The 57,671-nt window shown below is 46.9% G+C and carries 45 protein-coding genes (2 of these 45 running past the window's edge); 9 read left to right on the top strand and 36 right to left on the bottom strand.

Annotated elements, in window-relative coordinates; all coding sequences use genetic code 11:
- From PTQ21_RS16110 to rpiA, 12 genes are all read right to left on the bottom strand, one after another.
- Positions 1 to 154 carry the 5' end (the start) of a GDSL-type esterase/lipase family protein gene (locus PTQ21_RS16110; protein WP_063564694.1) on the bottom strand. The gene continues 473 nt to the left of window position 1, outside the view, so only the first 154 of its 627 coding nucleotides appear in the window; its start codon is at positions 152 to 154; its stop codon lies beyond the left edge, outside the window.
- A gap of 194 nt (positions 155 to 348) precedes the next feature.
- The gene (locus tag PTQ21_RS16105; protein WP_063564695.1) at positions 349 to 3,516 is read right to left on the bottom strand and encodes an MMPL family transporter; all 3,168 of its coding nucleotides are present in this window, start codon (positions 3,514 to 3,516) and stop codon (positions 349 to 351) included.
- Positions 3,513 to 3,971 (bottom strand): MarR family winged helix-turn-helix transcriptional regulator, encoded by a 459-nt coding sequence (locus tag PTQ21_RS16100; RefSeq protein ID WP_063564696.1) that lies wholly within the window; start codon positions 3,969 to 3,971, stop codon positions 3,513 to 3,515. Before PTQ21_RS16100 ends, PTQ21_RS16105 begins: the two co-directional genes overlap by 4 nt.
- Before the next feature lie 212 nt (positions 3,972 to 4,183).
- Entirely contained in the window at positions 4,184 to 4,621 is a 438-nt protein-coding gene (locus PTQ21_RS16095) for a GNAT family N-acetyltransferase (protein WP_274566349.1), read from the bottom strand.
- A 63-nt stretch (positions 4,622 to 4,684) separates the two neighbouring features.
- Positions 4,685 to 5,671: an N-acetylglucosamine kinase gene (locus tag PTQ21_RS16090; protein WP_274566348.1), complete on the bottom strand. Its 987-nt coding sequence runs from the start codon at positions 5,669 to 5,671 to the stop codon at positions 4,685 to 4,687.
- 121 nt (positions 5,672 to 5,792) lie between these two features.
- Positions 5,793 to 6,506, bottom strand: coding sequence for a class I SAM-dependent methyltransferase (locus tag PTQ21_RS16085; RefSeq protein WP_090805309.1), 714 nt, complete (start codon positions 6,504 to 6,506; stop codon positions 5,793 to 5,795).
- Positions 6,507 to 6,523: 17 nt separating this feature from the next.
- Complete coding sequence (locus PTQ21_RS16080; protein ID WP_274566347.1) at positions 6,524 to 6,805, bottom strand: hypothetical protein; 282 nt, start codon at positions 6,803 to 6,805, stop codon at positions 6,524 to 6,526.
- Between the two features lie 46 nt (positions 6,806 to 6,851).
- Positions 6,852 to 7,814, bottom strand: coding sequence for an alpha/beta hydrolase (locus PTQ21_RS16075; protein ID WP_274566345.1), 963 nt, complete (start codon positions 7,812 to 7,814; stop codon positions 6,852 to 6,854).
- Between the two features lie 55 nt (positions 7,815 to 7,869).
- On the bottom strand, positions 7,870 to 8,382 hold the full coding sequence (locus tag PTQ21_RS16070) for a response regulator (RefSeq protein ID WP_274566344.1): 513 nt from the start codon (positions 8,380 to 8,382) through the stop codon (positions 7,870 to 7,872).
- A gap of 179 nt (positions 8,383 to 8,561) precedes the next feature.
- Positions 8,562 to 9,020, bottom strand: coding sequence for a MarR family winged helix-turn-helix transcriptional regulator (locus PTQ21_RS16065; protein WP_024630132.1), 459 nt, complete (start codon positions 9,018 to 9,020; stop codon positions 8,562 to 8,564).
- A gap of 14 nt (positions 9,021 to 9,034) precedes the next feature.
- Complete coding sequence (locus PTQ21_RS16060; RefSeq protein WP_090805304.1) at positions 9,035 to 9,634, bottom strand: GNAT family N-acetyltransferase; 600 nt, start codon at positions 9,632 to 9,634, stop codon at positions 9,035 to 9,037.
- 24 nt (positions 9,635 to 9,658) lie between these two features.
- Positions 9,659 to 10,330, bottom strand: coding sequence for a ribose-5-phosphate isomerase RpiA (rpiA, locus tag PTQ21_RS16055; protein ID WP_064639125.1), 672 nt, complete (start codon positions 10,328 to 10,330; stop codon positions 9,659 to 9,661).
- A gap of 631 nt (positions 10,331 to 10,961) precedes the next feature.
- Between rpiA and PTQ21_RS16050 the strand changes: the two genes are divergently transcribed.
- Entirely contained in the window at positions 10,962 to 12,704 is a 1,743-nt protein-coding gene (locus PTQ21_RS16050; protein WP_063564933.1) for a methyl-accepting chemotaxis protein, read from the top strand.
- A gap of 46 nt (positions 12,705 to 12,750) precedes the next feature.
- Entirely contained in the window at positions 12,751 to 16,458 is a 3,708-nt protein-coding gene (locus tag PTQ21_RS16045; protein ID WP_274566342.1) for a non-ribosomal peptide synthetase family protein, read from the top strand.
- Between the two features lie 106 nt (positions 16,459 to 16,564).
- Here PTQ21_RS16045 and PTQ21_RS16040 read toward each other — a convergent pair whose 3' ends face one another.
- Complete coding sequence (locus PTQ21_RS16040; protein ID WP_240321372.1) at positions 16,565 to 17,185, bottom strand: TraX family protein; 621 nt, start codon at positions 17,183 to 17,185, stop codon at positions 16,565 to 16,567.
- A 53-nt stretch (positions 17,186 to 17,238) separates the two neighbouring features.
- Positions 17,239 to 17,736 carry a GNAT family N-acetyltransferase gene (locus PTQ21_RS16035; protein WP_063564705.1) on the bottom strand — a complete coding sequence of 166 codons (498 nt, stop codon included), beginning with the start codon at positions 17,734 to 17,736 and terminating at the stop codon, positions 17,239 to 17,241.
- 208 nt (positions 17,737 to 17,944) lie between these two features.
- On the opposite strand from PTQ21_RS16035, the gene PTQ21_RS16030 reads away from it, so the two are divergent.
- From PTQ21_RS16030 to PTQ21_RS16015, 4 genes are read left to right on the top strand one after another with little or no spacing between them, the layout of a single operon-like run.
- Positions 17,945 to 19,390, top strand: a complete 1,446-nt coding sequence (locus PTQ21_RS16030; RefSeq protein WP_063564706.1) for a spore germination protein — start codon at positions 17,945 to 17,947, stop codon at positions 19,388 to 19,390.
- Entirely contained in the window at positions 19,387 to 20,538 is a 1,152-nt protein-coding gene (locus PTQ21_RS16025; RefSeq protein WP_090949053.1) for a Ger(x)C family spore germination protein, read from the top strand. The genes PTQ21_RS16030 and PTQ21_RS16025 overlap by 4 nt, the downstream gene beginning before the upstream one ends.
- Before the next feature lie 43 nt (positions 20,539 to 20,581).
- Positions 20,582 to 20,788 (top strand): hypothetical protein, encoded by a 207-nt coding sequence (locus tag PTQ21_RS16020; protein ID WP_063564708.1) that lies wholly within the window; start codon positions 20,582 to 20,584, stop codon positions 20,786 to 20,788.
- Between the two features lie 14 nt (positions 20,789 to 20,802).
- Positions 20,803 to 21,921, top strand: coding sequence for a GerAB/ArcD/ProY family transporter (locus PTQ21_RS16015; protein WP_079694794.1), 1,119 nt, complete (start codon positions 20,803 to 20,805; stop codon positions 21,919 to 21,921).
- Between the two features lie 8 nt (positions 21,922 to 21,929).
- Here the strand turns inward: PTQ21_RS16015 and PTQ21_RS16010 are convergent, their stop codons facing one another.
- Entirely contained in the window at positions 21,930 to 22,403 is a 474-nt protein-coding gene (locus tag PTQ21_RS16010) for an RbsD/FucU family protein (protein WP_063564710.1), read from the bottom strand.
- Positions 22,404 to 22,702: 299 nt separating this feature from the next.
- Between PTQ21_RS16010 and PTQ21_RS16005 the strand changes: the two genes are divergently transcribed.
- A complete protein-coding gene (locus PTQ21_RS16005) occupies positions 22,703 to 23,131 on the top strand; it encodes a MarR family winged helix-turn-helix transcriptional regulator (protein WP_063564711.1) in 429 nt (142 codons plus the stop codon).
- 31 nt (positions 23,132 to 23,162) lie between these two features.
- On the top strand, positions 23,163 to 24,485 hold the full coding sequence (locus tag PTQ21_RS16000; RefSeq protein WP_072732352.1) for an MFS transporter: 1,323 nt from the start codon (positions 23,163 to 23,165) through the stop codon (positions 24,483 to 24,485).
- A gap of 94 nt (positions 24,486 to 24,579) precedes the next feature.
- Here the strand turns inward: PTQ21_RS16000 and PTQ21_RS15995 are convergent, their stop codons facing one another.
- The 4 genes from PTQ21_RS15995 to yicI all read right to left on the bottom strand — a co-directional run bounded on the left by PTQ21_RS15995 (position 24,580) and on the right by yicI (position 32,463).
- Positions 24,580 to 25,881, bottom strand: coding sequence for a bacillibactin exporter BcbE (locus tag PTQ21_RS15995; protein ID WP_072732351.1), 1,302 nt, complete (start codon positions 25,879 to 25,881; stop codon positions 24,580 to 24,582).
- 177 nt (positions 25,882 to 26,058) lie between these two features.
- Entirely contained in the window at positions 26,059 to 28,971 is a 2,913-nt protein-coding gene (locus PTQ21_RS15990; protein WP_274570424.1) for a glycoside hydrolase family 3 C-terminal domain-containing protein, read from the bottom strand.
- A gap of 15 nt (positions 28,972 to 28,986) precedes the next feature.
- Entirely contained in the window at positions 28,987 to 30,003 is a 1,017-nt protein-coding gene (locus PTQ21_RS15985) for a phosphotransferase family protein (RefSeq protein ID WP_274570423.1), read from the bottom strand.
- Positions 30,004 to 30,144: 141 nt separating this feature from the next.
- Positions 30,145 to 32,463, bottom strand: a complete 2,319-nt coding sequence (gene yicI, locus PTQ21_RS15980; protein WP_274570422.1) for an alpha-xylosidase — start codon at positions 32,461 to 32,463, stop codon at positions 30,145 to 30,147.
- A 172-nt stretch (positions 32,464 to 32,635) separates the two neighbouring features.
- On the opposite strand from yicI, the gene PTQ21_RS15975 reads away from it, so the two are divergent.
- Positions 32,636 to 33,550 carry an AraC family transcriptional regulator gene (locus PTQ21_RS15975; protein WP_072732347.1) on the top strand — a complete coding sequence of 305 codons (915 nt, stop codon included), beginning with the start codon at positions 32,636 to 32,638 and terminating at the stop codon, positions 33,548 to 33,550.
- A gap of 154 nt (positions 33,551 to 33,704) precedes the next feature.
- On the opposite strand, the gene PTQ21_RS15970 is transcribed toward PTQ21_RS15975, so the two are convergent.
- The 17 genes from PTQ21_RS15970 to PTQ21_RS15890 form a co-directional block, all read right to left on the bottom strand.
- The gene (locus tag PTQ21_RS15970) at positions 33,705 to 34,577 is read right to left on the bottom strand and encodes a hypothetical protein (RefSeq protein WP_274570421.1); all 873 of its coding nucleotides are present in this window, start codon (positions 34,575 to 34,577) and stop codon (positions 33,705 to 33,707) included.
- Positions 34,578 to 35,013: 436 nt separating this feature from the next.
- Complete coding sequence (locus PTQ21_RS15965; RefSeq protein ID WP_079694801.1) at positions 35,014 to 36,870, bottom strand: adenine deaminase; 1,857 nt, start codon at positions 36,868 to 36,870, stop codon at positions 35,014 to 35,016.
- Positions 36,871 to 37,202: 332 nt separating this feature from the next.
- The gene (gene helD, locus PTQ21_RS15960) at positions 37,203 to 39,578 is read right to left on the bottom strand and encodes an RNA polymerase recycling motor HelD (protein WP_274570420.1); all 2,376 of its coding nucleotides are present in this window, start codon (positions 39,576 to 39,578) and stop codon (positions 37,203 to 37,205) included.
- Positions 39,579 to 39,818: 240 nt separating this feature from the next.
- Positions 39,819 to 40,280, bottom strand: a complete 462-nt coding sequence (locus PTQ21_RS15955) for a hypothetical protein (RefSeq protein ID WP_072732343.1) — start codon at positions 40,278 to 40,280, stop codon at positions 39,819 to 39,821.
- Positions 40,281 to 40,421: 141 nt separating this feature from the next.
- A complete protein-coding gene (locus PTQ21_RS15950; protein WP_063564722.1) occupies positions 40,422 to 41,489 on the bottom strand; it encodes an FUSC family protein in 1,068 nt (355 codons plus the stop codon).
- A 257-nt stretch (positions 41,490 to 41,746) separates the two neighbouring features.
- A complete protein-coding gene (locus tag PTQ21_RS15945; RefSeq protein WP_072732342.1) occupies positions 41,747 to 42,472 on the bottom strand; it encodes an HD domain-containing protein in 726 nt (241 codons plus the stop codon).
- Position 42,473: 1 nt separating this feature from the next.
- Complete coding sequence (locus tag PTQ21_RS15940; protein ID WP_274570419.1) at positions 42,474 to 43,913, bottom strand: NAD-dependent malic enzyme; 1,440 nt, start codon at positions 43,911 to 43,913, stop codon at positions 42,474 to 42,476.
- Between the two features lie 281 nt (positions 43,914 to 44,194).
- The gene (locus PTQ21_RS15935; RefSeq protein WP_274570418.1) at positions 44,195 to 46,267 is read right to left on the bottom strand and encodes a beta-galactosidase; all 2,073 of its coding nucleotides are present in this window, start codon (positions 46,265 to 46,267) and stop codon (positions 44,195 to 44,197) included.
- A gap of 34 nt (positions 46,268 to 46,301) precedes the next feature.
- Positions 46,302 to 47,411 (bottom strand): glycoside hydrolase family 53 protein, encoded by a 1,110-nt coding sequence (locus PTQ21_RS15930; RefSeq protein WP_274570417.1) that lies wholly within the window; start codon positions 47,409 to 47,411, stop codon positions 46,302 to 46,304.
- A 32-nt stretch (positions 47,412 to 47,443) separates the two neighbouring features.
- On the bottom strand, positions 47,444 to 48,322 hold the full coding sequence (locus tag PTQ21_RS15925; protein ID WP_064639146.1) for a carbohydrate ABC transporter permease: 879 nt from the start codon (positions 48,320 to 48,322) through the stop codon (positions 47,444 to 47,446).
- A 29-nt stretch (positions 48,323 to 48,351) separates the two neighbouring features.
- On the bottom strand, positions 48,352 to 49,242 hold the full coding sequence (locus PTQ21_RS15920) for an ABC transporter permease (protein ID WP_062321959.1): 891 nt from the start codon (positions 49,240 to 49,242) through the stop codon (positions 48,352 to 48,354).
- A gap of 247 nt (positions 49,243 to 49,489) precedes the next feature.
- Positions 49,490 to 51,196 (bottom strand): type 2 periplasmic-binding domain-containing protein, encoded by a 1,707-nt coding sequence (locus tag PTQ21_RS15915; RefSeq protein ID WP_420800366.1) that lies wholly within the window; start codon positions 51,194 to 51,196, stop codon positions 49,490 to 49,492.
- A gap of 103 nt (positions 51,197 to 51,299) precedes the next feature.
- Positions 51,300 to 52,922, bottom strand: coding sequence for a response regulator (locus PTQ21_RS15910; protein WP_090949028.1), 1,623 nt, complete (start codon positions 52,920 to 52,922; stop codon positions 51,300 to 51,302).
- 89 nt (positions 52,923 to 53,011) lie between these two features.
- Entirely contained in the window at positions 53,012 to 54,757 is a 1,746-nt protein-coding gene (locus tag PTQ21_RS15905; RefSeq protein WP_274570415.1) for a sensor histidine kinase, read from the bottom strand.
- A gap of 330 nt (positions 54,758 to 55,087) precedes the next feature.
- Positions 55,088 to 55,786: a hypothetical protein gene (locus PTQ21_RS15900; RefSeq protein ID WP_063564730.1), complete on the bottom strand. Its 699-nt coding sequence runs from the start codon at positions 55,784 to 55,786 to the stop codon at positions 55,088 to 55,090.
- Positions 55,787 to 55,908: 122 nt separating this feature from the next.
- Positions 55,909 to 57,435, bottom strand: a complete 1,527-nt coding sequence (locus PTQ21_RS15895; RefSeq protein ID WP_063564731.1) for an ABC transporter substrate-binding protein — start codon at positions 57,433 to 57,435, stop codon at positions 55,909 to 55,911.
- A 182-nt stretch (positions 57,436 to 57,617) separates the two neighbouring features.
- Positions 57,618 to 57,671, bottom strand: partial view of a carbohydrate ABC transporter permease gene (locus PTQ21_RS15890; protein ID WP_053783705.1) — the end only. It continues 855 nt past the right edge of the window; only the last 54 of its 909 coding nucleotides appear in the window; its start codon lies beyond the right edge, outside the window; its stop codon occupies positions 57,618 to 57,620.

The raw sequence follows: 57,671 nt of genomic DNA, 5'->3' as shown, positions 1-57,671 counted from the left end.
ACGTAAGTCCATTCACGCCCAAATTATCCATGGATACAAACGTACGCACATTCGTTTCTGCCATTCTCCGATATAAAGGAACAAAGCCGGTGCCCAGCAGCGCTCCTGTACCTACCGTTAATGAATCTCCTATAGCCACATATCGATATACCATCCCGCCGCCCCTCTCTGCTGTGTTATAAACTACTCCATATACAATTCCTATATATCGTATGAGAGGAACGGAGACAAGGCGCGGGATGGTGTCCGTAGGCATACACATTTATTTGTCCGTTTCATAAAGGATTGTTCAAAACCATACAGAAAGCCCCGCCGGGAATCCAGTGGGGCTGTTCATATATCATTTAATTACATGCCTATGTTACGATCCGAATCAACGGAATCTGCCTGTTCCTTATTCGGGAATGGCCACCAGTTGGCACGGCCAAACATTTTCACCATTACAGGAACGAAGAATGGCAGGAACAACAGAGAATACAAGATCAGTCCGCTGAGTACAACCGTCGCAATCTGCATCATCGAAAGAACTCCCGATGGATACATTGCGGCAAAGGTACCACTCAGAATGACGGCTGCAGACAGGATAACCGTACCCATGTTTTTCATGGCATACAACATGGCGTCCTGTACTCTCATACCTTTGTTCTCATTGAAACGGTCCATCAGGAAGATACTGTAATCCACTCCCAGTGCAATCAGCATGACAAAGCCGAAGAACGGCGTAACCCAACTGATGCCCGCGAACCCAAGTATATTCACAAAGATCGCTTCCGTCAGGGCCATGGATGTGAAATAAGCCAGCAACAACGAGACAATCAGATACAGCGGCATAATAACCGAACGGAGCAGCAGGACCAGAATGATAAACGTTCCTGCAAGCATCAGCATAACTGTGCGTGTGTAGTCATTGTTGGAGACTTCCTGCAGATCTGCAAATGTACTGGTTACCCCGCCAATGGCAATATCTGCTTTTTCAAGCGCACTTCCCTGTACAGCACGATGTACAGCAGCTTCGATATCCGGAACACGATCAATCGCTTCAGTTCCATATGGATTCTCGGCAAAAATAACGTCAATCGTCATCGTTTTCCGATCTTTGGACAGATACGTATCGAATACCTGTGTGAAGTCCTTACTATTCAGTGCTTCTTCAGGAACATACCAGCCTGCCAGATCCGAATCAGGAGAGTTTTGCAATTGTGTCAGGTAGTCCTGTGCTGAATCGAGTCCACCTGAAACCTGTTCGATTCCATCTACACTCTGATTAAGACCATCTGTCAATTGAGTCAGTTGACCACTCAGATCCGAGAAGCCTTGCTGAATTTTCTCCTGACCACCCTGAAGCTGACCAAGTCCGTTCTGGATGGAAGGAATTTCACTAATCACTTTACCTTGACCGTCAGCGGCCTGTTTGAGACCGGATTGTAACTGACTGATTCCCGTCACAATCTGACCCAGACCATCGGCAAGTGCCTTCTGTCCGGAAGCTGCGGAGGCATAGCCTTTGTTAGCCTGATTGATTCCAGCCGCGGCTTCGCCTAGCTTGGTTTGAATTTGACCCAAACCTTGAGCGAGCTGTGCTGTGCCGGTACCTGTTTCACCAAGGGTGCCTTTGACCCGCTGATAATCGGCGTCTTGCAGCAAATCAGGATAGCGCTCTTCAAGCGCTGTGAACGATTCATTCAAGCTGGTCAACGCTGTAGATACACCTTTGAGTTGTTGTTGCAGTTCACCTACACCATCACCCAGCGCTGCGACACCTGCTCCTGCCTGACGATAGGCTTGAAGCAGCTGATTGTTGGCCTGTGCAAGTTGATCTGCACTCGTTTTGGCTTTCTGCAGACCTGCTTTTAGATCACCGGCGCCCGAGGAGCCGTCACGAATTCCTTTTTCAATCTGCTGAAGTCCTTCCGACAACTGTGTAATACCAGACTGCAGTTGGGAAGTACCTTTGGTCAGTTCTCCAGCCCCATCCGCAGCTTCTTTAAGTTGTGGTTCATTTTTGCTTAACTGACTGCTGGCTTCGCTCAGACCATCACGGATTTTATCCAGACCCGATTTGCCTTCGCCCAAACCATCAGATAATGTCCCTACTTGTTGTGTCACTTCAAAATCTTTGATCTCATCACCGGTTGGACGTGTCATGCTGCGGACACCAGAGATCCCTGGCACCTTCTCCACTTCCCGGCTAATCTTTTCGGCGAGCGCCATATACTTGGCGTTATCCATAGCTTCATCATTTTGAATAACGACCTGACCCGGCAAGGATTCACCCGGACCGAAGCTGTCGGAAATGATATTGAATGCTTTGACCGAATCATATTTCTCACCAATCTCATCAAGACTGTTAAACGACAGTTTGCCGTCGTAAGTTGCCAGCAATGGCACACATACCGCTGCAACGATGAGCAGAGCTGCCCATGGGCGTTTTAAGGAGAAACGACCGGCTGCACCGTAAATCTTGCTCTCGGCATGCTCCAGTGAACCCTTGGAAGGCCAGAACAGCCTTTTGCCCAGCACTGCCATAAAAAATGGAACAATCGTGACTAATGCCAGCATCATCACGGCAATACCGACAGCAACCGCTACCGCGGAACGATACAACATAAACTGTGCAAAACCAATGGCAATAAATCCAACCAGCACGGCGAGTGCGGAGAAGAATACCGTTTTGCCTGCTGTGCGGTACGTAGCAATAATGGCATCCCACGTATTTTCATGATGAGCCAATTCTTCCTTGAACCGGCTAATCAACAGGATGCAATAGTCCGTACCGATCCCGAACATGACTGCCACCATAAAGATCTGCGTAAATGTCGAAATAGGGAAGTCTAGACCGTCCACAAGGAACGCGACAATCTGCTGTGAAACAATGTAGCTGATCCCTACCGTAAGCAGTGGAACAAATGGAGCGACAAAAGAGCGGAATACAAGGAATAGGATGAGCAAAATAAATACTACGGTAATGTACTCCGATTTTTTGAGTCCTTCTTGGGAGCTTTCCACCGTATCCTCATCAATTAAACCTTTACCGGTTATGTAATGCTCCACATTGACCGATGACAAAGCTTCATTGAGATCTTCGCGCATTTCCTTGACTGTACGATCTCCCTGATCAATAGAAAGCGACGTTAAGATCGTCTTGCCATCGGCAGAGATCATTTTGTCTGATAATTCTGGTTGAGAGAACGGTTCCAGTATGGACAGAATGCCCAGTTTCTCTTTTTCGGCCTCCAGTTTCTTAACGGCCTGTTCTGCCTCTTCTTTACCCTCGGCACCCAAACCATCCGGATTATAAAATACAAGAGCCAACTGGCTGCCCTGCTGCTCACCCTTTTGTGCAGCGGCTTCTTCCAGAATCGCCGCTGCCTGGGTGGAAGAGTGTCCTTCAGGAACCGAAAACTGTCCCTTTTCCCGAATCAATTCACTCATGTTAGGGGCGGTGAACATTAATACGGCGGCCACAACGACCCATAGCCCCATCAACCACCATCGCGCTTTCAAAATCGTTCTCATTCGTTCTCCTGTCCTCCTTCATGCGTTAACAAAGCTGCGAGCTTCTCAAAAGATTCAATGAAATTCTGAACCTCTTCCGGTTTGAAATGGACCAAATACGGCTCCAGAAGCTGCTGTATTTCCTGTTCCGTTTCCCTGTATACTTCACGTCCATTGTCCGTCAGGGTCAAATAAACAACTCTGCGGTCACGCTCATCCCCGGCCCGATGGACCAGATCCCGATCCACCAGCTTGTTGACCAGAGCAGTGATACTGCTCTTGCCTACACACAAAAGCTCTGCCAGATCAGAAGGCGTACATAACGGTTTCTCCTCAATCATACGAAGTGCACAGAACTGATCTGTGGTAATGGTTTGGCCCAGGCGTTCACGTATCTGGGTATCAAACCGTTTGGTTACCAGGAAAGAAGCATCCAAATAACGGTTAACCAAACTTCTAGCATCCGGTGTGTTCATTCTTCATTCTCCTTCCCTAAAAATATAGTTCACTCATAGAACTATTCTTCAATGAAACTATTCTATAATGAAACTATATTGCAAAGCAATACGTTTTTCCTATTTTTTCAAACAAACGACAAAAAAACAGGACGTCCGACTCAGCTGCTTCGCCAAATCCAACATCCTGTTATGATTATGCTCTCTTTACGTTACACAGTAGTAGACAGTTACTAGTCTTCGTCTTGCTCCTCGTCCTTCTCTAATACACAGCGGAATCGCTCCACACCCGGATACAGCTCACCCAGGCTGTACACTACGAATCCCGTATTTCGATAAAACTCTACCGCTTCCACATCGGTCTCAGCGATCAGTCTGTCGGGGTTATATTTGGCCAGCACCTGTGAAATCATGCCACGACCATAATTTTTAAAACGGTTCTCAGGCAGGACAGCGATGTGATGAATAGTGATCTCACTCGTTCCTGTACTTTCATATCCAATCAGACCGATCAGCTGGCCTTCGTCTTCATAACCGTCCAAATGCAGCTCGTCCTTATTAACATACTGTTGTAACGCACGATTCAGGTGATCCGGGTCGGGAAAGACCGAGTAGGACAACAGCTCCTGCACTTCCGGCTCATGTATGCGTGATTTCAATTGAATTAACACCCTGATTCCTCCTATAACTTGCTTGATTCCGTTATCGTATTGTAGTCGTTAGCCTTTAAAAGTTCAAGTCGTATGCCGTTTCAGCTCCGATTGGAGATCAGACGTGATACCTTCAGGCACCTGAATTCCTGCCAAATGATATGCATCCAGCAGCGCACCTCCGACTGCTGGCACATGGCTGGTAATGTAATGAATCTGTTGTCCACCCGGTTTATAGGCTGCATTCAGCCCCTTTCGAACGGCCTCCACCATATAAGGTGTACTCAGACAACTTCCTGTAAGCGTCATGCGCACCTGCTGATCTTTAAAACACGATGCAAGCATGAGAATACCCACAACGGCCGTATCCGCTGCTGAATCGCATACTCTGACCGCAAGGGGAATATTTTCGGCTGCTGCTTCGGTAACCAAAGGAGCCATTTGACCAAATATCCGATAAATGGCCTGTCTATTTTCAGCAAAACCTGATACGCCTAGTGCAGCAAGCTCCTGAATCGAAGTTACATTCCAATAGGCTAATATCTGTTCGATCCAGGGTTGGTCCTGCGGACCATAACGTCCCGCAAGGATGGAATGCACCGCGTCATAAGCCAAAAAACGAGCTGCTGTTGGCGCATAGTGGCCGAACTGGTCATTGCGAAGCCAGTTCCCTTGTTCCGTTTTACCGAGAATCAGAGAGCCTGTGCCCCCAATAGCTACGATGCCTGGCTCACCGCCAAAGGCTGCCGTATGTGCAATATGCGTGTCATTTACTGCGCTGATTCTGCCTAATATCCCGGTTTGAGCGAGTAAAGCTTCAGCCCAGACTGTATCTTCTGGCTGATCCAGGCCTGCCATCCCCGCCTGAATGGAAGCAATCTGATCCACTTCTAGCCCAGCTCTGCGAATAGCTTCAGCGATGCCCTCCAATACGTTCTGCTCTGCATTGGCATCATGATAGCGGTTGCAACCGCCTTTTTGCACATAAGACAAAACCTTTCCGTTCTCATCGGCCAATGCCACACGTGTATGACTTCCCCCGCCATCCATGCCAATCACATATGTACTCATTCTGATCCCCCATGTTCTGGTGTGATGATGTCCCCTATCCCATGATGCTTCTCGTGATGTTCTATTAAGCTGCGGAGTAATACGAACTACCGGGACCTTACTACGCGATCCCGGCAGGCTACTATTGCTTCTGTGCAGCGAAACGAAGCAGTTCACAACGGAACTGTGTCGGTTCATCATATTTTTCCTCTTCGATCGTCTGTGTTACATGTTCCTGAAGCAGAATGTTCCAATTAGCATAAGCCTTCTCCAGTAATGCTATAGCCTCAGCTGTGGGCAGATTCAATTCAATCAACGGCTCAATCTCCCGGCCTGTGTTGATTTCCTTTTCCTCTACACTCGTACTCATCGTGATACAATGAATGCCGCCTGTACGAGTTCCCACTTGCAAACGTTCAATAGCCTCCACTAAGGCTTGTTTATTTGAAACATGTTCCAGGCAAGAGCAAGCAGCAATATAATCAAAATGATCCGGCTTGACAGCGTAATGCTCAACATCCGCCTTCTCTACTTGCACCATATGATCAACCTGATATTCTTTCGCATATTTACGAAGTCCATCTGCAGCCTCATCCAGCAAATCCACCCCGATAACTTCACTATTTGTTTGCCCAAGACGCTGCGCAATGGGTATCGTATGTCTGCCTACACCACATCCCAAATCGAGAACACGCAGCTCTGTCTTATGGGTAAGCAAACGCTCAAGCATATCCATAACCATCGGCATGGGTCTCGCCATCCAGGTACCGGACGCGAATAATTCATTATTCTGATAGAAGTTAGAATGGTAACCTGCCTCTGCTTTCCGTGCAGCCTCAAATTGTTCATTTGCCATACAAGCACCTCCATAGCTTAGATGTTAATCGTCAATGTCCCCGAACCTGCAAACAGAATAACGGTGAGAATAACCATCACTACAAATGCCCCGGTGACGAGCAATTTACCTGTATCCTGCTTATACGTATTGTCATTAAATAACATCAGGCCGCCAATGGTCATGGCTACGGGAGGAAGAAACAGTGTCATCAGAACAAGCAACACAATTGAATATCGATCCAATATAAATTCATCATTTTCAATCATGTACGGTTGTTCAGGCTGACAATACGAACAAACTCTAGGTGTATAGGGCATCTCGCACCTCCCCTTAAGTACATCTTCTACTTAATACCCAGGATGCTTAATTGGAATCAGAAGAATGCTGCTGGTTCTTGGTCAAAAAGGATTCAAGTACCTGCTCGTATCGGGTACGATCCACTTGAAATGCTGTTCCATGACCCGCACGGGGAATAGTCAACAGTTCCTTTTCTGTCGGACATGCTTCAAATAGTCTATAGACCATTTCCGTCGGTACAAACGTATCTGCCTCACCATGAATAAAAAGAACCGGAACTTGAACTTTGGCGAGTTGATTTAGTGCCGATGCCTCCCCAAAGAAGTAGCCCGCCTTCCATTTGGAAATGAAACTTGTAACGGGAATAAACGGAAATGCGGGCAGCTTGTATAGCTGCTTGAGCTGGAAGGTCAGCTCCTCCTTCACGGAGGTATAAGCACAATCCGATACGATGGCCTTTACCTGATCAGGGAGAGCTTCACCACCTGTCATCAATACTGTAGCGCCTCCCATCGAAATTCCATGCAAAATGATCTCCGTCTCCGTACCAACCTTGCTCAGAACCCAATGGACCCATTGAACATAATCTTTACGATCCAGCCAGCCGAATCCGATGATATTGCCCTCACTTTGGCCATGACCCCGATCATCCGGCATCAACACATTGTAGCCCCGTTTTTCAGCATAAAAGCGGGCAAAACCCGCCATTTCTCTGCCTTTTCCCGAATAGCCATGGGCCAGGATAACCGTTGGTCGCTGCGATCCGTAGTGGGAAGGAAGCCATGTTCCATGCAGCTTTAATCCATCATGTGATTCAATATATATATCTTCGGTTGGCTGCGTATCAAGCCACGTCAAGTCAGAAGCACTGCTGATTATTTCGTTATCCGGTTCGGGCATCAGATTCGGATTATCAACCAAAAATGATTTTGGAGCACGCCGAATGGCGGTTTTGAAGAAGTAAAGTCCACCTAACCATAGTAAGGCAAGAACGATTAGGACCAGAACGGCAAGGCTGTATAATAACATGAACATTTTCCTCTCTTTCAGTCGATCTTCCACGTGAAACATGTATGTATATTATTTATCGTTTCGTAATTTCTTCAGACATGGATGATGGTTGCCACTTCTGGATCACGTTGTTTAGAGCTTCAAGGGTGAAGGGTTTACCAATAAAATCATCCATCCCGGCTTCAAAACATTTCTCTTTCTCTCCATCCATCACATTTCCTGTCATCGCAATAATCGGAGTGGGATGCCACATCTTATCCTGTTCTAAAGCTCTGATATGGCGTGTCGCCTCCAGTCCATCCATTACAGGCATCATGTTATCCATCAGGATCATACTATATTTATTGCTGAGAAAAGCTTCACTAGCCTCTTCCCCATTGGAGACGGTATGCACTTCGGTCATGCCCAGCTTTTTGAGCTGCATCTGCACAACCTGCCGATTGATGACGTTATCGTCTGCTAGCAAGATTGATATCGGAAGGGATGTACGAATCTGCTTCTGGTTCTCCTTACCGCGAATCATCTGATTGGATAACGATTCAATCGTTCTGTGCGATGATTTCATCTTTCCATGTTCATTAGACATCACATGATCACTCTCCTAATCGCGAATTATGCCATACTGCTTATACGAAGGCTTCACTCATCCAATCGTTTGCAAAAGCTTCGGCAGCTTCGATCTTCCCCGTTCAAATACAATCCATCTATTCATTATACATGAACGACGAATGGCATACATTCATATAAAAAAACTGACCTGCGTTATTAACGCAAGTCAGTTTTCCCCTCTGCGGCGAGTCCAAGCTTTTTTAACAAACGAATCGCATCTGCCTTTTCCGAAGGTTCCAACCCATCCACCGCATCAATGATCACCTGGTGGTGCTGAGGAAAGATTTGTGTAAACAGATGTCTTCCTTCCTCCGTCAATTCAGCGTATATGACACGTCGATCTTCCTTGGACGCTCGACGAATCAGCAGATTTTTGTTCTGAAGCTTGTCCACCACATACGTGATATTGCCACTGGACATTAACACTTTCTCACCGATCTTTTGCAACGCCTGCGGCCCTTTATGGTATAACAAATCAAGCACGCCAAATTCTGTTGTATTCAGTCCATGACTCTGGATATCCCGGTTGGACCTGGATGTAACGGAATTGTATGCGCGAGCGAGAACCACAAATAATTGTAAAGACAGTTCCCGATTGTCCTCGTTGTTCGGCATTTCTTAATCCTCCATCAGTTGTTTACATTTCGACCTGCTCCTGCAGATTGCATCTGCTCCCACTCTTCGCGCAGCATTCCCATACGAATTGAATCATAATGTTTGCCATCCACGATGCGGCATTTGCGCATACGTCCTTCCACCTGCATTCCCGCCTTCGAAGCTGAACGCATCATCCGTTCATTGCCCGACCAGGTTGTCAATCCAACCCGGGCCACGGGCAATTGCTCGAATAAGTGACTGGACCACATCTGAAGTACTCGCGTGCCGATCCCGCGCCCCCATTGGGCTGATCGATATAACACTATTCCCATTTCCAGCCACATGGATGGACGATGTTCCCAATAATAGCTGATTGTACCGATGATTCGGCCATTCAGCTCAATAATTCGAATGGAGTCCGGATCAGAATTGTTCTGAGTTGCTTCAAGTCTTTTTAACATGCTCCGTTCGAAGTCTTCGTAGCTCTCATGTTCAAGGGCATAATATGGCGCATCCCATTGTTTCCATTCCGGTACGTCTTCACTGTAGATCAATTCATAGAGTTCAGTCAGATCCTCTTTCTCCACACATCGAAGAACAATCTCACCATCCACTAACGGGTTTTCCCTCATCTATGCAATGACCTCACTTTCCGTTCATGAACGATGACGCTCATCGATGCTACCATCATCCTTCGCAAGAATGACGGTGTCCGCCATTTTAATAAACAGTCCATTATCGACAACACCTGGGAGCATATTTAACTGAATGTTAAGCTCTGCAGCATGCTCTATGGCTTCCATGCGGCAATCTGCAATGAGGTTGCCATTATCCGTAAGATAACGTTGATCCCCATCCATACGCCATTCTGGGTGACACCCGAGTTTCTCCAGCGCTTGGAAGGTCCACTCTGAAGCAAACGGAACCACTTCAACTGGCAACGGGAATTTTCCTAGCTTTTGTACGGCTTTACTGCCATCCGCTACAATAATCAGTTTGTCGCTGTTTGCAGCTACAATTTTTTCACGCAAAAGCGCACCGCCGCCACCTTTGATCAGGTTAAACTCAGGATCTACTTCATCTGCACCGTCAATGGTCAGATCTAGACGTCCAATTTGATCAAAGGGAACGATCGGAATTCCCCACTCTTTGGCAAGCTTGTCCGATGCTTCCGAAGTAGCTACAGCCTGAATGTTCAACCCTTCACGTACTCGCTCACCAATTCGACAAATAGCGTAATACGCCGTTGACCCTGTACCCAATCCAACCTTCATTCCATCTTGAACATACTCTGCCGCGCGCTCAGCTGCTATCTGTTTAAGATTCATCTATAAACCCCCGCCTGCTCATGATTTGAGAAATGCATACTGTAGTTATTATAGATAAAACCGCTTCCGATGTATATCTGTGCATGACGTGTTCAACTGGGAAACTTGGCCTGTTTCTCTGCTTCACATGTATCAATAATGTTGCTTATGTACATTCTTGGTTAGATTCTCCTCCCTGATATCTGATTTGTGTGGCAAAAGAAAGTCCGTTTTCTGTCGTTTTCACTATTTTTTCAATGTTTTAGGATGTTTTTTAACCCACCATGTTATAGAATACAGAATGAAACTAAAAAATGGGAATTATTTTAAATAAACAGTTCTAAATACCTACTTCTTACTTTCATATGTCCATAAGTACGTAAAATATTAAAAAAGTTTTAACAAAACTATTCAATTTGACGACATTTTATACGACATATTAAGTATAGATGTGTTTTAATAATTAGACACCTATGGGTATCTAGGTAAAAATATCTCTACATAGCGACCAGGAACCCAAGACCATGGTCGCACATTATGCCTTTGGAGGGGATACTGGAATGACTTAATTTGCAACATGAAGGCACCAACATATTATCAATTCAAAGAAGATCAGGAGTGGACTTTAGTGAAATCATTAAGTTGGAAAAGCATGTCTTTTTTCTCCAAAAATCTGTTGCTTTCATTTACTAACATTATTATCATCGGCGTGGCACTTATTGCCAGCAGCTATTACTTTCAAAAAACAATCCTCGTAGACCAACTACATGGTCAGGTAGAACAAATTACTAAAAAATGGGCAGAAGGCATTGATTCCACCGAAGTGCAGGCTGCTATTGCAGAAGCCAATTATGATGGAAAAACCCAAACCAAATTGCGTGCCTATTTCGATGAAATGCAGCAATATTATCCTAACATTGCACAAGCCTACATCTTTGGCGTCGAGCTGGGTGGAGATAACCAACGGTTAACTTCCCTTGTTGCCATGCCAACCAATCTGAAGGAAGCCTTCCAGAGTGAAAATGTAAATATCGGCGACATGTATGAACAGCCAGTCGTTGTGGCAAATGCACTGAAAGAAATGGTGAATACCGATCGCCCAACGTTCACCACATTTTATTCCGATGATTTCGGAACCTGGACAACCATTGCTTACCCGATCAAGGATAGCAACGGCAAGATTTATTCTTACTTTGCAGTCGATGCAGACGCATCAGCAGTACCTGCCGGACTGAACAAATTGCTCAAGAACGGAATTATCATCCTGGTAGCGTTCCTGCTGTTGTTCCTGATTATCCAATATCTTGTTGTCAAAAACACGCTTTCCCCTATTCGTCACCTGATCAAAGGGATTGATGACGTAAGCCGGGGTAATTTGAATGTCAAAATTCCGACAGGCAAAGACGATCTGGGCATTGTGAACGAAAAGTTCAATACAATGGTTCGCAAGATCAACGATACCATCGTCAAAGTGCAAATCACTTCGCAAGAAGTTAACGAGTCTGCTAAGGAACTGTATGAAGTCTCGGAGAGAAACAGCGAGAATGCTGATTCTATTAATAGCAACGTTACTCAGATTACATCCAACATTCGTGCACAGGAACAGGCAACCCGGGATAGTGCCCGTGCGATGTCCGAGATGGCTATCGTCATTCAGACTATTGCCAGCAGTTCAGCGAGTGTAGCTGACGAGGCCTATGAGATGGAACGTCGATCCCAACAAGGAAACAGTGTGGTTCGTCAGGTATCCGAACAGATGAATCTGATTACGGAATCTGTTAAAAACACCGCTTCGGCCATTCAGGTTCTGGAGAGCCGCTCTCAGGAAATTGGCGATATTCTGAATATCATCTCAGGCATTTCCAGCCAGACGAACTTACTTGCACTCAACGCATCTATTGAAGCAGCACGTGTTGGTGAAGAAGGTCGAGGATTCGCAGTTGTAGCAGGTGAAGTACGTAAGCTTGCTGAGCAGTCCGAACAATCCACGAGCCAGGTTGCTGTACTGATCCAAGAGATCCAGGCTGAAATCAGACAAGCCGTTCGTGCGATGGAACAAGGAACGTCTGAAGTGGATACCGGACTCAGCGTAGCTGATCAAACCGGTCAATTGTTCGAAGAGATTCTGGAAGCAGCCAAGAAAGTATCGAATCAGATTCAGGAAGTATCGAGTGCTACAGAAGAAATCTCTGCAGGTACAGAAGAAATGACCGCAACTGCGGATGATTTATCTGCGAGTGTGAGTAAGACAGCTGACAACAGTGAACGGATCTCTTCATCCGTAGATGAACAAAAAGCATCACTGATTACACTTGTTGATTCCTCTACCCGTTTGAACAACATGTCTGAGGAGCTGCAAGAACTGATTTCGCATTTTAATGTAAGTAAACAATAATTCAACCCACAACTTGAACGGTTTGAACCAAGGAGGAACAACTGAAGTGGTCGAAAATCAATCATCATCTACCCAAACAGTGGAATCTGGCCTGCCGGTTCTTCAGATTCCACTGGATTTTGGGCGCCGTCAACAAGCATTCACTTATGAGTCTGCTCATATTTCATTGGAATCGTCCCTGGGTCGGGAACTGAAACAAAAATTCGGTTCAGAGGGCGTATATCCAGCATTATTGTCTGCCTACGCAGCCTTGTTGTTCCGTTTATCAGCTGAGCAGGAACTTGCCATCGGCACGCTGGCTCCCGATCAGGTAGCCTCCCATGTGTTATTGCAGATTCAAGGAAAGTTAACCTTTATCGAACTGATTCATCAGATTTCAGATCAACTCCAGCTGCATTACACGCTGCAAGCGGGAGGTAATCCGGAAACGCTGTTCATGTTTAACAGTGTACAGCTCCCTAAAGCTCCTCAATTGTTAAATTGGAATATTCGTGATGATCAGAATATGCTCACGCTGGATCTGTTCTATGACAGTTCACTTCTAAATGAATCTACGGTCACAAGATATGCAGAGTATTATCAGACTCTTTTACTGGCTATGTTGCGTGACCAAGACAAGGCCATCGGCACAGTGGACATTTTATCCGCTTCAGACCGGTTGCTATACCGAGAAATGAATGATACCGCCGTTCACGAACCAGAACATCAGACGATTCATGGCTGGTTCGAAGCAACAGCAGCCGAATATCCTGAATCTCCAGCAATTACTTCACCAACTGGCAGGTACACCTATAGAGAATTGAATGAACGTGCCAATCAGGTTGCCCGTGTGCTGTTATCCAACGGATTGCAAAAAGGAGAATTCGTCAGCATCTTTATGGAGCGGAGTTTGGAAACAATTATTTCTTTGCTCGGTATTCTCAAAGCTGGCGGAGTATACGTTCCTGTCGATCCTGAGCACCCACAAGAACGCAACAGTTATATTGTCGAAGATACAGCTTCATCCTTTGTCCTGACCAAAGAGTCCTCTTTACCTGAAGCTTCACGGTTATTCTCAGGAATTACTAGCGTTCGCCAAATCCTGGCCGTAGATGGACGCCTTGCCGGATTCGCTGCAAGTAACCCCAATCTCGATATTGAGCCAGACGACCTGGCGTATATCATTTATACCTCGGGATCTACCGGCAAGCCCAAAGGTGCGCTTATTGCCCATCGGGGTGTAGCCAATCTTGGTAGTGTGGTGCAGCGGGATTGCGATATTCAACCAGGTGACGTATTAACCCAGTTTGCTACATACAGCTTCGATGCATCAGTGTGGGATACGATTGGCGCCTTGTTCTACGGAGCAGAACTGTACCTGTTGTCGGCGGAAGAACGTGTATCCGTTGAAGAATTTGCGAGTGCAATTGAGCGCACAGGCACAACAATTATTACGATACTGCCAACCATCTTTTTCAACCAGCTTGCTTCCTTCCTGTCTGATGAAGGCTTCCACAAGCTGGCCAAAGTCAAAATCATTACCGTGGCTGGAGAAGCACTGTACGGTGAGCAGGTTCGTGCCTTCCAGCGCAAATTCGGCAACCAGATTGATATCGTCAATGTATACGGACCTACGGAATGTACAGTAGCGACAGCGACTCACCGAATTAGTGAGCAAGTTCCGGAAAGTGTCGTTAACATTCCAATAGGCAGACCGATTCATAACTATAAAGTGTATATCGTCAATGAAGAACAGCAATTATGCCCGGTAGGCGTTCCCGGCGAGGTATATATAGCAACACCCGCTTTGGCCAAAGGTTATCTGAACCAGCCAGAGCGTACAGCGCAGGCATTCATTGATAATCCATTTGCCATCGATGAGAAAATCTATAAGTCTGGCGATATTGCCAAAATGCTCGATACCGGACTGCTGGAATATGTCGGACGCAGCGATTCCCAGTTAAAAATCCGGGGTCACCGGATTGAGATTGGAGAGATCGAGGATCATTTTGCCCGTCTGGATCAGGTTCAGGATGTGGCCGTGATTCCCAAGAAGGAATCGGATGGTCAAAACATGCTCGTAGGATACTTTACATCCAAAGATGGCAGTACACTTTCCGTTGCGGATATTAAAGCGGAGCTAACGGTGAAGCTTCCTTCCTATTTTGTACCCAAATGGATCTGTCAGCTCGATGAAATGCCAATCGCACCGACAGGGAAAATCAATCGTAAAGCGATGGTAGCTCTGCCTCACGTAGAGCGTCATGAAGATCGACCTGATCGGGTACTGCCAGAGACGGAAACCGAAGCAATTATTCTGGAAGCATGGAAAGAAATTCTTCAGCACGATGACTTTGGTGTGGAGGATAGCTTCTTCGCCATTGGCGGTGATTCTCTTCGGGTCATCCATGTGCTGGTTATTCTGAAGCCGCATTATCCGCAGCTGAAAATTGCCGACTTTTTTGCCGAGAAGACGGTTCGTGCCTTGGCACAACGCGTGGAGAAGCTGGCTCAAACTACAGAAGAAACTACCCATTCCTCAGTGAATGAGGGCATGATCACCCAATTGTCAGAACATCCTGTAGAGCTGAGATCCCAGATTGGATATCCTGAAATTCTGAATCCCGAGCATGTACTCCTGACCGGGGCTACCGGATATCTTGGATCCCATGTGCTGCAACAGTTGATTCTAACTTCGAATACACGCATCTATACTCTTGTGCGCCGTCCCGCAGACGGAAGCTCTGCGATGGAACGACTGAGCAGCGTCATGAAAGATTACTTTGGACCGGAGCTTCTACCTCTCCTCGCATCCCGCGTCGAGATTATTGAAGGCGATCTGGAGCAACCGAATCTTGGTCTTTCAGTCGAGCAGACAACTTACGTGCAAGAACGAATTGACCGTGTGATACACTGCGCCGCGGATGTACGACATTTCGGGGATGCAGCACAATTCGCCAAAACCAATGTGGATGGAACCACTGCATTGCTCAAACTCGTTCGCAGCAAACCAGGTGCCTCCTTCCACCATGTATCCACGATGGGGATACCGGAAGATCTTGCACTCAGTGGACAGTGGGAGTCATCATTGCAATATGATCGCTTCCCAGCGGACCTGCACGTGGACAACCTGTACTCGGACAGCAAGCTTGAAGCCGAGAAAGTGCTTATGATTGCTGCTGAAGAAGGTGTACCTGTTAGCATCTATCGTGCAGGTAACCTGACATGTCATTCCGAGACGGGACGTTTCCAGTCTAATATTGATAGCAACGCCTTTTATCGCATGATTAAAGCAATGTTATTGCTGGGCAAGGCACCGGCAGCCGACTGGATGGTTGATTTTACACCTATTGATTATGCAAGTCAGGCCATTGTGCATCTGGCATTACGCCAGGACACAGCAGGACGTGTATTCCATATCTGTAATCCGGAACCTATCAGCTACGATGATCTGATTCGTTCTGTGAATCGGGCCGGTTATGAAGTAGAGACTCTGCCTTTTGCAGAATACACCAACTGGTTGTTCGATGGCAGTGTCAGCAAGGACCCTGAGGCACTTCAACTGGCTATCGCCCAGCTTGAAGGAGACGGTGCCAAGGATTCTGCCTACGTATATGCTTCTCCTGTAACAACCGCCTATGTAGAACCAGCCGGCATTATATGCGCCAAAACTGATGATCGTTTCATCTCAAAAATGATGGAACATGCCATCGAGATTGGTTATTTCCCTAAGGCCGTCCGACCGCAGTTTGGTACTTCGCCAACAATGGAATAACTCCAATAAAGTGAATGCCTATATTGCATCCATTAATGAATATAAAGAAGCCACCTCAACGTCAGTGATGACGGATAAGGTGGCTTCTTTTCTTCGTGAAGAATTCTCAAATCAAGCGGATCAAAGCAATGACAGCCAAATGTGCAGGATAAAAATAACGCCAAATCCAACGCGGACCTTTCAGACGGAAGCCTGCGTTATAATACTGGGCCATTGCAATTCCTGCCGTAGCAATCACGCTGTACATCTGAATAGAGCTGCTGTGCAGATAAATATACAGCACATTTAAGAGCAAATGAGCCATTACTAGTACTGGGCCCTGGAAGTAACGGAATAGCAATACAAGCAGTAGGCCATACATACCATAATCCATATGGGTCATCTCCATGACCAAACCAGCCACGATCACAATCGGAATTCCCAGCAAACGGACCGGAAGTTTATCGAGCACAAGCAATACAAGCAGAGCAGACCATAATGTCCATACCACATTCAGCGAAAAATGATTAAAAGCCACCATAAACGGCAATTGAGAAATCACTGCAATCCAGAACAACCGCCATATGTATTTTTGTACGTTGCGAGTATGTTTATAACCGATATAAACGGCAAAAGCATAGATTGGAAAAGCAATTCGACCAATGATTCGCAGCTCACCGACCTGTGGATAAAAGACGGCTCCTATATGATCGATCAACATCGTGATCATGGCTATCCATTGCATCATTTTGTGCTAATCCCTCCTGCTTATCCTCAACTTCAGGTTTCTCAAAGTCTATCTTATATATGAAGTTCATAATACATGAACTTGGTGTCCAGCGTATAGCCTTCCGACTCATATAATGCCTGAGCTTTCTTGTTGCTTATCGCCGTAGAGAGCACTATTCGTACAGCCCCACTCTCATTTCCCCATAGTCGTGCAGCTTCCAGCAGCTTACGCGCAATTCCTCTCTGGCGATGATCCGCATGTACGTACAGATCATTTAGTACCCAGATTGGCCTCATGGACACTGAACTAAAGCTAGGATACAGCTGTATAAATCCACCAAACTCACCCGCTAAGGGTTTATTCGTCAGACTGTACTCCTCTTCCTTTTCTGTCTCCAATTTCGATTCGGCAACCAAAATAACGGATTCATTCCGTTCCATTCGTTCTTTTATGTATTCACTTGCTCTCTCCAGATCGGTAGGCTGATCGTAAAACATTCTATAGTCATTGAACAACTGTGCCACTCCGTTAACATCACTAAGCTCAGCAAGTCTGATCCGATACGCCATCTTCCCTCAACTCCTTATAAAATCGTCTACTTACTTCATTCCATCCTCTTATTTTAAGGCAGATCTGACGATCTCCCCATTCATCATCTGCATCAAAGTTTGTAATATATTTCGATAATCCAAACTTAAAAGTATATTTCATTGGAAGCGTCGCACACTATAGTCAGATTACAGGCTCGGCATTACAGCATAGGGAGGCGAAACTGAAATGGAAAAAGACAATATCTATGAACAGGTTAGAGCTAATCTGTTGGGTGTTGCCGACATAATCTATCAGCCTTTTCAAATTGGACCTTTCCATTGTGAACTCATCTATATTCAGTCCATTGTAGATACCCCTACTATGCGGGAAGCCATCGTCAAACCACTGCTTGAGGAAGCCTCGAGAAATGAAATAGATCATCAATTCATTACCCGAGTCCTGACCGGATCATTTTTCACCCTTAACAGCCACCACTCGAATTCACCAGAAGCAATTGTGGATGATATCGTGTCAGGTAATGCAGCCTTATATATCGAGGGTATTTCGGGAATGATTCATTTTGCACTTCAAAATTATCAAAGGCGTTCCGTAGCGGAATCAACCAATGAAGTTGTAATTGTTGGCCCTCAGGAAGCCTTCATTGAAGATATTCATGTGAACATGTCTCTGCTTCGGCACAAAATTAAACACCCTGATTTGAAGATGATCAAATTCACCATTGGAAAATACACCAAAACCGAGGTGTTCGTTGTATATATCCAAGGGTTATGCAAGCCAGACATTTTGGAAAACGTGTTGGAAAGTCTTGGTAATATTGATATGGATAGCAGCCTTGGTGTAAGTTATCTATCTGAATTTCTGGAGGACCATCCTCTCTCTCCGTTTCCACAATATCAATATACGGAAAGACCGGATACGGTGGCTGCTGCACTGGTTGAAGGACGGATTGGGGTCATGCAGGATGGAACACCGTTCTCCCTGCTCATTCCGGTTACTTTTTTCTCTTTAATGCAGTCTTCGGAAGACTATTATCAACGATTTTATTCTGCCTCCTTTATCAGGCTTATTCGTCTGTTGTTTGCCTTTATAGCCTTCCTGCTTCCATCCTTTTATGTCGCCGTAACTACATTTCACCCGGAAATCATTCCGACCAACCTACTGATTACGATCGCTTCTGCTAGAGAAAACATTCCTTTCCCTGCCTTGATTGAAGCGCTCATTATGGAAGTGACCTTTGAAGGTTTGCGCGAAGCGGGGATTCGTATTCCGAAGCCACTGGGCCAAACGGTGTCTATTATCGGGGGGATTGTTATTGGTCAGGCGGCCGTACAGGCTGGAATTGTCTCAGCACCACTGGTTATTGTCGTATCTATCACAGGTATTGCCGCCTTTATCATCCCGCACTTCGAGCTCGGACTGGCCTTCCGGCTGCTTCGATTTCCGGTGCTGTTTATGGGTGGAACGCTGGGTCTGTTCGGCATCGTGATCTCGATCTATCTGATCTATTGGTATATGGTTAGTCTGCGTTCATTTGGCGTGCCTTATATGCAGCCATTTGCCCCCCTCGTGCTACGTGATATCAAGGATACTATCGTTCGTGTGCCTTGGTTCCTAATGAAGAAGCGACCAGCAGCTTACGAAGATGCGAATAAGAAAAGGCAAAAAACATGAAAACGTGGATGATTATGCCCAAACTGAGTGTCGTTTTGGTATGCGTGTTACTTTGCAGTGGCTGCTGGTCCAAAGTGGAAATAAATGAACGTACGTTTATTACAACCATGTATGTGGATAAGGGTGAGAAACCAGGTGAAATCGATATTTCATTAAGTATGCCACTTCCCAACCGTCTCTCTCCGGAAGGTACGGGCGGACCCGGAAAAAATCCATATGCTCTCGTTTCGTCTACCGCATCCACCATCGCTGACGCCATAGAGAAAATCCAAACCGATCTCACACGAAAGATTTCCTGGGGGCACACACGGGTAGTGGTGTTCGGTGAGGCATACGCCAGAGAGGGTATTCAAGATGCGATGGAATGGATCTCACGTGAACCTTTGTTCCATCTTAGCAGTTACGTCATGGTTGCGAAGGGCAGAGCCAGAGACGTGGCGGATCTGACTCCCGTTTTCGAGGAAACACCCAGTGATGTGTTAAGAGAATTTGCAACCCAAGAAAACATGTTAAAGACGCAAATGCTCAGTGTACTTATGGCTGACAAAATGAATCAGGGCTTTGCCGCCCCCTTTCTGGAATCGAAAGGAACCTCGATGGCAAGTGAGGATAATAAACGAAAGCAATGGACCAGTCAAATAGGTGGTGCTCTTTTCAAACAGATGAAGATGGTCGATTCAATCTCGGCGAATGAAGCAAGGACCATAGCCTGGGCCAATCGCAAATTGGATTCCGTGGCCCTTTCCGTGGAAACCGATAAAGAAAAAGCGAGCATGACGATCTATAATATGAATTCCAAAATTAAGGTCAGGCTTGTCAACGGACAGCCTTTCTTCGACATCACTTTGCGGGGGCAGGCAGAACTGAATTCCGTGATTCCGATTCTCAAGGTCAAAGATATTGTGGGCGTGAATCAGATCGAGCAAAAGGCCAATGAAAAAGTGAGTGCCTATCTAACCGACGCAATAAGGAGTGGCCAACGCAAGAACGCCGATATTCTAATGCTCGGTTATCGCCTGGAATGGGCATATCCTCAGATCTGGGAAAAGTTGCGTCCCGTTTGGAATGATTATGTCAAAAACGAATTGCAGTTTAACGTGCATGCCCAAATCAACATCCAGTTCGTAGGTTCGGAATCCAGCTACTGATAGGAACAGAGGAAAGCTTCAGGCCACTTTAGGAGGTAAACCAATGATTGCTGTTGTTTTGTTTGCCGTACTGTACATACTGGAGTGGCCCATGATCAAGTCCAGCAAAAAAGGAATGAAACGGGCCTATTTCATTCTGCTGGGGATATTTCTGCTGTGGAATACGTTGGCTGTCTCTGTACCGGGATGGCCTAATCCCAATGATGTCATCAGGCTGGTCTTTGGCTGGGCAGACCGCTTGTTTGGCTAAGAAAGGAGCACGCCATGATCAAATTGTCTGCCGGACAAGCGTACCGTTTTATGTTTGTCTACCTGTATTCCGAACCCATCGCTTTTCTTCTGCAGCGCTTGTTCAAAATGAGCGGTTATCAAGGGTGGATATCCATCCTTGGCGGGTTTGCGATCAGTCTGATTCTTCTCTTTTTCACATACAGATTGGGAGCGGTTTACCCTGATCGACCCTGGATTGATTTCGGTGAAGAAATTGTGGGCAAGGCCGTTCACAAGCTGTTCCTCGGCCTCATTGTATTACTGTGCCTGTATTTGATATCCGTTGACGTAGAGAATTTCATCGTTTTTCTGCAATCCATGTATTTACCCGAGACACCCATATGGCTGACAGCAACCGTAACTATTTTATGTATCAGCCTTTCAGCGCGCTCAGGTTTGATTACCATTGTCTATTTATCAGAAGGGATATTTCTGGTGCAAATCTTCACCTCTACTTTTCTCATGCCTGCTGTAATGGGTGGGGGGAATCCTGATGTACTGCTTGCCATGGTAACGCATCATGATCTGAAAGAAATTTTAACAGGCTCGTTTTCAACCATGCCCTGGTTTTCCGAATGGATGATGTTCCTGTTCCTCGCCCCTGCCATTGCTTTCAGGCGGCCGCTTCTACGAAGTATGTTATTTGCAGGTTCTACGCTTGCATTATTCATTATCGTGTTCTGGATGTTTACGTTAATGAATTTTGGACCTTACGAAGCCAGCAGTCTTCGCTACCCTTTGCTGGAGATGATACGTTTTGCCCGTTACGGCGATTTTCTGGATAACCTGGACCCTTTCCTAATTGCCATCTGGTCTACGACCATGTTTACTCGCAGCTCGTTTCTGTTATACGTCGCCTCCGTTTGTCTTGCTAAACTTACCGGAGTTCGGCAGGAAAAAACGGTAGTTTACTTGCTAGCCGGAACTGCGGCTTCTTATGTGCTTCAATATGCAAAAGACGCGGCTTCCTATGAATTAGCCATTCGTTCTTACGCCATTGCTACATATGCCGTGCTTATCGAGAGTATGCCTATATTATATGTTGTTGTTTATTGGCTGCGATTTGGGAAAAGCAAAAAGGCGAGCGAGGCTTCTGCCGCCCCGTCGCCTTGAGCTTGGATTCAGTTCAGTTCAACTTTTTTCGCTTGTGGGTAAGGCTCTGTATCTGGAAAAATGACACCTTTTTTCAAAATCAAATTGGCATACTGCGCACGTTCACCGGTTGCAACAATGACATAGGCGCGAGAAGCCCGCTCATAAAAAGCAAAACGCTCTTCATGATCAAAGGCATCCGTGATGCCCTCATGGTCAAGGATCAGCCTGCGATAGTCTTCCCAGATGATAGGCACCACCTGATCCCCCTTGACGACCTGCATAACGGCTGCTGGACGCTCAGCGTACGTATCGAGTGGATACAAACTTAAAATGGCATCCAGTAACTCCACGGTACCCAGCGCATCACAGCGAATCAACCGCTGGGCATGACTGGCTGCGGGGAAGTTGCCATCAGCCAGTACTAGTTCGTCTCCATGACCCATTTCAGACATGATCTTCAGCAGTTCCGGAGGTATTATTGCGGGAATGTTCTTCAGCATACTCAGCTCTCCTCAGTCAGCTCCAGAATCAGCTGGAGCGGATTCGTCTTCGTAACCTCACCATCATGTGGCCCAATTACCGCGATACAGCGGCACTTCTATTTTATCAATATTTACCAACGTTTGCATATTTCAATGTTCACATAAAACATTATTCCACTGCCAATCTCATATGAAAGGGTGTTATCATGACGCCGATATTCATAAATCCGTTTTGACAAAATTAAATGTTTAGCATATAGTTGTTATAACAAGTAAATGAATTGAGACTATTTTTATTTTAAGAAAGAGAGGATTATATGGGGAACGATTATTCACTCGATCAATCCATTGGATTCATGCTGGGCATGACACATCGCAAGGCGTCGGCTGTACTAGCCATACGATTCAAACCCTATGATATTACGACAGAGCAGTTTTCCGTTCTGTTCAATATCGGCAGAGGCGAAGGCGTGAACCAGAAGGAAGTCGCCAATCGCGTTTATAAGGACCAGCCCACAACTGCCCGCATTATTGATCTGTTGGAAAAGAAAGGCTGGGTCGAACGCCGGACCAGCGAACAGGATCGCAGAGCCTACTTGCTCTACTTGACCGATGAAGGAAAGATATTGCTTGACCAGCTTGTTCCGCTCGAAAGAGAAATGAATAAAAATCTGATTGAAGGTATACCCGAAGACCAGATGGAAGCATTTAGACATACTCTTTCCCTCATGAACAGCAACCTGTAACGAATTTTACACCAGGGGGAATGAACAACTAATGAAATCACAATCATCGCAAGTCAAACTATGGACCACCGATTTTATCCTGCTCATGTTATGTAACTTTCTACTCTTTCTACAACTCCACATGATTGTATCCCCACTGCCTTCTTATGTGCAGGACCGTTTTCACGCCAATGCCTTTGAAGTCAGCCTCTTCACCTGTCTTTTTGCCCTTAGCGCCATTGCTGCCCGGCTCTATTCAGCCAAAGCATTGGAGAAGGGTCTTCGTAATGCCATGATCTATATTGGCCTGACAGTTGCCTTACTCGCTACACTTGGATATTATTTTGCTGCTGGGATTGCGGTCCTGTTATTGCTGCGCATGGTGTTCGGTATCGGATTCGGTATGAGTAGCACGGCTTTCCCGACTATGGCGTCGGATATTGTGCCTGTGAAACGGATGGGTGAAGGTATGGGCTATTTCGGCCTGTCTACAAGTCTGGCCATGTCCATGGGTCCCATTATTGGGGTCACGTTGCTTCAGGGTGCCGGGTTCATGACACTCATGTTATGTACGGCAGGTGTTATTGTGGTCATCTATCCGCTCAGCTATTCACTGACACGCAAGAAAGCTCGTAGGGTCAATGATGAGGTGATACCAACACCTCCTGTTGGAACAGCTGCGATATCAGGCACCAAAGTAAAGACGCCTTTCAATCGCAAACTGATTCTGCCAAGTGTACTGAATTGTTTACTGTCCATCACGTATGGCGGACTGGTCGGATTCATCGTTTTGTACGGAAAGGAAGCCAACCTGGCTAACCCTGCACTGTTCTTTTTGTTTAATGCTCTCGCTGTACTGCTGGTTAGACCGTTTGCAGGTCGGATCTATGACAGTAAAGGTCCAAAAGCCTTACTGATTCCCGGAGCGATATTCATCGCTGCTGGACTGATCACGCTCTCTTACGCTTCGTCGATGTCCATCTTGTTTGTCGCTGCATTTTTATATGGAATTGGATATGGTTCAATACAGTCTTCCATGCAGACCTGGATGATTCAGATTGTCTCCCCTTCACAGCGCGGTATGGCTAACGGCATGTTTCTGAATACGCTGGATCTGGGGATTGCTCTGGGAGCACTTCTGCTGGGCGCTATTGCTTCCATAACCAGTTATACCGATATGTACCGTTATTCCATTGTGTTCATGATTCTATTCCTCCTGATATACCTGATTCAAGGGAAACGAAATGGAGGGTTTGCGGTGCCTGTGCATCCGTTATTGACGCATACACATATCGCTGCCCAGGATTCCGATCGGCATGAGCTTACCGAGACTGCAACCGAGAAGAACACAACTACTCAGCAAAAAGATAATTGATGTAACTACACTGTTATCCTTCGATTCATTAAAACGCGTTTACTCTGTGAGGAAAGATACATCCCTCAGAGTAAACGCGTTTTTATATTTTAATTCAGAGTGGACTTTTCTTTCTCCGCCCCGGCAGATAACCACTGGGCTGTTTCACTTCATCATAATCACGTTCACGTTGATTTTGACCACTGCCTGATGTGGGCTGATTTCCCTTATCTGGCTTGACTGCCAATAACGTGAGTAGCCCTCCCACCGCCCCCGACGCGGCGAGAATACCAAACAGAAGGAAATGGTGGGAAGAGATCAACAATGACACGACAGGAGGACCGAGAGACACACCGATAAAACGCATGCTGCTGAATAACGCCGTGATGGTGCCGCGTTGTTCCTTGTCCACCCCTTCAGTAACCATAGCATCCAGACATGGCAGCGTAGCGCCTATTCCCGCTCCACCAAGGGTGAACAAACCAACAACTACATAAATGTTGTCAAAAAGCCCGATCACGCCAAGAGATACAGTTAAAACAGCAAGTCCGATAAAACCAAGCCATTTCATCCGTGTCTTGTTCTTTCCTATCCATTTTCCAGCAAAGAAAGACGCCAGACACAAGGCTGCCAGTGGTATAGCAAGTACAAGTCCTTTAAGTACACCCTTTAATTTGAACTCCGATTCCAACGTCTCCGATAGATAAAAGAGCACACCAAAGAGAACAAACATGCAAATACCGCCAATCGCAAAAATCGCATACAGCCAGCGGCCCTTTTCTTTCAGCACACTGCGGATGGAAGCAACAAATTCGGGAAAGCTCTTTGGTTCTTCCTTCCTCTTGGGTGTTTTCACCAGAAAAATAACCAGAACCAATGAAAGCACACAAAGTACCGGAATAGCCATAAAAGGCAAATACCAAATCCATACAGCCAAAGCTGCACCCAAAATCGGACTTAGTACCTTGCCGAAGGTATTCGAGGTTTCAATAATGCCAAGGCTTTTACTTACCTCGTTTTCATCATCGAACATATCACCCACCAATGGAATGACAATCGGGAAAGCCCCTGCTGCTCCTATCCCTTGCAAAAGTCTGCCACCGAGAATACTCCAGTATGCCACATTTCCATCTAGCATCCAGGCTGCTCCTCCTGCTACCGCGCCTCCTGCGGCTGCAATGATGAGACTGGGGATAATAACGGCTTTCCTGCCGAATCGATCCGACAGATATCCTGCAAGTGGAATGAGCAGGATTGCGACGACCGCATAAACCGTAATTAACATGCTGACCTTGAATGAGGACACTTTCAATTCACGCTCAATCTGCGGAAGGATGGGGATCAGCATAGAGTTACCCAGTGTCATAATAACCGGGATGGAAGCGAGTGCGACGAGGTCCCACTTTTTATCTTTCATACCTCAACCACCTTTACAGAATCAGAAAACAACAACGTTATTGTGGGTTGTTCTGCAGTTGAATATACGGCCTATGTAAAAAAGGTCACTGGGGATAACAGCGCAAAAAGGCTGTCGCACTAAATTCAGTGCCAGGACAGCCTTTTGGCCATGCATTATGAAGATCAACAAATCAACTTATTTCAACACAAATTGCTGAAGGGCTGCACCGCCCCTGAAAACAATGCAGAGCTGGTCAATCTCACGCTCTCCCTTCAGGGAAAAGCGAACTGTGCTCCACTGAAGATTCTTCCCGTTGACTGTTCCAGCGGGACCAGGAACGACACAAGTGCCGAGCAGTGGGCCTTCCGGACCTTCCGCCCGAATCTCCAATTCGCCACCCTCTCCGAAGGCTGCCACCCGACCCTCAAACGCACTAGCTTGCCGGAAAACATTGTCGTGGAATGAAATCCAGGAAGAACGACCTTCATGATACAGCGGTTCGCCTGAAGCAATGGCTCGGACGGCTGAACGCCCTTCCAGACACTCATCCAACAGAACGCCTGCATATGCATCGTAATTTTCCGCAAATGTAGGCAGATTCAGCGCGCGTGCAGGAATAGTTTCACCCTCGATGAGAATTTCTGCGGTCTGACGAATATCTGCTGAGGAACGTCCAGCCATGATCGACCAGGCGGCGGATTCAAGACAATATTTGTCTCGAGTTACATCCCAGAAGGCCAGTTTTTGAACAGGAATTTCGAAAGATAGAGTTTCCACGGCGCCAGAAGCAAGATGAATGCGTCGGAAAGCGATCAACTGACGTTGTGGTCGCTTCACCCGTGAAGTTTGGGCGTGCCCGTACACCTGCACCACTTCATCGCTGGCACGTGCCCCTTTGTTCTCGACCTGCACTTCAATCTTCAGCACATCATCTCCAGAAGATCCCTGTGCCCGCTCCACTCGAATCGCCTTATACTCAAATTCCGAATAGGTTAATCCATGACCAAAGGGATACAGGACTGGACCTTCATGATACATATAGGTTGTACCGTTATGAATAATGTCGTAATCCATGATGTCAGGCAGCTGTGATTCATCCTCATACCATGTCATATTCAGTCTACCAGCAGGAGCATAATTACCGAGCAGAACATCCGTAACCGCATTCCCCAATTCTTGGCCTGCATGCGTCAGGTATACGATTGCCGGAGCCACGTCTTTTAACTCTTGCAGTGCAAATGGATAACTGCCAACAATGACAACGACCGTATTCGGGTTCACTTGGCAGACTTCTCTTACCAGTCGGGCCTGCTCAGGCGGAAGCAGCAGACTTGGGCGATCGATCTCCTCTTTGCCGTTAATATATGGACTATTACCTACAACAACGATAGAAACGTCACTATTCTGAGCAGCTTTTTTCGCCTGCTCTATTCCGTTAGCAACAATGTCCAGCTTGAACACAGGAGGTTTCTGCTTCCCTTCTACGGCATCCGGGTTACCAGATGAACTCAAGTCCTCGTCTTTTTGTTCCGGCGTTGGGGACAGCACCAGTTGCCCCTGATGTTCATCCAGCCTCAGTGGCAGTCCGTTCCACGTACGCAACGTGCTGGTTCCATCCGCTTGTGAATCAATCTGTACCACTTCCTTGACGAACCAGCCACCAATCTCCGGCGCATTCGCCTGATAGATGCCCTGTTCGGTTAACGAAACATAGCGATTATTTTTCACACTGCGAAGCGTATGACTTCCCCAGCCCAAGTCCTGATGGATGAACTCAGCGGCCTCCGCACTACCTTCCGGCACGGCTACAAGCTTTCCTTCAGCACCGAGCGTGATCACCTTTCCATCGGCTGTCTTCAGGCTGATGCGATCATTCCCATCTGCAAAAGATATTTCAGCTCCAGCAAGCTGCTTGCGTAGTCCTTCCAAAACGGTAACACGATAAGGCAGTGTGCCGCTATACCAATCGGTATAGACCACATCCGCGAGGGGACCGATTACGCTAACCTTCTGTAATCTTTCCGATTGGAGAGGAAGCAGTCCGTCATTTTTGAGTAAAACGATAGACTCGGCTGCTGCTCTATAACTTAATTTGGCATGTTCAGGCGCACACAATACAGATTCCGATATTGAAGCATACGGGTTAAGTCCCGTCTGATCCAGTTGTCCAAGCCGCATCCGCACGCCAAAAATATTACGAATGGCCCGGTCAAGATCCTCGACCTCCAGCAAGTTACGCTCAAGCGCCTCTTCCAAGGCAGATACTACCAAGTCAACCTCGTCCGTCAGACAGTCCACACCTGCCTTTATAGCCCCTGCTGCCGATTCCGCATGCATAGCATGATAACCGTGATAATTGACCGTCTGGGACAAATCTCCCCCGTCACACACGATAAATCCAGGCATAGCCCACTCACCCTTGACCACATCATTCACATATGGACTTTCAATAGCGGGTGTGCCGTTGATCGAATTGTAGGCTGTCATCATGGAAAAGGCCCCGCCTTCTACGAAAGGCGTCTCGAATGCTTTTAAATAATATTCACGCAAGTTCCGCGGATCGATGCTGGATGAACAATTCAACCGATCCTTCTCGTTATTGTTGGCAAAAAAGTGCTTCAACGTCGCTACCATTTTAAGATAGAAAGAATGATTACCCTGCATACCCTTCACAAGAGCTGCCGACATTTCACCTGTCAGTACGGGGTCCTCACCATATCCTTCTTCCGTTCTCCCCCAACGGGGATCACGTTCCAGATCGACAGTTGGCGCCCATAAGGTCAAGCCGTGACGCTCCGGTGCACGATGGTGGTATGCTCTGGCTTCATCTCCGATGACGGAACCAATTTCGCGCATGAGCTTGGTATTCCAGGTGCTCGACAGACCGAGCGGCTGCGGGAAAACGGTAGCCTCACCTATCCAGGCAACCCCGTGAGCCGCTTCGCCTCCCACATTGTAACCGGGTATTCCCAATCGGGGTACTGCGGCTTCGCGTGTAGGAATTAATCGGATTTTCTCCTCCGTTGTCAGACGCGCAATCAAGTCATTCAATCGTTCTTCCAATGGTAATGCTGCGTCCCACATCGGATATTGCATATACTCTTTCATACTAAACCCTCCTTCTTATTCGTTAAGTTTGAGTCCCTTCCATTCTTTCAATAGATCCAGTGTACGCTCACGATACTTCTCTCCTGCCTCCGGCTGATCCACCTGATGTTCATGCACATATGCGTTAAAGTAAGAGGAAAGTATGCGATAGGCAAGAAGGCGTGCCTGTCCCTTATCGGACATATCCTGTGGCCGGCCATAACCTTCATGAAAACCAGCTGATGATTCTGTCGATAAAATCGCCTCAAACGCCCTGTCCGCAAACATGGAACGATCCCCATCAATGATGGCGGCTATGTTTAGCTGCCCGTTCTCCTCATGAACAAGCACGTTGGCTTCCCACAGATCATTATGAACAAGAACCGGAACAGTCACCTGATCAAATAAATCCTTATTGGTTATGAACATATCTGCGATTTCTTCTCCCACACCTGGCATATACCCGGCTTGTGAAGCTTTGAGTGCCGTCTCTTCTGCAAAAGAGTGTAGCACCTCGGACCAATGATCCGAGCCTTTAATCGTCCCATTCCCTTGCGGCCAGCCAAACGATGCACCCTCAATCTGATGCATGACAGCGGTATAAGCGCCGAGCTGATGATATAATCGCTCTTTATCTGACTCCGAGATCGATGGATGATCCAATTGCTTACTGGGGATAAACTCCATAAACATGTAGGTTCTCGGAATGATCGATCCACTGTCATTACAGGCAATAATGTTTGGAGCGGGAATGCCTGCTTTACGGTAATATTCATAAACGACAGGTTCAGCAGACATCATCGTCCGTTCAAATGAAAATAACGGATCTCCAGCAGAGCCCAATGGCAATTCTACACGCTCTGGAGCCAAACGTAAGATCACATCCGTGTACGACGCATGTTCAAGCTGAATTCGATACGTTGTATTAAAAAGTCCACCCTGTAAAAGTGCAAAACTCTTCACAATGGTAGCGGTTCCAAAAGTGTTTTCTACCAACTGATGCAGCATCTCTGCTGTAATGGTTTGGTGTAAACCTGAATTCGTTGTACTCATTTGATATAATCCCCTATCTTTATCTGTCGCTAGCAACTAAATGATACTACCATTTCTTTGTTAGAACCATACTTCCATGGCACGACAGTAGACAAACAGACGGCACCTTGCGGTACCGTCCTTCTGTTCATCCAATAAACATTACAGTTGAATTGTAAGCGAGCTAGCACCTGCTGCTGCCGTAACGACAACACCATTTGCACCAGACATTTGGGAACCACCCTCTACGCCGGATACACTCTCAATGCCACGCAGCACGAGATTCCATGGTTTGCCTGCACCTTCAGCACGAACTTCCAGAACAGAACCGTTACGTGATACGTTAACAACCAGCTCCTGCTCACCACTTTGGTTTACAACCACCGCTTGAGCGGAGTTGCTGTCAGCCAGTTCGAACAAGTGAAGGGACACATTGTCCGCAAAGTCATAATCCGGTTTGCTATCCACAGCACCAACAGCAATCAGGCTGTTTGGCTTAACCATCATTGGCAGTGTTTTGAAGTCATGGTTTTCGCTAATCCAACGTCCACCTTCAACTTTGGCACCTGTCAGATAGTTGGTCCATGTACCTTCAGGCAGGTAATAACGAACATCACCCTCCTTGTTGAAGATTGGAGCCACCAGAATCGAATCACCAAACATGTATTGTGTATCCAGGCTATATGTTGTTGGATCCTCTGGGAAATCAAGCAGCATAGCGCGCATCATTGGAATACCTTTTACAGTCGACTCGACCGCAGAATTGTAAAGATACGGCATCAGGCTGATTTTGAGTTTGGTAAAGTCACGAACAACGTCCACGGATTCCTCGTCAAACAGCCAAGGCACACGATACGAAGTGCTTCCGTGTAGGCGGCTGTGAGAAGATAAAAGTCCGAATTGTACCCAGCGTTTGTATACGTCAGGGGTCGCTGTACTTTCAAAGCCGCTAATATCATGGCTCCAGAATCCGAAACCGGAAAGTCCAAGTGAGAGGCCGCCTCGAAGTGATTCAGCCATGGATTCATAAGTAGAAGAGCAATCTCCGCCCCAGTGAACCGGGAACTGTTGACCACCTGCTGTTGCAGAGCGTGCAAACAGGGCAGCCTCGTTTTTGCCAATCTTATCTTCCAGCAATTCAAATACAGCTTTGTTATAGAGCTGTGTATAATAGTTGTGCATTTTAACCGGATCAGAGCCATCGAAGTACACGACATCTGTCGGAATTCTTTCACCGAAGTCTGTTTTGAATGAATCAACACCTTGATCAAGCAGGACTTCCAGCTTGCTCTTATACCAATTAACAGCATCTGGGTTCGTGAAATCAACCAGTGCCATTCCTGCTTGCCACAAATCCCATTGCCATACGCTGCCATCCGCTGTTTTTACCAGATAACCGTTCTCCATACCTTCATCGAACAAGTAGGATTTTTCTGCAATGTATGGATTGATCCACGCGCAGATTTTGAGTCCTTTTTCTTTCAGACGTGCAAGCATACCTTCCGGATCTGGGAACATCGCTTCATCCCATACGAAATCAGACCATTGGTATTCCTTCATCCAGAAGCAGTCAAAATGGAATACAGAAAGCGGAAGATCACGTTCAGCCATGCCATCTACGAAATGGTTAACCGTTGCTTCATCATAATCCGTTGTGAATGATGTTGTCAGCCACAGACCAAACGTCCATGCCGGTGGAAGCGCTGGTTTACCTGTTAATTTCGTATAATTATCAAGTACATCCTTTGGATTGTCCCCACCGATAATGAAGTATTCCAAAGTCTCGCCTTCTACGCTGAACTGCACTTTAGATACATTCTCAGATGCAATCTCATACGATACGCGTTCAGGATGGTTTACAAATACGCCATATCCTTTGTTGGACAAGTAGAAAGGAATATTCTTATAGGACTGCTCACTGCTTGTACCGCCGTCCTCATTCCAAGTGTCCACCACTTGGCCATTCTTAACAAACGGCGTAAAGCGCTCACCAAGTCCGTAAACGTATTCACCAATGCCGAGATCAAGCTGCTCGCGGAAGTACGCTTCCTTACTTGGACCTGTAATATAACCAGCCGCTCTTTGACCGCTACCTGTAATCCGTTTTCCTCCATACAGGAAGCTGACGTCCCAACCGTTCGTTTTGTCGATTTGAACTTCCAGATTGCCGCTTTTCAAAACAGCGCCTTGTTCATTTTTCGAGATGTCTACTTTCACATCTTGATGGTTAAGCTCAAATTCAGGCCCTTTTTTCACTCTGCCCTTATGGTGATTCAAGGTTACGCGAATAACGTTAGGCATAGGGGAGCTGTATGTTGCTTTAAGTAATGTACCGTTCAACGTGTCGCCTTTGGTACGAATATATTTAGTAGCCGCATGTACGGTTAAAGAATCCTCTTTTTGCACAATATCACGAATGTCAGTCGGGTTTTGAACGTGGTACCCTTCACGAGTCATCCAGAATCCATCAGTAAATTTCATGTTTTCTTTCCCCCTTCGGTTATACTATAATAATATTGACATTAATAACGAATTTCTTCTCATATTTTGACCAAATATATCACGATTCTGATATTTCATATCCGATTCTTTATAAACACCACCAATCTATGGGAACGTTTACATTAATAATGATGCAAAAGGAGATTCTCATATGGAACGTGAACGATTACGGGAAGACCGGATTCACGGCAATGCCATGTATCCAGTCAGTGTGTACCCGGATATTCAACAATTGAATGGCGACAGCATTCTCGATTGCCATTGGCATGACGAGATGGAGTTCACCATGGTGACTCAGGGCAGTGCTGTTTTTCAAATTGATATGAATACGGTAGAGGTTCAGGCGGGAGAAGCCATCTTTATTAATCGGGGGGAAATTCACGCAGGCTACCTGAAAGGCGATGTCCCCTGTGTTTTTTCATCCATTGTATTTAATCCGGAGCTGTTAGGCAGTCGGACGTTTGATGCCGTACAGGAGAAGTTCATTGGCCCGCTAGTGCATAAAACAGTTCTTCCCCCTTACCATATCCAAACCGATGAAGCGTGGGGGCAAGAAATCATTTTTCATTTGAAACGAATTTTCGCCGATCATGCCACTGGCACACCAACCTGCGAGATGACAACCAAAGCTTACCTCTATTTAATATTTGCACAAATGTTTGAACATATGAGACCTGCTGCACTCAAAGGGACCGTTCCGTCAGGCAGCCACGATAAAGTGGAGCGCCTGAAATCAGTTCTAAGCTATATTCACAATCGTTACCCCGAACCACTCAAGTTAAAAGAACTGGCAGATGAGGCCAACATGAGCGAAGGACATTTTTGCCGCTTTTTCAAACAGATGGTGCAGAAAAGTCCGGTCGACTATATCAACTATTATCGCATCCAGCAGGCCTGTGTTCAGCTTGAGAATACCGATCACAAAATTGTGGATATTGCCATGGACGTTGGGTTCGAGCATTTGAGCTACTTCATTACAACATTCAAGAAACACAAGAATATTACCCCGTCCCAATATCGCAAAATGTTTTATGAGAAAGTGGCGATGGAACCTGCACTGGTCTAAGCTTAAACTCCTATCCGGTGCGGTACTCAGCACATTGAATTGACGATTGTTCAATGCTCTCCACTTATATTTCAGATAGAAGATGCAAAGAAGGTGCTACAACCTGTTCGGTCGTAAGCACCTTCTTTATCATTCTGATGAATGGAACTCCATTTTACTTTTTCAAAGTCTCCCATGAGCTGTACTCATGCACAGAGAATCCGTTAAAGGACGAGTGCACACTTGCCATTTTCTCGACCAGCTTAAGCTGTGCCTCCATATACGCTGTACCCTCTTCATAAAAGGTAATAAAATCGCCTTCCTTGCTTTGCTTGGTCTCCACGGCGATCGATACCGTTTTACCCAAAAGTGACGCTTCCTCAAGCTCATCCTTCGCTACATTATAGATGGCCGCAGCGGTATCCCGGTAAGCCATAATGGTAATTGAGTCAAACTTGCGGATCATCCAGCTGCTTACATTCATCGTGGAACCCGGAATTTTATAACCATCCAGCCAGAAAGGCAGGTCAGCGGCAACAGGCATCTTCATCCGTGCGGCCCGATCGACAATGTATTGAACGTTCCCCTGCCACTGCGTAATCACACTGGCTTGATTGGTTTTCCACTCTGGATGTACATGAGGTTCAATGTCCAAATGGATGCCGGCAAACTTCTCATTGGGCTCTACTTGATTTTGATACGCTTCAACCCAGTCCAGAAAATCTGCAATTTGATCCCGGCTCTCCGTCAGTCCCCAAGCAGGTCTTCCATCCATAACGTCTACGGCAATATTTTTCTCTCTGGCCCTACGAATAAAATCCGTATAGTACGGAAGCTTTACATCCCGATTCATTTGTAGGTAGATCGTATTGATTTTGTTCGTTGTGGCAAACTTCAGCACTAGCTGAGGGTTACTTTGAATCTGCGTCGTGTCCCATACCCAGGTTGCTCTTACGGTTCCCTGTACCGTTCCATGGATGGTTTCATAACTGTCGACTGAGCCAAGTGCAGTGGCCTTGCAAACATAAGTATTCCCTACAAACAGCATGAAACAACTGATTAACAAGATGAATTGGTATCTTCTTTTGCTTTTCATATTTGTACACTCCCTTTGATGTTATGCAGCTCTATCGTGCAAATCTCGATGAAATTCTGTCGTTTTATATTCATTCATTGGATACGATTTCGATGTACGACTATTTACATTGCTTTTATATGCAACATCATCTCTTAGACTCACGACGAAAGAATCATATAACATTATTTCGGGTATTCACACTTCTGTATTTATAGTTCTAAAGTCTCATTTATGAAAAACTTTTTAATTTAAGCCTAATTCCACCCCAACATGGGTCATTTTTGCATATGTACAACAGACGACTCAAGACCTAGTAAGCGTTTTCCTATGAAAATAAAAAAGGCCGCCCAAAGGCGACCTACACTTCTCTTCCCATTTCAAGGAAGAATGGACACGCTATTATTCGTTAATTACCAGCTGGAGCAGCCGGTGTATTCTCCACCATCTCATCAAACAGGGATACCAGCTCAATGCCTTCTGCCGAAATGCGTACCAGTCCTTTATCAGACAAACGCAATTCCGGAATAACAACAAGTGCCAACAGAGATAGCGTCATAAACGCATTATTTAACGTACAGCCCGCAGACTGTAACGCTTCACTGACAGCCGCAGATTGAGCTGCTACCACTTCAAAAGATTCCGTGGACATCAAGCCTGCAATGCGCAGCGGGAATTCAGTCACACCAGAGGCAGTCACGACAGCTACGCCGCCCTGCATTCCAATGACCCGGTTGCCCGCTTCAGCCATCAATGCGTCATCATTCCCGATAATGAGCAGATTGTGGCTGTCATGCGCAACGGTCATCGCAATGGCCGCAGGACCTGTGAAGCCTATGCCCCCAACAAGAGCAACGGCGCGATTGCCCGTTTGTTTGTGACGCTCCAGCACTGCAATTTTGCAGATTTCACCTGATGTTGAAACGACGACATTGCCATGTTCCACCGTGACATTAACATGCTTCTCCTTGGTATCCACATGATTCTCCGTCACATGAATGACTTTCGCTCCAATCGTACCTTCGGTAATCGGCGCAGACAGCTCCATATCCTTCGGCTGGATGTTGGCTTCCAGTTTCACGGTGTTCAGCGCCTCTTCCGGATATGTGAAGCTGTCCCAGACCGCTGTCATTTTTCCGTTCTCTGCCACGATATGCCCTGCGGCAATCGTCATGCCTACACGGACATCAGCCAAGCGTCCATCCAGCAAAATAATGTCGGCGATATTCCCCGGAATAACCGCACCAATATCGCGTGCTACACCGAAACGTTCAGCCGTATTAATCGTTGCCATCTGGAAAGCGGTAACCGGCTTCACCCCTTGAGAAATGGCCAAACGCACAACAAAGTCCATATGGCCTTCTTTGAGCAGCGATTCTGAACTTCGGTCATCAGTCACCAGCATCATGCGACGTGTATCCAGGCCAAGCTCTGTGCAGGCTTTGATCGTTTCCGCAACGTCATGCCAAGCAGAGCCCTGACGCATTTTGGCGTACATACCAAGCCGCAGGCGTTCCACCACATCTTCCTTCGTAACACATTCATGATCCCCCGTAACGCCGCTTGCTGCGTAGGCTGGCAGACGCCAGTCATCCGCTGCCCAGGTGAAGTGACCATCTGCCACCTTGCCCGCTCGGAGCGTCGCCTGAATCTCACCGATCATCGTCTCGTCCCCGTACACGACCCCAGGGAAGTTCATCACTTCTCCGAGACCAATCATATCCGGACCCCAGGAGAGAGCTTCCGCCACTTCTTCCGGTCCAATATAAGCGCCTGTTGTCTCCAGTCCAGGATGTGTGGAAGGAACACAGGAAGCCACCTGCATATAAGCAGCCATTGGCGTCGTCCGTGCTTCATCCAGCATCAATCGCAGACCTTTGAGTCCAAGCACATTGGAGATCTCATGCGGGTCAAAGAACCCTCCCGTTGTACCGGAAGGTAGAACAGCTCTCGCAAACTCCGTTACTTTCATTTGTGTACTTTCAATGTGACAGTGCCCATCCAGCAATCCGGGAGCAATGTATTTGCCTTCAGCCTCAATGATGCGTGTATTCTCTCCAATTGTATGGCTTACATCTTTACCAACATATGCAATCCGGGCTCCCTGTACCGCTACAGACATGCCCGGCAAAATTTCACCCGAAACCACATTAACCAGCGTTCCGCCCCTAATGACCAAGGTAGCAGGCAAGTCTCCCCGTGCTGTTGCCACCAGATCCGGTACGCAATCCGCCATTAATGGGCGTTCAAAAGATGGTGTGTTCATGTTGCTGCCTCCTTCATTAAATAAACGATCCAAAAAAAATAGATTGTTACGATTATATGAGTCTCGCCGTCATGTGTAAAGAAAATTCACACCTATTGTACATGAACACAAAGGATGGATCATTTTTTATCCATGAAACCTAATCCGCCTGATCTCATATCAGAAGAGATGAAATATACTATGTCCAATTATGTCCAGTGATCTACTCCATACTTCTCACACCAAAGACCATCCCCATGGAGCTTCTTATTCCCCACATCGTATTCCGCAATACACAGAAAGACTCCCGTCCCATCGAACGGAAGCCTTCTTCATGAACCTGAAAGACGAAGTCAATCGGCCTGAGCCGCAGACACCTTGCCCATATCATACAATTCCTCGGACTGGGACGTAATGAATGGGCTCGGTTTACCCATGCAATAGACATGCAGTAAATGCATTGCACGGGTACATGCCGTATAGAACAGCTTACGTTCATGTTCCTGCGCATATTGCGATGCAGATCCGTCATAGATCAGAACGGCATCAAACTCCACACCTTTGGCCAGATACGCCGGGATGACATGCACACCCCGTTCAAAGGCAAGTGTTGTTTTCTTGATCAGTTTCGGTGCCGCAGGCAGTACTTTGCTTAACGCCTCATGAATGTCCTTGCTCTCTTCCGCGGTTTTGCAGATGACCGCAACTGATTCATACCCTTCCTGAATCAGATGCTTGAGATCGGCTGTAATAACATCCAGATGCTCCTGTTCATTGGAAGAAACGATCACTTTCGGCTTCTCCCCGCCTCGGTTAAATGGAACGATCTCTTCTCCACCGGGAACCATGCCGCGTGTAAACTCCACGATCTCCTGTGTTGAACGATAACTTCTCGTCAGCTCGATCACTTCCGTATTTTCCGGTCCATACAGGTTAGTCAGCGGTCCCGTACCACTCAATACCGAAGAGTGTGCATAGATAGCTTGATTAAAATCTCCAAGTGCGGTGATTTTCGATCTCGGGAACAATCTTTTCATAAAGGCCAGCTGGAAGGCAGAATAATCCTGCGCCTCGTCAATGATCACATGGCGGATATTGGAGTTAATATGAAAACCAAGCAGCAACTCACGCAGATACAAATAAGGTGTGATATCCTCATAGGCCAGCTCCTGTACTTTCAGTCTGCGAAGTGTCATCTCACTAATCTCTTCCCAATGGGAAGGCAGTTCTTCCTCTCCCAACAGGCGAACCATCTGGGCCCGGTCGTTGAATAAGTGCGCGTACAGTTGACGGACATCGACAAAACGTAGCGATTTGATCCATTTGCGTAAAGGCTTGAGCCGATCACTGACCACCATCCGGGCAAGGATCTCCCGTTCCTGCTGGAAATCATCGAACGTGTCCGACTTCCCTTTTTGCTTTCGCTTGAGGCGCTGATAGGCCCGCTGCAGATCTTCCGGCTCCATCAGATCCATTTGTTGATCTACCCAAGGGGCTTCCAATTCACCTTTGCCAAAGGCCGATAACTCTTTTAGCATCCAGTCCCGCAGGATTTCCAATCGATTCACCAGTTTGACGGATGGCTCGAAGCTATAGAATTTCTCCGCCATGGCCTCAGCTGTAACCACAGCCCGTCCCTGGAAACGAACCGGCTTGAACTTCATGCCTTCCGACATCATGCTGTCCTTATAACGTGTTATCACCTTCAGGAAAGATTCGGATGACTTGAATCGAATGCCGGACATGCGTGCTTCATACTGAGGATCTTCTGTTCCGGTCAGTACATATTCAAGCTGAATGAATGGGTCTTCCAGCTGATATTCACGACCCAGACGGCGTTCCAGATACTCCTGGAAGGTCGTTTGCAGCATATTTTCCTCCCCAAGCTCAGGTAGTACGGTAGAAACATAACTGTTGAACATTGGGTTTGGCGAAAAAAGGACCATCTGATCCGCTTGCAGATGCTCGCGGTATTTATAGAGAAGATACGCCACACGCTGGAGTGCAGCGGATGTTTTACCACTGCCAGCAGCTCCCTGAACGATCAGCATGCGAGTCCGGTCATTACGGATAATCCGATTCTGCTCCTTCTGGATGGTCGCCACAATGCTTTTCATCTGTGCATCCGAGGTTCGACTGAGAACGGCCTGTAACAGTTCGTCCCCAATCGTAACTCCGGTGTCGAACATAAAACGGATACGTCCGTCCCGAATAACAAACTGCCGCTTCATCTCAATATCGCCACGGATCTCACCACTCGGTGTATGATACGTGACCGGACCTGGCGCACCATCGTAATACAGGTTCGATATGGGTGCACGCCAGTCATAGACAAGGAAGGACTCCTCCTTCTCATCCAGCAATGATGCGATCCCCAGATAGATTCGTTCTGCTTTCGGATAGCCACTTTCCTTAAAATCAATGCGTCCAAAATACGGTGAATGATGCAGCCGTTTCATTTTGTCCAGCGCTGCTGCCGTATTCAGATGACTGCGCTCCCGATCCGATAGAACCTGTGATTGCTGCCTCATACTGGTGGAGGTCTCACCCACGTCATCCGCTTCGCTGAAGTTCATGGTGACTTCGTCCCAGAAATCTTTTCTCATCCCCACAACTTCGTCCCTGAAGGAACCTACCTCTTTTTCTAGGATGTCGATTTTCCGATCAATCTGTTCTGTTACAATGTTGACCCGCTGTTGCTCCTCGCTCCATTGCTGGTCTGTACTCATATATTAATACGCCCCTCTTTCCCCGGATTGTGTCCTCAAAAGCCCATTTGACAAGCCCGAAAAGGCTATGGTATAATTAATTAGAAAGTAAACATTTTTATTTTATGTTAATTAGTTCTAATTTTCTGAAAACCATTTTTTATTGTACCAGTGACAACGTCCCGATGCAAGCGGAGGCGTTTTTTGTTGTCTTCATTCTATTATTACCCTCAAATTGGTTGAATATAGAACGCTCCTATACTATTGTCGTAATTCTTCAATGGTCTCTCTCCAGCGTGTGATGGCCCCAGACTCATCTTTTAACTGAAATGTTATCCCTGAAGTAATCTCCGCATAAGGTGCATGATCTACACGAACGTTTAACACCTTAGCCTCGAAACGATCTCTCGGATGCACAGCTTCCATGAGTTGTGGCAGTGAAGTCACATCTAGACGAATAGATAACAAGCATTTCTGATGAACAGCAATCAAGGTAGCCTTGCCTGTTCGACTCATATTCATACTTGTCTGTGTTCCCGGCCATAAAGCCAGTCTCAGCAGGTTGGGCGTGACGGCAATAACTTCCCCCATACTGATCATCGCCTGATGTGGCCAGCCATCTTCGGACACAGTCAGTAATTGCATCGCTTCGTGCTGCTTCTGCTCCAGATCCTGTCCATTGAACCACTGCGTCCATTTAGGGTCAAGCTGTGTTAAATTCATACGTATCTACCTCGGTTCGATTGAGTTGGTTGCGCAAGGTTTGCGCTATGTATGACAAAACAACCCGGACACGCTGTCCGGGCTGGTTGTGGTTCCATTGTATATGATGAAACCACATCACCGCAAACTGTACTACCATGTTTACGGCCATTTAAGCCAATTCAGAATTTTATCCTGTGACTCCTTGTCTTCACTGGCACTATGCACATGTTCGGCAAGCCGGTTCAATCGTTCCAGCTGATAGCCATAGTCATAGATCGCGGCAGCTACGATGGACAGTCTCAGCATCCCTTCCTGATCAATATCAAACTGGGAAATGGCCTGCTCCATGAAGCGATCATTATCCAAAATGAACTGTGCCGCCTCTTCCCCGTTCGGTTTCAGCTTATCCTCGAATTTGAGCAGCGCATGTTCATGGAATTTGATGACAAGCTCCAGATGTGTATCAAAGAACTGATCCATTTCCGGTGTTCGCGATGCCTGGAAATAATGGCGTTCTACCGAATCCAGCACATCGAATCCTTTTTGCAGACTCAGCAGCATCTGTTTGTATACGACCATCTGCCGGGTCTCGCTGAATGTGGAACGTTTCATCTTCTTCTGTTCTTCTTCAAACAAATTATATTTATCTGACAAAGATTTAATGGAACCGCCCAGATTATTTTTCTCATCCCGGAACACCACTTCCTTAATCTCATCCGAGATCGATGTCCGCAGCAGCAGTGACATGCCACTGAACACACTCTGAATCTGTTTCACGAACTGAATCTTCGGCTTGGGTGGAAATACGGTAATATTAATAAGAAAAGCAGATACAATGCCGACAAGTGTCAGCAGGAAACGGTTCAATGCAAAATGCCAGTCACCCGACGCTTCCATAATTGATACAACGGTTACCAGCGTCAGGCCAACCGTTTCGCCCATATTCAATTTAAGACAAATCATAATAACCAGCACAATAATTAACCCGACGGCGATGGGCTCATTGGACAGCACCATGCCTCCCAGCAGGGCCACAATTGCCCCAAGTGTGGTGGTCTGCAGCTGATCCAGGAAATACTTCCAGGAACGATAAATGGATGGCTGCATCGCAAAGATGGCCGCAATTGCGGCGGGAACGGGAGATTGCGGGTTCAGGAACATGCTGCTAAGGTACAGGGCCAGCGTGACCGCAATCCCTGTCTTAAGTACACGTGCACCAAATGACATGGTGACCCCTCCTCTTTTTCGAAACTGATTTCATTCGTTGGATGATCATTATCATTATTACCCCATATTTCTTTTTTTGCCCGAAATCAATTCAGGAGAACGATTTATTGTATCATGGAAGCCTTTGGGTTACCATGCCCTGTATCCTGTTGATGAGTTAAATTCCATTCCCTACTACTTCTATGTACACAAAACAATACCCCACACTCCACTCTCGGAAGTAGGGGGTATTGTATGTTTAACTCAAACGGAGAAAGTTATGAAAACCTTCCTTCCCATTCACGCTTGAACTGCTCCACAAACTGCACCATAAAGTCATGACGCTGCTCTGCCAGTTCCTTGCCATAGGACGTATTCATCAGATCTTTTAGCTTAAACAGCTTTTCGTAAAAGTGATTGATCGTTGTACTGCGTCCATTCCGGTATTCCTCCCGCGTCATCTGCTCTCGTGGCGGAAGGGCGGGATCATACATCTCACGACCTCTCGCGCCGGCAAAAGCAAACGTACGCGCAATACCAATAGCGCCCAGCGCATCCAGGCGATCCGCATCCTGCACCACCTGGGCTTCCAGGGATGAGACGGCAGGTCGCTGCCCTCCTGCATAGGAAATGGAACTAATGATGCGTACCACAGCTTCCCGTGTACCCGCTTCAAGCGGCTGGGTATCCAGCCATGCATTCAGCTTCGCCATTCCGGCTTCAAGACTTTCGTTAAGCTTCTCATCCGGCACATCATGAAGCAATGCAGCGAGTTCACAGATAAAGGGATCGGCACCCATACGGTGTGCAAGCTCGACCGCAAGTGCGGTCACCCGCTCGATATGCGGCCAGTCATGACCATCCGTATGTGCGGCCGCATCTCCCTGTACAAAAGCACGAGCCGCCCGAAGAATAGCCTCTCCTGTTAACGTTCCATCAACCTGATCCCCATGCCCTAATTGTTGCGTGTGTAGGTTCAGATGTTGAGGGGAATTCTCTTGCATCTTACACGTCCCCGCCTTCGCGAGTTTGTTCACGCGGTATACGTCTTGCCACACCCGTTTTGACCGCTGCTTCAATCACGCGATTGCGCATCGATTTGACGATTTTATCGTTAAACACACTCGGAATAATATAATAGCGGGTGCGCTCTTCATCGGAAATGGCTGAAGCAATCGCCTGAGCTGCTGCGAGCTTCATCTCTTCATTAATCTGACTGGCACGGCAATCCAGAACGGCTCTGAACATACCTGGGAAACACAATACGTTATTGATCTGATTCGGATAATCTGAGCGACCTGTCGCCATGACAGCCACGATGTCTTCCACCACAGACGGCATAATCTCCGGTACAGGATTCGCCATGGCGAAAACAATTGGATCGGCGGCCATGGTTTGCACATCTTCACGGGTTAACAGGTTACCGCGCGACAGACCGATGAAGACATCTGCTCCGCGAATCACGTCACGAAGTGAACCTGTCTCCAGTTCCGGATTGGTACGAGCCGCATAGTCGCTCCATACTTCATTTTCATAGGTATTCGTCCGTACCAGCGCACCATCACGATCCACCCCGACAACCCGACTCGCACCCGCGGACAGCAGAATATTACTGCATGCCACACCTGCTGCACCGATACCACAGACGACAATTTTTACATCCGTGATGGATTTACCAACCAGCTTGAGCCCATTGATCAGACCTGCATACAACACAACTGCTGTACCGTGCTGGTCATCATGAAATACCGGGATGTCCAGTTCCTCATTCAGGCGACGCTCAATTTCGAAGCAACGTGGTGAAGAAATATCCTCTAGGTTAATCCCGCCAAACGCTGGTGAGATCGCTTTCACAGTTCGAATGATTTCCTCGGTATCCTGTGTATCCAGGCAGATCGGGAAAGCGTCCACTCCTGCAAACTGTTTGAACAACATCGCTTTACCTTCCATGACTGGCATCGCGGCACGTGGTCCAATGTTGCCAAGGCCAAGCACGGCACTACCATCGGATACTACGGCAACCGTATTCCGCTTGATTGTCAGCGAAAATGCCTTTCCAGGCTCTTCTGATATAGCCGAACATACCCGGGCCACATCCGGTGTATATACACGTGACAGGTCTTCACGGTTATGAATCGGGACCTTCGGCGTAACTTCGATCTTGCCGCCCAAGTGCAGCAGGAACGTCCGGTCCGATACGTTTATGATGGATGCTCCTTTAAGCTGGCGCACCCCTTCTATAATTTTGCTATTATCTTGTGCATCCGTTACAGCGACAGTTAAGTCGCGCACACTTACATCCTGATTGGTCGAAATTACGTCGATGGCGATAATGTCTCCGCCAGCTTCCGAGATGGCCGAGGCCACTTCACCAAACTTGATGTCTTTTGTTGTCATTTCCAGCCGAATAATAAAGCTGTTACCGTCTAAATTCCTTTGATTCATTCCAATTCCTCCCAGACTGAAAGTCATGAGTTGCAATGTTACCTGTTTGTCTTCGCTGCGCGGACACGTTTATCCTTTATCTTGCCCAAAAAAAGTGCTCAGTGTGATCTAAATACGACAAAAAGGGCCACCCTCTCCGTCTGATCGAGACGTTAAGGGTGGCCCTTCTGCACACTATATAAGTTAAACTAAAGAATATTTACACTTGCCACTCCGATGATAGAACAACCTTCCGATCGCTGTTATCCCTACATTTTTCAGCCAAATGAGTAACAAATATATTATTTACGCTCAGCCGCTCTGCGCAGTACTCGGATATCATATGGTTGCAAATCCAGGCTGCCCTCTACAGCATCATCACTCAGCAGATCACGATAGGACTGGTTGTCCAGTTGTACTTGCTTCGTCTCCGGTGTGTAGTTCTGCACAAATACATAATCCGCTGTGCCATCTGTACGAATGTGTGCCGTAACTCCAGCAGGAAGCTGAGTTTCAAGAGCACGCTCTATACCCAGATCAGCGATTAGACTGCCATAGAAATCATCGTAAAATGGAGCTTTGAAACGTGTAGCCATATAATAGGCTTTACCTGAACCAAGACGATTAACGGTCAAAGCAGGCCGTCCGGCATAGAAGTCGGAGCGATATGTCGCCAGAGCTTCTGCACCTTCCAGATGAATCAGGTCACATAATTCGAAAGCATCATATTCGGCATTCAGTTGAAGCTCATTATCCTTCACAGGCACAACCCCATTCAGATCACGGTCATGCAAGCCGTCGATCTCTTCTGACCAGATCCCTAGTGTCTTGCGAAGCGGTCCAGGGAATCCTCCAAGGAAGCACAGATCATTCTCATTTACGATACCTGACCAATACGTGGCCACAAATGTACCGCCATTTTCCACGAATCGCTCAATGCGTTCGCCCACGCCTTCACGTACCAGATAGAGCATAGGTGCGATGAGCAGTTTGTACTTGGAGAGATCAGCGTCCATGTCGATGACATCCACAGGCACACCTTTTTTCCAAAAGGCATCATAATGCCATTCGACCGTCTGCTCGTACTTCACTCCGATGTTACGCGGCCCTTGGGAATCCTTTACTGCCCAGCGGTTTTCCCAGTCGAAGATGATGGCAACCTCAGCCGGAACGGACGTTCCAACCACCGCCTGCATTCCTTCTAGTGCTGCTCCTACGTCAGTTACATCCTGGAACACGCGGGTATGTTCATGACCAACATGATCTACAACCGCTCCATGAAGCTTTTCACTGGAACCCCGACTCTTCCTCCACTGGAAGTACTGTACACTGTCCGAGCCGTGTGCTACTGCTTGCAGAGATGCCAGCAAATGCATACCCGGACGTTTCAATTTGCTGGTCTCTTGCCAGTTAGTTGAGCTTGGTGTGCTCTCCATCAATAGAAACGGCTGCCCGCCCTTGATGGAACGAACGATATCATGCATCATCGCCACTCTGGATGCCAGTGTATCTTCTTCGTCCGCATCATGCCATGTCGGATAACTGTCCCATGACAGAAAATCCAGAATGTCAGCGAATTTCCAGTAGTTCAATCCTTCATAAAACTCCATCAGGTTGGTCGTTACCGGCAGTTCGGGATTTTTGGCCTTAAGCGGTTTCGTTTCGTGCACGATAAAATCAGCGGTCTGATCGGTGACAAACCTGCGCCAGTCCAGATTCATCGCATGGACCTGTGTCTCTCCATGCGGGGCAGGAGACTCCACTTGTTTCCAGTCTGTCACGGTATGGCTCCAGAATGTCGTCCACCAAGAGTGATTCAACTCGTCCAGTGTGCCGTATTTGTTTTTCACCCAGCCGCGAAAAGCATCCTGACAATAATCACAGTGGCAATCCCCGCCAAATTCATTGGAAATGTGCCAGCCAATTACTGCCGGATGATCCGAGTAACGTTCTGCAAGTTTTGTATTGATTGCAGTAACCTTCTCTCGGTATACCGGAGATGTGTAACAATGGTTGTGACGGAAGCCATGCAGGTTGCGAACCCGATTGGCCCCAACACGCAACACTTCTGGATACTTGGCCGACATCCAGGCAGGTCTAGCACCGCTTGGGGTAGCCAGAAATGCATAAATTCCATTGGCCGCAAAACGATCCAGCACTTGATCCAGCCATTCAAACGTGTACACGCCTTCCTCCGGTTCAAGGGATACCCATGAGAAGATGCCAATGGACATCACATTACATTTGGCAAGCTTCATCAATCGGATATCTTCCTCAAGGACTTCAGGATAGCGTAGCCATTGCTCCGGGTTATAATCTGCACCATGTAACATATGAGGTGCTTTGGAACTCACAGGTGGATATTTGTATGTCATGCTGACAACTCCTTATTCATTTCATTTTAATTATCTATTTGATCAATGCAGCACTCGGCTGCTCATCCAATGTAGTGTCATTTTCCTCTCCAGCCTTCAGCGCTGAAAACGATTGCAACTTCTGACCCTTGAAGTCAAACATCGTCAGGTTGCCCCAGTTATTCGGATGTCCAACAGACCACTCTTCCTTGCTAGGAATCCAGGCAGGCTCCCAGTAATAGAATCCCGCTCCTAGACCTCCGGGAACCTCACGAATAATCTGCAGCAAATCCTTCAGATAACGTGTCTGTCCTTCCACACTTGCCGGATACCCGGGCAGCAACAGTTCTTCCTGATTCAGAATCCACTCGTGACCTTCAGGCTGCTCCAATGTCCAAGGATAAGCGGTTTCAACAACATTGATTGGTTTGCCGTAGCGTTCAGCCAAGTCATGCAGATTATCCCGCAGTGCATCCAGTGTTCCATGCCACCAAGGGTAATATGAGAGCCCAATGATATCGAACTCCACACCTAGCGCCTCAAACCGATCATAGAACTTGCGACTCTCCGCATTATCACCACCGCGGTCTATATGAATCATAATTTTGATTTCCGAATCAACGGATTTAACAGCAGCGATGCCATACTTCACAAGTCCAGCAAAACGATCCCACTGTTCATCGGTATCATGCTCTTCCCCACCAACACGTCCTTCATCCCATAACATGCCAGGTGTTATTTCGTTCCCCACCTGCACCATGTCCGGCAATGCATCATGCTCCTTGAGTGTTCTCAGCACATCCGCCGTATAGGTACATACCTCGCGTTGTAGTTCCTCATAGGACAGCTTCTCCCATGCCTTCGGCTTCCATTGATTGGCTGGATCAGCCCAGCGATCCGAATAATGAAAATCCAGCAAAAATTGTAATCCTTGTTCCTTGATCCGTTTGGCTACCGCTACCGTCCGCTCCAGATTACAGAATCCGCCTACAGGATCATTCCAGATTCGCAACCGGATTGCATTGGCATCACCCAGCTTGAGAAGGGTCAGCAAGTCCGCCTGCTGCCCATGCTCATCACGATAGCTCCCACCATGCTGCTCAATTTCATCCATAAATGACACATCCATTCCGAGAACGAATGCCTCTTCCTTTAAATTGCTCACTTCATCAACCTCCGTTTAATTTAGATGCAGATTCAGCCTTTAACTGAACCCAAGGTCATACCTTTGACAAAGAAGCGCTGCAGGAATGGATACACAATGAGGATTGGCGCACTTCCAATAAAAATTTGTGCCGCTCTTACTGTGGTTTGAGAAATGGTTTCCATCTCTTTAGGGTTCATGGCCATCGTACTCATATCACGTTTGATAATTACGGTCTGCATGAAAGTGGCCAGCGGATAATCCTTGGCATTGTTCATGTAGAGCAATCCGTCAAACCATGAGTTCCAGTGAAACACCATGCTGAACAATGCAATCGTTGCGATAGATGGCATGGAAATCGGCAGGAAGATACTGAACAACGTTCTGAAGTGATTGGCTCCATCCATCAGCGCCGCTTCCTCAAGCTCTTTCGGAATACCCCGGAAGAAGTTTAGCATCAGAATAACGAGGAAGGTGTTAACCGCTCCCGGAAGCACCAGCACCCAGAAGGAATCCATCAGGCCGATCTTCTGGATGACCATATAGAAGGGAACGAGTCCCCCATTGAAGATCATACTAAAAACAAAAATCCATGAATAGACGGTTCTTCCTTTAAATTCATTATTTTCTTTCGACAACGGGTACGCTGCCAAAAAGGTGATCAGCAACGTAATTCCCGTACCAATGACTGTCCGAAGCAAGGAAATCCAGAGAGAGTTTAGGAAAATCGGGTTATTCATCGTTTTTTTGTATGCTTCAAGTGAGAACCCTACCGGCCAGAGGTTAACGAGATTGGCATCTGCGGCAGCCTTGTTACTGAAGGATACAGCCAGAACGTGAATCATCGGTACAATACACATAATGGCAACCAAAATGAGAAAACAAATATTGATGACATTGAACACGCGATAAGGCGTTGATTTATGATACATCGTGGTCCCTTCTTTCTCTGTTCATTCGATTAGAATATGCGGTATCCGGCGTATTTTTTGGCTAAGCTGTATGATACAAGGATCAAGACCATGCTGATGACCGATTTAAATAATCCAATTGCGGTCGCGAAGCCCATCTCTCCGTTTTCCAGCGCCGAGCGATAAACGAATGTATCAATAATGTCGCCCGTTTGATATACGAGCGGGTTGTACAGATTGAAAATCTGATCGAACCCAGCGTTAAGCACGTTACCCAGTGCCAGTGTTCCAACCACCATCAGCATCGGTACAAGAGACGGGATGGTAATATGCAGTGTCTGTTTCCAGCGACCCGCTCCGTCAATCTCTGCTGCTTCATACAGCGCTGGGTTAATGCCGGCAAGGGCAGCCAAGAAGACAATCATGTTATAGCCGAATTCTTTCCACACATCCGTTAGAATGATCGTCGGTCGGAACCAGCTGTTATCTCCAAGGAAGAAATATGGCCCAAGTCCGAATGTTCCGAGTACCCGGTTCACCAGTCCTCCGGTGGATAACAGATCAATCAGAATTCCGCCCAGGATAACCCAAGACAAGAAGTGAGGCAGATACACCAAGGTTTGGATCGTTCGCTGGATCGCCATCTTGCGAACTTCATTCAACAAAATCGCGAACACAAACGGGACAAACAAGTTAAAAATGAGTTTGAGTACAGCAATGATCAGAGTATTCCATATGACTTGCAGGCTGTCTTCACGTTCAAACAAATATCTAAAATTATCTAGCCCGACCCACTCCGAGCCGCTGATGCCGAGCCATGGTTTGTAGTTCTGAAATGCCATAACGATTCCGCCCATAGGCACATAGCTGAATATGATCAAAAAGATGATGGCTGGCAGCAGCATTACGTGAAATGGCCAAGTTCGTTTTAAAGTTCTCATGATTGCTCCCCCTGTAATTCTTCCTACTCAAGTGCTCCCTGAGCGGCTTATACTGCGATTATATCAACCGTTTGCATAGGTCAAACAGCACATAAAAGCAATATAAATGGCACAAAAGCAACCAGTTTGGACTCGCTGTCATTCCAGTCATTCATCCACTGCTGACCCGCACCTCCCCGAGGCAAATCAGGCTCTCATAACGACAAAAAAGCGCACAGACCTGGTTGGTCTGCACGCTGCTGTATCCTTATTTTTTCACACTGTCATACCATTCGTTGACCTCTTGTGTGATTTGGTCACCGCCACCCGATTTCCACGTTTGTACAAATGTATCGAACGCATCTACCGGATTTTTGCCATAAATAATTTCATTGAAGGCTTGATTCTCAATTTTGTTCAGGTAGTCCAGCTTGGATTTCATTGTCGCTGTTGTAGGACCTGTGAACATGTTTTTGTAGGAGATTTCTTCCTGACTGAGCAACACTTTCGCTGCGGCAGGGGTCTCTTTACCGTAGTTGACAGCAACATCCTTCTCAAGCTTCGTCTCAGGCTCTTTGCCATCTGCCAGATTGAGCAGGGCTTTCATCTGAGCATCGGGAATACGGGCGCCGTCACGAACGAGCAAATAACGTACAACGTTCACATATCCGCCTTCAATTTGGTCAATCGGCAATTGTTTGCCATTGGCATCCAATTGATAGTCATACTTTGCAAATAGACCGTTATCATACTGGCTACCCGGTGCCGGGTCTGCATAATTGTCGAACAGGTAGTTCTCATACGTGAAGAACGCTTCAGGGTGCTCCATGTCTTTCTTGATCAGAATGACGCCGTTAACAAACTGTGTACCATGACGCATAGCTTTGCCTTCTGGACCGGTCGGGATTTCAATCGGTTTCCAAACGGCACTTGGCACATTTTTCACCGTATCCAGAAGCGGCCATCCACTCATCCAGTATGGACCTGGAATAATACCGGCTGTACCTGCCACTGCTGGCTCGGCTGTTTTGTTTTCATCCCACAATGCTGCTTCCTGCGGGATGTAACCTTTTTTGAGCCATTCGCTCAATTTGGTCAGACCTTGCTTCATGCCAGGATTGATGGAACCATACTCCAGCTTGCCGTCTTCAGCTACATTCCATTGGAACGGCAATGTTCCGTATGCACCAAAGATCCAGGATGGATCTCCCATCCATGTGTTCATGGATGTTTTGAAACCAATGCTGAGCGGAATGACCTTATCTGGAGCTAAGCCATCCGGATTTTGATTTTTGAACGCATCCATGACTTTTTCCAGTTCATCGATTGTTTTTGGCGCCTCCAGATTCAGCTTGTCCAGCCAGTCCTGGCGAATCCACAGCAGGTAATCATTGTTGTACGCATAGTCAAGTACGGGAATACCCATTCTTTTGCCGTCACGGCTATACTGGTTCCATACATTGGGATCCTGCTCCATCGCTTTTTTCCATGTGTCGGAAGCGTATTTGTCGAACAGCGGACCCGCTTCCTGGTACATGCCAGAATCAATCAGATCCTGTGCAAGCAGGTTGTCCCCTACCATTACCACTTCAGGCATCTCCTGACCGGATGACATAGCAAGACGAAGTTTTGTCGCGAATGCGTTGTTCGTATCCGTCACAGACCACAAGGATTTGATGTCGATGCCGAATTGATCTTTAGCCCACTTGGTTGCTACGTTATTTTCCATCGATTCGCCATTTTTGAATTTTAGCTCAGGATCAATTCCCCATGCCGTTGTAATCGTTACTGCAGGATCATATTTTTCTTTGTATTCGTTTTCAATAGCTGGCGTAATTGATGCCTCGCTATCTCCTCCGCTATTTCCTCCTGTACAGCCTGCAAGGACGCCGGTCAGACACACCGCCGTTGCGAGAAGCGACAGTAATCTCTTTTTCGTGGATTTCGCTCTCAATGTTGTTCCCCCTTCAATCATTTTGGTTACCCTTTCATTATAGGCCTGCCGGGTCTTTCAGCCTATGTCACGAAAACAAGATTTCTGCACCTTTGGCAACCTATATCTTGGAATGATGTTGAAATTATGCCTGATCCCGATATTCATTCGGTGTCATGCCGTAATGTTTTTTGAACATTTTGCTGAAATATTGCGGATTTTGGTACCCAAGTTCACTGGTAATCTCGTATATCTTTTTGTTGGTGTTTTTGAGCAAATACAATGCACGCTCCATCCGCATGCGAATCATATAATCGCCCAGCCCCTCACCTGTCTCGGCTTTGTAGATCTTGGACAAATAAACGGGATGCAAATACACCTTGTCTGCGATCATCTTCACGGATAGATCCTGTCCTGCGTCTCTGGTTACCATCTCCTGAACCTGCTTGATGACGTGTCTGCGACTCTGCACGCCTTCCTGATCCGACAGCTCCTCCTGCAACTTGGCAAGCATCTCAGTCGCCCAGCGGCGAAGCTTGTCAGGTGATTGAATCAACTGATGTGCCAATAGCAGATCAAATCCCGCATGATCAATCTCATGTACGAGATGCCCCTGCTTGTGCGCAATGTACATAAAAGCATTCGTTACTGACAAATACATCTCATATACATGCTCTCTGGAGAGACATACACGGTCCGCTGCATCAAAGACAGCATTCAGTTTACGTGCCGCAGCCTCCCACTGTTTGGTTTCAAGCAATTGAGGCAGAACGGGTGGCTTATAGAGCTCTTCAAGCGCTTGAGCCGCATCGTTCTCCGGTCGTTTGGACAGCTCTTTATCCATGTAAATGATTGTATTTTCCTCTGGACCCGATAGTACGAGTGATCCCAAACCTTTACGATAAGCGGTTGTCAGATCGGCAAATTGAAACGGTGCAGTAACCACCATGGATAGATCACCTTGCAGATATCGAATGACATGCTCGCGGAAAGTTCCAACTGGCTGTTTCAGTTCTTCCACATTGGTCTGAGCAGGCTCTGTCCAGTCCTGACTCTGTATCATCATGACCAAACTCTCATGAGGACCTCGTCCAAACCATACGTTGAATTGGGGACCAAACACCTCTTCGGCAATATTGCCAACCGCAAACTCCATCAAATCCAGTGATTGCTGGTCCATTGCCGAGAACCTGCCTGTAAGGCGAATTAGCATCATAACTGCCGGTTGATCCGGCTGAAGCACAATCTCATACTTCTCAAGCTGTTCACCCAGTGCCCGTGCTGTAATCTCGCGGCCCAATAACAAATCGTGCATCAGATTCTCCCGCAAAATTTTATAATCTGACTTCCGGCTATATAACAACCGATGGTATTTATCAAATTCATCCCAATCATCCCGAAGGGACGTGATGGCAGCGGAGACCGAAGCCATGAATTCCTCATCGTTCACTGGCTTGAGAATATAATCGGCAGCTTGCAGCTGAATTGCTTTTTTGGCATATTGAAAATCACTATGCCCGGTCAGCAGAATACAGCGGATATGCGCCCATCGACTGCTTACCTCCTCCACCAGTTCCAGCCCGGACATGCCCGGCATTCGAATATCGGTCACCACAAGGTCCACTGCATTCTCTTCCAAGATCTGCAGCGCCTCCTTGCCAGATGCTGCACGCAAAACCGTCGTAACCCCGAGCTCGCCCCAAGGAATGGTCAATTCTAGACTTTCAGTTACATACGTTTCATCATCCACCAGTAAAATATCAATCAAGACAGTCACTCCCTATCTGCTTCGTTATGCAATGCATTCTTTCTATAGTTCTAATTCTGTGGTCATATGGCGTCTCTATTTCTATCCTTCTATTCAATAAGATGTTTTTCGTCAGTAGGCCAGGACAAGGTAACACGCAGCCCACCAAGCGGTGATTCCGTGACGCTTATTCCCGCCTGCTCCCCATACCTGAGCTGAAGACGCTGGTTAACGTTCCACAACCCACATCCCATCTCTTGGTCCATACCGCCTGTGAGTTTGTGGAGCAGCATCTGCCGGGCCAAGTCATCCATACCTTGCCCGTCGTCATCTACGGTAAGAATCATCATGCCATTTCTCTGTTCTCCGGACACCCGTATTTCCCCAGCTTCGGCATCGGCTTCAATTCCATGAATGACCGCATTTTCCACCAGTGGCTGTACGATTAGAGGAGGCACCTCTTGCCTCAAGAGCTCTTCCGATAAGTCAATTTTGAAACGTATTCGGTCCATACGCATCTGCTGAATCTCCAGATAACAGGTGACGAACTCAATTTCCTCTGTGAGCGGTACCACATCACGCTCCTGCCTCGTCGTATACCGATAGTATCGGGACAGATTATGCGACATGGCAACGACGGCATCGACACGCTTCAGCTTGGCCATGCTCGTAATGAATGAGAAACAATTATAGAAAAAGTGTGGATTAATCTGCGATTGCAGCTGTTTCAGCCGGGCTTCACGCACATGAATCTGTTCCAGGTACACGTGTTCAAACAACTGCTGAATCTGCGCCACCATGGAGTTAAATCGTTCGGACAAAAAGCTGAATTCATTGCGTCCTTTGGGTGTAATTCGGACTGAATAATCCTCCTGCTTCAATCGTTGGAATCCACGAATCAACTGTTTGACAGGGACTTGGACCTGTACATATAACAGATAGGCTACGGCAAAGCTCATCAATAGCAGACAGATCATTGCGGAATAAAACAATATATTGGATTGATGAATCGGCTTCAGAATAGCTGATAGTGGCATGTAATCGACCAGATACCAGCCGGTCGTGCTGGACTTTACCGTATTAACCATATAAGGCTCGCCGTTAATGACTACCGTCCGGTTATCCACATCCTTAAGCTTATCAATGGCGAGCTTGTCCATGAGCTGACCTGTCAGGGCACGATCCGAGGTGCGGTTATAGATGACCCCCGTCTCTTCCCGGTAATAAAATGGATCATGGCGACCATCGTCCTTGAATTTGTCCAACATATCTCGAATGTTGTCACTGTCGAATTCTAGCTTAATCACGGTTTGCGCATTGGCTGCGGGATCGCTAATGCCGTACGGAGATACGGTGATCCAGCTGAAGATGAATTTATCATCTTCCCCTTCCTGAGTCTTTCGAACATTCCATCCGGAAGATATGTTGCCTCTCAGCGTCTGCTGATCATAATAGCCAGCATCTCTTTCAGAGATGACTCTGCCCAGCGTCGGCGAATAGAGGTACAGTTTCGTTGTCCAGTTGGATGAACTCTCCTGGATGCTCAGCTTGTTCTGAATACGTTTAACCAAATTGATCGTATCCAGATCGAAATATTTACTGTCGGCGTAGATCCGCCGGAAGCTCGCAATATCAGGATCATGGATGAGCAGATTCGGCCACGAGGATAACAACTCGATGTGTGTGTTCACTTGATTTTGAAAAAATTCCAGTTGGTTACTGTTGGAGCGATTGAGTTCATCCCGCAGAACTGCTGTCGTTTTATGGTTGGAATACCAGTACAGCAGCACGACTGGAACCAGCATAATTAGAATTAAAATGACCATTTTGGAAAATAGATTCGTCCGGTATGACATCTGCTTACCTCACCTTGCCTTCATTTGTCAGTGAATCTAATTTTAACGATGAAAGCGTTAAACATAAACTATTTTTTCTGGGCGAATCCGCTCCACAGCTCATCTGTTATTCCTGACTTAATCTCTTTAAAGAGAGTCTCTATATATCGTAAGCGTTACCATATACATACATAAAGGTGACAAAACCAACTTTTCTGCACTAATTGCAACTTCCACGCAAAAAAGAGCTGGCAACCGCCAGCTCCTTTCTAAACACTATATATTGATTAATTTCTTCTAATTCGCAATGCTCTTCTTATGTATTCATTCTATCTTGCTAACGCAAAATCATTATGGAATATCGTAGTCAAACACAGTGTTCTCTCCATCTACGGCGACATCCATTACAATATCGGTTAGCTTTCCTTTGACTTGCAGCGGAGAGGCAGCCAAACCGGAAAACGCCAGTTGACCTTTAAATGTTCCATGCGGCTCAATCTCTATATGCACAGGCTTCAGCTGGACAGATTGCAGGGATTCATAGAGCGGATCATCCTGGTGTTTGTAACTGCGGGCCAAGTCAGGCAAAAGCACAGCTGCTACAGGCTCTCTGGTGTAATTTTTGAGTGTCAGGTCACAGTTTACTCGTGTAATGCCATTTTCCAGTACATCATAGGTACAGGAGCTATCGTTTTGGACATAGGAAACACCATTGATACCGGATGCCCCCCATTTGGCTACATACATCAATTTATCCGTCATGTAGGAATAACTGAGAACAATAGCGAGAACGATCAGCCAGAGCCGTTTGGCCAGAACCGGATATAATGGCATGATTTCTTTGCGTGTAAGATAGTAGCTGCACGCTAATATACCCATTCCAAAAAATAACGTGATATGCACACCACTTACATAGGATGTGGTATAAGGCGACATGCCTATGGCAGACAACATCGTGTCCCCCACAGAGAAACCGAGGTGATGCTTAAACGTAAAAATGATGCCAAACAGCAATAACATCGCAGAGAACACAAGTCTGGTTCTCGACACACGAACACCCCCTAATCAACCACCTGATTATATCATATATTTCCTTATTATGGTTTACGATCCAAATAAAAAAAGACGCTCCGGTTTTTAACCGAAAACGTCTTTGGTTTTGCAACTCAATTCTACTTTTTCGACAGGAATGCGTCGAGCTGTTCTTGTTTAGCTGCAATGATTTTATCAATACCTGCGGCTTTCAGCTTCTCCAGATATTTCGGGATCATCTCGTTCGGATCTACTGCACCCGAGGTCATACCCGGTTTGAACTGTTTGTTCACGTTGTTGACCGCAGCAATTTCGTTTTTGACGGATTGGCTATTGAACGTAAAGCCCAGTGCAGGTGACTTAACGCCTTTGGCATTAAACTCCTTGAACTTTTCCCATTTCTGCGGATCTTCATTATCCCAGAGATAGTTCAGGAACTGGTTACCTAGCTGCCATTGTGCACCAGGATTATATGTGCGACTGTTCGCATCTACACCTTCCGGCAAGGTAATAATGTTGTCCTGGCCGTCTTTCTTCACATAATGTGTGCCTTCAATTCCGAAGTTGAGCAGGTTGTTGATTTCTTTGTCGGAATGCAGCAGGTTAATGACTTGCATCGCCTTCTCCGGCTGCTCAGAGGAACGGGAGATCGCCAGCATCGCACCGGAAGCATCTCCGGTTGTAATCGTAGGCTGTGTCATCTCAATCTGGGTCAGTGGATATCCGACATACCCTTCTTCTTCCTTATCCTTGCCCGGCTTCATGCCATCGGTCCACAGGAAGGCCTTGCCTGCCTTCGCCTGATCTTTCGGGAATACATTGGAAGTTGCTGCATCACTGTTAATGTATCCAGCCTGATACCACTTGCGTGCAAGCTCAGCCGCTTCCTTGAATTCAGGGGTCTCCACTTCATTCAGTACCGTCGTTGTACCCGCTGTTTTGGAGATGACGCCTGGAACGGATGCATCACCAAGATAATCCCAGTCCAGATTTTCTAACAGCCCGTTACCATTGGTATTGGACATATAGAATGGAGTGATGCCTGGTTCGTTTTCCTTGATTGTTTTGAGCAGCGGCTCCAGGTCAGCCCATGTTTTTACTGCGGTCAGATCGAGCTTGTATTTGTCAGCCAGATCTTTGCGTACGAGTACACCACGCGTCGCTGCCAGCTCCTTGTTGGTAGGAACGCCATAGTTTACGCCATCCACCTGAGAACCTTCCAGAAAGGCTGGATCGAGATTTTTCTTGATATCCTGCCCATACTTGTCAAGTAGATCATTGAGCGGCAAGAAAGCTCCTTTTGCCACATTGACCGTATAATTTTGCCAAGCCGCTGTGAAAATAATGTCTGATTTTTCGCCGGAAGAGATCATAAGATTCAGCTTGTTATCCCACTGACCCCAGTCGATCGCATTAATCTTGAGTGTTGCCCCAATCTTTGGCTCCATCTTTTTGTTGATCTCGGCTTCCACCAGAGCTACATCTTTCTGTGGTGTCCCTGGATAATACAACGTCACTTCATAGGGCTTGCCCCCAGTCTCCGCTCCACCTCCACCCTGTGCTTCCGGTGTTGTTCCGCCTTTGTCTGATGAGCAACCTGCCAGCACCAGGCTCAGCGCCATAACTGCTGCCGCGAAACGCGGCCATACCTTAAACGTTCTAACCAAGTGAACCCCTCCCGTCATATGTTGGACCCTGCAACCGATTGCCCCAATTCGCAATGTTCCCCAATCTGCAAAAGTCCGTTCGCTTACCGGCCCTCCGGCGTGTCTGTACTCGCTGCTTTTTGTATATGCCCTCTCAGGTCCATCTTCAATTATCCGTTGCCCTCTCCGCTAACCGGCCGGAGTTACCCCTTCACTGCGCCTACGGTCAGGCCTTTGATGAAATACCGCTGGAAGAA

Source organism: Paenibacillus marchantiae (assembly GCF_028771845.1).
Taxonomy (GTDB): Bacteria; Bacillota; Bacilli; order Paenibacillales; family Paenibacillaceae; genus Paenibacillus; species Paenibacillus marchantiae.
The sequence above is the reverse complement of the archived record's forward strand: the minus strand, read 5'-3'. Positions and strand labels throughout refer to the sequence as shown.

What these genes read in the sequence shown, in the direction of transcription:
- PTQ21_RS16010 (WP_063564710.1), bottom strand. Translation starts at nt 22,403, where the DNA reads ATGCTGAAGAACATTCCCGCAATAATACCTCCGGAACTGCTGAAGATC.
- PTQ21_RS15925 (WP_064639146.1), bottom strand. Translation starts at nt 48,322, where the DNA reads ATGTATCATAAATCAACGCCTTATCGCGTGTTCAATGTCATCAATATT.
- PTQ21_RS16100 (WP_063564696.1), bottom strand. Translation starts at nt 3,971, where the DNA reads ATGAACACACCGGATGCTAGAAGTTTGGTTAACCGTTATTTGGATGCT.
- rpiA (WP_064639125.1), bottom strand. Translation starts at nt 10,330, where the DNA reads ATGAATCTTAAACAGATAGCAGCTGAGCGCGCGGCAGAGTATGTTCAA.
- PTQ21_RS15985 (WP_274570423.1), bottom strand. Translation starts at nt 30,003, where the DNA reads ATGAGTACAACGAATTCAGGTTTACACCAAACCATTACAGCAGAGATG.
- PTQ21_RS16070 (WP_274566344.1), bottom strand. Translation starts at nt 8,382, where the DNA reads ATGTCTAATGAACATGGAAAGATGAAATCATCGCACAGAACGATTGAA.
- PTQ21_RS15990 (WP_274570424.1), bottom strand. Translation starts at nt 28,971, where the DNA reads ATGAAAGAGTATATGCAATATCCGATGTGGGACGCAGCATTACCATTG.
- PTQ21_RS16030 (WP_063564706.1), top strand. Translation starts at nt 17,945, where the DNA reads ATGGAAAAAGACAATATCTATGAACAGGTTAGAGCTAATCTGTTGGGT.
- PTQ21_RS16025 (WP_090949053.1), top strand. Translation starts at nt 19,387, where the DNA reads ATGAAAACGTGGATGATTATGCCCAAACTGAGTGTCGTTTTGGTATGC.
- PTQ21_RS16020 (WP_063564708.1), top strand. Translation starts at nt 20,582, where the DNA reads ATGATTGCTGTTGTTTTGTTTGCCGTACTGTACATACTGGAGTGGCCC.
- PTQ21_RS16050 (WP_063564933.1), top strand. Translation starts at nt 10,962, where the DNA reads ATGTCTTTTTTCTCCAAAAATCTGTTGCTTTCATTTACTAACATTATT.
- PTQ21_RS15950 (WP_063564722.1), bottom strand. Translation starts at nt 41,489, where the DNA reads ATGTCATTTGGTGCACGTGTACTTAAGACAGGGATTGCGGTCACGCTG.
- PTQ21_RS16005 (WP_063564711.1), top strand. Translation starts at nt 22,703, where the DNA reads ATGGGGAACGATTATTCACTCGATCAATCCATTGGATTCATGCTGGGC.
- PTQ21_RS15965 (WP_079694801.1), bottom strand. Translation starts at nt 36,870, where the DNA reads ATGAACACACCATCTTTTGAACGCCCATTAATGGCGGATTGCGTACCG.
- PTQ21_RS15995 (WP_072732351.1), bottom strand. Translation starts at nt 25,881, where the DNA reads ATGAAAGATAAAAAGTGGGACCTCGTCGCACTCGCTTCCATCCCGGTT.
- PTQ21_RS15970 (WP_274570421.1), bottom strand. Translation starts at nt 34,577, where the DNA reads ATGCTGTTTGTAGGGAATACTTATGTTTGCAAGGCCACTGCACTTGGC.
- PTQ21_RS16090 (WP_274566348.1), bottom strand. Translation starts at nt 5,671, where the DNA reads ATGAGTACATATGTGATTGGCATGGATGGCGGGGGAAGTCATACACGT.
- PTQ21_RS15945 (WP_072732342.1), bottom strand. Translation starts at nt 42,472, where the DNA reads ATGCAAGAGAATTCCCCTCAACATCTGAACCTACACACGCAACAATTA.
- PTQ21_RS15940 (WP_274570419.1), bottom strand. Translation starts at nt 43,913, where the DNA reads ATGAATCAAAGGAATTTAGACGGTAACAGCTTTATTATTCGGCTGGAA.
- helD (WP_274570420.1), bottom strand. Translation starts at nt 39,578, where the DNA reads ATGAGTACAGACCAGCAATGGAGCGAGGAGCAACAGCGGGTCAACATT.
- PTQ21_RS16060 (WP_090805304.1), bottom strand. Translation starts at nt 9,634, where the DNA reads ATGAGGGAAAACCCGTTAGTGGATGGTGAGATTGTTCTTCGATGTGTG.
- PTQ21_RS16105 (WP_063564695.1), bottom strand. Translation starts at nt 3,516, where the DNA reads ATGAGAACGATTTTGAAAGCGCGATGGTGGTTGATGGGGCTATGGGTC.
- PTQ21_RS16000 (WP_072732352.1), top strand. Translation starts at nt 23,163, where the DNA reads ATGAAATCACAATCATCGCAAGTCAAACTATGGACCACCGATTTTATC.
- PTQ21_RS15920 (WP_062321959.1), bottom strand. Translation starts at nt 49,242, where the DNA reads ATGAGAACTTTAAAACGAACTTGGCCATTTCACGTAATGCTGCTGCCA.
- yicI (WP_274570422.1), bottom strand. Translation starts at nt 32,463, where the DNA reads ATGAAATTTACTGATGGATTCTGGATGACTCGTGAAGGGTACCACGTT.
- PTQ21_RS15975 (WP_072732347.1), top strand. Translation starts at nt 32,636, where the DNA reads ATGGAACGTGAACGATTACGGGAAGACCGGATTCACGGCAATGCCATG.
- PTQ21_RS16035 (WP_063564705.1), bottom strand. Translation starts at nt 17,736, where the DNA reads ATGGCGTATCGGATCAGACTTGCTGAGCTTAGTGATGTTAACGGAGTG.
- PTQ21_RS16075 (WP_274566345.1), bottom strand. Translation starts at nt 7,814, where the DNA reads ATGTTATTATACAGCCTTGCCGTTCTGGTCCTAATCGTTCTTGCCTTA.
- PTQ21_RS16065 (WP_024630132.1), bottom strand. Translation starts at nt 9,020, where the DNA reads ATGCCGAACAACGAGGACAATCGGGAACTGTCTTTACAATTATTTGTG.
- PTQ21_RS16080 (WP_274566347.1), bottom strand. Translation starts at nt 6,805, where the DNA reads ATGCCCTATACACCTAGAGTTTGTTCGTATTGTCAGCCTGAACAACCG.
- PTQ21_RS16015 (WP_079694794.1), top strand. Translation starts at nt 20,803, where the DNA reads ATGATCAAATTGTCTGCCGGACAAGCGTACCGTTTTATGTTTGTCTAC.
- PTQ21_RS15905 (WP_274570415.1), bottom strand. Translation starts at nt 54,757, where the DNA reads ATGTCATACCGGACGAATCTATTTTCCAAAATGGTCATTTTAATTCTA.
- PTQ21_RS15955 (WP_072732343.1), bottom strand. Translation starts at nt 40,280, where the DNA reads ATGAATTTAACACAGCTTGACCCTAAATGGACGCAGTGGTTCAATGGA.
- PTQ21_RS15935 (WP_274570418.1), bottom strand. Translation starts at nt 46,267, where the DNA reads ATGACATACAAATATCCACCTGTGAGTTCCAAAGCACCTCATATGTTA.
- PTQ21_RS16040 (WP_240321372.1), bottom strand. Translation starts at nt 17,185, where the DNA reads ATGATGCAATGGATAGCCATGATCACGATGTTGATCGATCATATAGGA.
- PTQ21_RS16085 (WP_090805309.1), bottom strand. Translation starts at nt 6,506, where the DNA reads ATGGCAAATGAACAATTTGAGGCTGCACGGAAAGCAGAGGCAGGTTAC.
- PTQ21_RS15915 (WP_420800366.1), bottom strand. Translation starts at nt 51,196, where the DNA reads ATGATTGAAGGGGGAACAACATTGAGAGCGAAATCCACGAAAAAGAGA.